This window comes from Maribacter aestuarii (assembly GCF_027474845.2).
GTDB lineage: Bacteria > Bacteroidota > Bacteroidia > Flavobacteriales > Flavobacteriaceae > Maribacter > Maribacter aestuarii.
In genome coordinates this window covers 3115001-3172671 of record NZ_CP107031.2, presented here as the reverse complement: position 1 = coordinate 3172671, position 57671 = coordinate 3115001, and the positions used below count along the sequence as shown (strand labels likewise).

The following is a 57671-nucleotide window of genomic DNA, read 5'->3' as shown; positions in this document are numbered from 1 at the left end:
AATTAAATCGTCGGTAACCTTTTTTCCTCTAAGCACTTCTTCTCCTCTTTCCAATCGCATGGGTATGGCACTCACATTGGTCAACCCTATCCCGATTTCTTGGCAAACACCGTCATCATCCAATTCAATATGAACCGCTACTCCAGCTGTAGCATAATCACCTACTTTACGTTCTACTTTGTGATAGGCGCCACCAGTTCCTTTCTTGGCTTTCGGAATTTGAATTTCCGTGAGTATATCACCGGGTTCCAAAGCGGTCATATAAAATCCATGGAAAAATTCGTCTATGGGAATAGTTTTCTGCCCTTCTGAACCTTCCGCCAATATCGTTGCCCGCATGGCCAACATTAAAGCGGGCTGGTCATTTGCTGCATCACCGTGAGCGATGTTACCTCCAAGAGTGCCGCAGTTTCGAACCGATGGATCAGCTGTCAACCAAATAGCATCACCCATAATAGGATACTTCTCCTTTATGAGGGCGTTATGCTCCATTTCACTTTGCGTAGTAAGCGCACCTATCTTGAGCAAATCGCCTTCTTCCTTAATATAAGATAGACCTTCAATTTTACTGATGTCGATAATATGTTCAGGGGTGGCGAATCGAAGTTTCATCATAGGCAGCAAACTGTGGCCGCCGGACATGTATTTAGCTTCTTCACCAAGTTCTTGTGATAAGGCAATCGCTTCCTTTAATGAAGTTGCCTTATGATAGTTGAAATTAGCAGGAATCATAATATTTTAGGAATTAATTTAAGAAGTGAATAATAAATATAACGCTAATTCATCAAAATCACAATGATATTAATCAGTGATTAACAAATTAATATTTTAATGATTGTATAGATAAATCCAATTGTCAGCTCTAAAAGAAAAAATGGGAATTTTGTGAGATTTATTACCTTTAACTTATTGGCAAATAAATATAAAAAATGTACTCTCAACTCTATTTTGACTACAATGCAACCACCCCATGTACGAAAGAGGTTGTAGATGCCATGCTGCCCTATTTTCATAAGGATTTTGGGAACCCCTCGAGCAGCCATCATCCATATGGTTGGCTAGCGAATAGCGCAGTTGAGGATGCAACCGTTTCCATCGCCAAAGATTTAGGAGTTGATTCTAGCAGTTTAGTTTACACCTCTGGCGCTACGGAGAGTATAAATATGATTTTTAAGGGGGTCGCAAGCAATTTACAATCTAAAGGAAAGCATATCATCACTACTAAAGCTGAACACAAGGCCGTATTGGATACTTGCGCCTTTTTAGAAGATGATGGTTTTGAAATAAGTTATTTAGAAGTGAATTCCGATGGACTAATATCTTTAGAAGCCCTGCAAAAGGAGTTGCGCCCTGACACCATTTTGGTCGCGCTCCTTTATGCTAATAATGAAACCGGAATTATTCAACCTCTAGAGGATGCGGCCAAATTAACGCATAGTAATGGAAGTCTTCTTTTTTCGGATACTACACAAGCTTTAGGAAAAATCGATTTAAGCAAGATTATGGATTTGGTAGATTTTGCCTGTTTTTCTGCTCATAAGGTCTACGGGCCTAAAGGAATCGGGCTGACCTATATAAAACATAATAAGAATTACGAAGGTCTACCGAGTTTTATTCAAGGTGGGGGGCAGCAAAAAAAACAACGTGGGGGAACCTTGAATACACCGTGCATAGTTGGATTTGCAAAAGCGATTGAATTGACTTCTAAAGATTTTGAAAAAGAAAAATTGCGATTGGAATCATTACAAAATAAACTTGAAGAAGGTCTGCTCAAAATTGAACTGGCCATATCCAACAATAAAGGCAAACAACGATTACCTAATACCGTACATATTTCTTTCCCTTATGTTGATGGAACAAATTTACTTACTGCTTTAAGTCGAAAAATTGCAGTTTCTAACGGTTCAGCTTGTAATTCTGCTTCCGTTGAGCCTTCGCACGTTTTGTCTGCGATGGGTGTTGAGCGCAGTTTGGCCTATGCCTCATTGAGATTTAGTATCGGGAGGTACACTACAGAAAGTGATATTGAGAAAGCAGTTGAGATTGTTACCAATGTGGTTGCCGGACAGCGGGAGCAAAATATTCTCTGGGAGCGGCGTTAAGAGTGAATCATACTATATTTTTAAAATCAATCTGTTAAGGTTAGCTGATAAGCAATCCTAATTTCTCATATGGATAGGGCCTTTTTTATCTCTCAACATTCCACCAGTTTTACCTGTAAAAACACTTAAGATTTCACTACATAAACTAAGCGCGATTTCTTCGGGGGTGTTAGCCCCAATTTCCAAACCGCAAGGGGCAAAAATCCGCTCCATATCCTCGTCGGATAATGCTATTCCATTAGTCTTGAATTCAGCTACCATTTTGTCAAAACGCTTTCGCGGACCCAATGAAGCAATATATGGAGATACACTTTTTACCGATTCCTGTAAATTGATATAATCTGTCTTGTAGTCATGGGCCATTAAAATAATCGCTGTTCGCTTATCGATTAAAGGCCGTTCTTCAAAATCTTTTGGATATATGTTTTTAACCGATTGTAGCTTTTCTTTTTTGAGTTTTTGCACATTACCTACCAAACTTATGTCCCAATCCATCAAATTGGCCATTTCCAATATTGGATAAACATCATAATTATCCCCATAAACCGCCAAGTGATACTGTGGTGGAATCATTTCAATAAAAACGCTGGCCCTTATTCCTTCTTCCTCAAAATGATAGGTCTTTGATTTTTGCTGTCCTAGGACGTCCTGAATTTTATCTTGAAGAAAGTTTCGTAAACCATCATGCTCACAGTCTTCTAAAGATGCAGAATCCTTATCATAATAAAAGCTTCTACCTAAAGGTATCGTATCAATTTCGGCATCAAGTGCGGTCACGGTGGCTATAATATGGAAATCTCTATCCGATACACATTTTTGCAACATTTTCAATGTTGGGGACTCTTCCGAAATTGGTGATATCAAGACATCGATTACCCCATTGCAGCCAAGTCCCACCCCTATTTCATTTTCTTTAGAAGTATCATAGGTTACAATAGATGGTTGCTGTTTCAAGATTGCGATTTGGGAGCGTTGCAAGGCATCGCCTTCCAAGCACCCACCACTAATACCACCTTCGAAAACACCCGATTCAAAAACCAGCATTCGTGCACCCTCTCTTCTATAGGAGGATTCTTCTACGCGAACCACCTGTGCAATGGCACATTTTTCACCCGAGTTCTTGAATGAATTATAGAGCTGTATAATGGATTTTATCTCTTTCATTATTTTGCGGTTCTTATTTCTTTCTTAAATAGTCCTCCGAATATATCTAAAAATAGCTATATTGACTATTCAAATTGCTTGGAAAGTTATATGAAGGATTCTTTTGACAGGACTATAGATTATGTGCGTATCGCAGTGACTGACCGCTGTAATTTGCGATGCTTTTACTGCATGCCAGCAGAAGGAATTCCCTATGAACCCAAAGCGCATTTGCTAAGTTATGAAGAAATTACTCGCTTATTAAAAATATTGGGTCAGTTAGGTTTTCAAAAAGTACGTTTTACCGGAGGAGAGCCATTTCTTCGAAAAGATTTCATGAAATTATTGGAGAATACCGCCAAACTGGATGATTATAAATCCATTCATATTACTTCAAACGGAACACTGTTACAACGACATATTCCACGATTAAAGAAATTAGGTATTACCAATATCAACTTAAGCATTGATTCTTTGGATAAAGAACGTTTTCATAAAATTACCCGTCGTAATGATTTTCAAAAAGTGATGCAGACTTTTCATATGTTAGTCGATAACGGCTTTAAAATAAAATTAAATGCCGTAATTATGAAAGGCATTAATACACAAGACATTATTCCTTTGGCCGAATTGGCCAAAAACCATTTCGTTGATGTTCGGTTCATTGAAGAAATGCCTTTTAATGGAGGTTACAAGGAAAACGTGGAAATGTATTCCTCGCGTGATATTCAACATGATCTAAAAGCCCATTATCCGCTATTGGAAAAACTTCCTGGCAAGCATGGAGATACGGCCAGTTTACTATCCGTTCCCGGATATAAAGGAAATATAGGTGTCATCGCCGCTTTTTCAAGAACGTTCTGTAATACTTGTAATAGGCTACGAATTTCCTCCAAAGGAGAAATAAAAAGTTGCCTCTACGATGACGGCGTTTTTAATATTCGTGATTATATGCGTTCAGGTGTTTCAGATGACGAACTGGCAAACAAATTTAGAGAAATCATTCGCTTAAAGCCTAAGGATGGGTTTGAAGCGGAAAGAATGAGAAAAGCTCCTGCTAAAGCTATGCAAAGCATGAGTAGTATTGGAGGGTAGAAATAAAGTCTTCCTAAGCCTAGTTATTAGAACGAAGAATGTTCAAAGGTCTTTGACCCCCCTTTAACTTATAATCTAAGCATCAATAAACCTATAGATTCCCTAAATATTAATAGTATAGTATGGATAACACCTTTATACCTTACGAAAAAGCCCTTTCAATTTTAGAAGAACACAAAGCTAGTTTCCCTTTAGTGAGTAAAAATTTAGAAGATTCTATTGGGGCCTATCTAGGTGAAGATTTAATTGCTGACCGCGACTTCCCACCTTTTGATCGCGTTACTATGGATGGAATCGCCATTGATTACAAAACCTTCGCAAAAGGGCAAAGAACGTTTACTATTGAAGCAACAGCTGCTGCAGGGACAAAACAACAAACCTTAAAAGATAATTCCAAGTGTATTGAAGTGATGACCGGTGCCATAATGCCAAATGGTGCTGACACCGTAATCCGTTATGAGGACCTCACGGTAGAAGAAAATCTTGTTACCATTAATTTGGATTCCCTTAATTACAAACAGAATATACATTTTAAAGGGATGGATATTTCTCGAGGAACCATAATCGTTAATCGAGGTACACAGCTCTCCAGTGCGGAAATCAACATTGCCGCTGCCGTTGGCAAGGCTACCCTGCAAGTCAAGAAATTGCCACGCGTAATTATATTTTCCACTGGGGACGAATTAGTGCCCGTAAGTCAAATTCCACAATTACATCAAATTCGCAGGTCAAATATTTATGGAATTCAGGCCACCTTAATAGAATGGGGAATAGCTGCAGACTTATACCATTTGGCCGATGACAAAAAAGAAATGTTGAGGACCATTTCAAAAATGCTTAAGAAATATGACCTTTTCATATTTACAGGAGGGGTCTCTAAAGGGAAATTCGATTATTTGCCCGATGTACTTGAAGAACTGCAGATAAAAAAGCATTTTCACAAGATTCAGCAACGACCTGGGAAACCTTTTTGGTTTGGCAGTAATGCAGAAGGAAAAAAAATTTTTGCTCTGCCAGGTAATCCGGTATCGTCTTTTGTTTGCGTGTATATGTACCTTCAGTTTTGGCTTTTAAAGTCTTTGGAAGTTGATTTTGAAACACTTTATGTACATCTGAAAAACAATGTGGAGTTCAAACCAGACCTGGTATATTTTTTGGAGGCCACATTAGAAAGTAAGCCAGATGGGAAATTAGTAGCTGAAGCAATTAAAGGGAACGGATCTGGTGATTTCGCTAATCTCGTTAAAACAGATGGTTTTTTAATATTACCGCAAAATAAAAGCCAATTTTTTGCGAATGAAGTCTATCCTTTTGTACCTTACCGTAAGAAATGGTAAACAACTCCCATGGAAACCGTAAAGACAACTTGCTGTAAAACTAGGTTTGGAGGGCCAAAAAAGTTTGAAGCTGCTAATGGATCCATGTCTTTTTTTTCTACTGTTTTATTGATTCTTATACCAAAATGCCCATTATGTTTAACCGCATATATGAGTGCCATGGTGCTATTTTTCGATATTGAATATGAGACTTTGGTGCCAATACTACTTCACACCAAACCTTTTATGGGAATTTTAATAATCACCATGATTTTACTAAACAGAAAGGATAAGCGAACCTTAGTTTCATTAGCTTTTGCGGCACTTGCGTTCATTATGTTAATTTTAAAGACCTACTTCGCCACTGCACTTTTTATGCCTGATTGGATTATCTATATAACTTTCATATTCGCTATTTGGTACAATGGCAACTTCCAGTATTTTTATCGGTTTATCAAATCTAAGAAGAGTAAAACAGTTTCTTTAGAGTAAACCCGTAATTTGCATTCTAGGTATTAAAATTAATTACGCCATACTTAAAGCATAAAATTATGACCTCAAATAGTAAGAGAGATTTTCTAACTCATAAATTTCCTGAACTACTGAATACATTAAGTTCAGAAACCAAAGGAAATTTCGGACTTATGACACCTCAGCATATGGTAGAACATTTGATAGGGGCATTAAGTAGTGCTACAACTAAATATAAAGGCGAAAGAATAAGCCCCGCCACAGAGCAACAATTGGGCATGCAGAAATTTATTAAAAGCGGTTCTGTTCTTTCACATAGACCTAGCGATAAAACAGAGGCAGATCTACCGCCGTTAAAATATACTTCATTAGAAGAAGCAATTTCCAATATCCCTGAAGCTGTACAGAGATATTATGCTTTTCAAGATGGCAATCCCCATTACAAGCCTTATGCCTCTTTCATGGGTGAGCTCTCTTACGAAGATTTAGAATTATTCCACTATATGCATATAAAATACCATCTATGGCAATTTAGCTTACTGAAGCAATATCCATAAAAATAAATTTAGAGTGATTTTTAAAAATCCCATTGCAATCCATTAACTAGGAGTACGCGAACGCCTACAATCAGAACTAAAATTGCAGTAACTACTTTAATTCCATTTCCAGTAAGTTTACTGAGACTTATACGAATTCCTATTTGTCCACCAATAAAAACGGCAAGTACCAATACAGCACCTTCTATCCATGGGAATTCAAATGTGTCATTAGTCAATAAACCACCAATACCTGATATTGAATTAACTAGAATAAAAAAGCTAGCCAATGCTGCTATTTTTATTGACTTATCCCACTTCATATGATTAAGAACGGGTGCTAAAAAAATTCCACCACCAATGCCGACAAGTCCCGATAGGAGTCCCATGCCTGCACCTAACAAATACGTTACATAAGGGGGGTAGTTTGGATTAACTTCCTCGGACTTCTTTCCCTGAATCGTTTGAAAAATCAATGCCAAAGCAGAAATGATTAACGCCGCCCCAAGAATAATAAAAAAAGTGTTTTCGGATAATCGGAATTTTGCTCCGATAAATGCTAAAGGAATACTGGTCAGGATAAAGGGAAGAAACTTTTTTAAATCTAGGTACCCTTTTTTCCAATAGAGGTAGCTGCTACCAGAAACGACAACAAGGTTACAGATTAGGGCAGTACTTCGAATGGCAAAAAAACTAACGAAAACTAATGCCAAAAGAGCTAAATAACTAGACCCTCCGCCAAAACCTACTGAGGAGTACAAGGTTGCCACGACCATAAAGCCAAGCATTAATAAAACAAGTTCGGGAAAGGTTAGGAGCATGCAGCCAAATACTGGTTTAGTCCACCTAAAATACTAAAAAGCGAACTTTCTGGATGTTTCTCGCGCAATTGTCTTAAGGCGGTTTCGCTACGCTTACCGGATTGACAAAGTAAATACACAGGAAGTGAAAAGTTGATTTTACTGGAATTCGCTTCCAGCTCATTCAAAGGAATATGAATGGACTCGGGAAGATGATAATTATTGAACTCCTCATGCAATCTTACATCAACGATTTGCGCATTCTCTATTAACAACTTTTTAAGCTCATCTGCTGAAACAGTAGGAACAATTTCACAAGGGTCATTCCATTCATAAAAATCTTGAAGCTTCTTGATTTCTAGGTTTTCAGGTTGTAGCTTAAATTTTATTTTTTGATAGGATTGTTGGAGTCCGTCAAAGATTAGAAGCTTTCCTGTAAGTACTTCCCCTATTCCTGTTACCACTTTAATCGCCTCTAAAGCTTGGAGGTTTCCTATAATTCCTGGGATTATTCCTAGCACGCCATGTTCATTACAATTCGGTACTTCATTTTCCTTCGGTATTTGTGGAAAGATACAACGGTAGGTTGGCCCATCGTTATAATTAAAAACACTTACTTGGCCTTCATAACCGTGCAACGCTCCGTACACAAAAGGCTTGTTGAGTATTACACAAGCATCGTTCACCAAATACCTCGTGGGAAAATTATCGGAGGTATCGACCACAATATCATAATCTGTTATAATTTCAATTGCATTTTCAGTAGTTAAAAAAGTATTGTAAACGACAATCTCATTATCTGCATTTTGCGCCTTAAGTTTCTTAAGAGCAACAATCACTTTGGATTCTCCAATATCACCTTCTCCATAAAGTACTTGACGATGTAAGTTCGTTATAGAAACCACATCACTGTCGACAATACCTATTTTTCCTACTCCCATGGCGTTGAGATAAGTCAAAACAGGAACTCCAAGTCCGCCAGCACCAATGACCAAAATCTTAGTTTTTGCTAGCTTTTTTTGACCTTCCGAGCCAAATCCTTTGAGGGTGGTTTGTCTTATGTAACGCTTTTGGTTCATTTGTCTAATATAGTAAAAAGGGAGATGGCCTTTGACCTAGAAACTCTTAAACTGAAATCGGCAGCAATTTGATAACTTCGTCCTATGGGGCTTATTCTCAAAAATAAAAATCTGGAACTCCAAATCGATTTTCCGCATGAAAACTATAGCTTTTCACGATTTGATTGGACAGGAAAAATTGTGTCCTTAAAATTTAAGGATTTTCAGTTTGCAAGTATCGAAGACCCTAATGCTAAAAATCAAAACCTCTTCGGTAAAGGGTTTTATAATGAATTCGGAATTGATACGGCTTTAGGTTTTGATGAAACTACAATTGGTGGTTGGTTCCATAAAATAGGCGTGGGGTTATTAAAAAAAGAAGACGCTCTCTACGCGTTCAGTAAACCATACAAAACTAAACCCGCGGAATTTAAAACTAGCACTAGTGCAAATCAAATCCTAATTAGTTGTATTTCAACACTTGTTAGCGGGTATGCTTATGAATTACGGAAAGAAATCAGACTACAAGAAACCGGGTTTACAATCAACTATTCTTTAAAGAACACTGGTGAAAAGACAATTATTACAGATGAATATGTTCATAATTTTATGGCTTTGAATAATTATCATATAGGAAAAAACTATAGATTAAATTTTCCTTTTGCTTTAAAACCTAAACTGTTTCGAGAGACCCTTAATACTGAATCCGCTGTTTGTATTAGTAAAAAGGGGGTTATATTTAATTGTTCGCCCAATGAGCAGTTTTTCTTTAGCAACCTATCTGGCGGAAAAAATGTACCAGCGGCTTGGGAACTCTTGCACCTTAAAACTAAAATTGGGATTCGAGAAAAGTCCAGTTTTCAAACAAGTAAAATTAATCTTTGGGGTTGGAAGCACGTGATTAGTCCCGAATTATTCTTTGAAATAAGAATCGAGCCAAACGAAACAAAGGAATGGGCTCGAACCTACGAAGTTTTTGAAATTTAGAAAAACTTATGTTAACTTTTCTAGAGCTTCCTTATATTCCTCCTCCGAATTAGCATTGAGAAGTACACTTTCATTCCTAGGAAAAACCAACTTTGTGTCATTATTGATTAAGAACTTTCTTGGACACGTACCTACACCACTTTCTAAATAGGCTAGCGAGTCTTCAAAAGCACGCGGTTCCCAAATAGCACACAAAGGTTCTGGCAATGGATTCTCTTTGAGCGCAAATGCAGTAGCTTGTTTGTTGTTATCCCTTTGGGCAATCAATTCCTTTAAAGCTTCTAAATCCATCAAGGGAAGGTCACAAGCTAAAACTAGCCAAGCCACTTTTGGATATGCTTTGTGTGCGGATAAAAGTCCGTTATAAGGACCTTTGTATTCATTTAAATCAACTATCGTTTTCATTGCAGCTGGCAGTTCGGCTCGCTGTTCTTTACGCAAACTTATAAAAGTCTCCTCACAAACTTGACTTAGCAAATCATATAAAAACTCACGTTGGGGAACACCATGGTATTCAATTAGTCCTTTATCAGTGCCCATTCGGGTACTCTTTCCTCCAGATAAAACGAGTCCGTAAAGCTTAGCGATTGAAGTCATTCTTTCCTCCAGATTTTTGTTCCAATTTTATCTCAGAAATTTCAATATCATGTGACAAGGCCTTACACATATCGTATATAGTTAATGCACTAACAGATACTCCGGTTAAGGCTTCCATTTCAACACCTGTTAGCTCATTGCATTTGACCTTGCAGATAATTTGCAAAGCATTTTCGACCGGAACGATATCAATCTGTATTTTAGAAAGATTTAGCTGATGACAAAGCGGAATTAAATCAGCAGTTTTTTTAACTGCTTGAATCCCTGCAATAACAGCTGTTTGAATTATACTTCCCTTGCTACCTAAAAAGTCCTTAGAGACCAAAGTATCAAAAATAGCTGGAGGGAAAGCAACTTTGCCTGAAGCAACAGCCGTTCTTACAGTTGCCTGTTTTTCCGAAACATCTACCATTGAGGCATTACCAGTCTCATCTAAATGTGAAAGTTTTTTAGTCATATGCTCTGTTCATTTCCTTGAAAATGAAGATTTCTCTAATTTACTTTATGGTGATTTTTAAAAAGTGTTAGAGATTTAAGGATGTGCCGAGACCCATACCGTTTTGTTCTTAAATTTCTCTTTTTTCCAAATTGGAACAGTTTCCTTAAGTGTGTCGATAAGAAACCGGCATGCTTCAAAGCATGCTTCCCTGTGCGCAGAAGAAGCTCCCACAATCACAACAGGCTCTGCCACTCCCTTTTCACCGACTGCATGACGCATTACAACTTTGTTCAGTGCCCACTTGTCAATGGCCCTTTCAGCAATCTTTTCCATTTCCTTTAGTGCCATCGTTGTATACGTTTCAAATTCCAATGCCACAACTTCCTCTTTATTAGTAAACTCCCGCACAGTTCCGACAAATACGCAAATACCACCACTTTCAGCATCTGATAATTCCGAATAGACTTGAGCAGTATCTATCCTATCAACAATTTCTATCACTTTCTTCATTAGCCTCCACTTACAGGGGGAATAACAGCTACTTCATCATCCCTTTTCAAAGGTACATTATCTTTGGCGTATTCGCTATTCACAGCAACCGCCATTGAAGTTAACCTAGAAAACTCTGGATAGGTCTTAACCAAGTGCTGTTTTAGGTCACCAACCGTTTCCGGGGTGTTCGACTCAGAAGAAAATGCCATATGCGAAGCACCAACAATATCCTTGGCGATTCCAAAAAATAATACTTCCATAGATTATCCTAAAATAGGTTTTGCATTCATATTGCTTACAAAAGGTTGTTTATATAGACGGTTACCTGTTGCTTTTTTCAAGGCAATCGCCACGGCTGCTCCTGCCGGAGGCAAAGTAGGTTCGCCTAAACCCGTAGGACTCAAAGTGTTCTTGACAAAATGTGTTTCTACCATTGGGGTTTCGCTCATACGAATCAACCTGTAGGCATCAAAATTCTTACTTTGTGGGATACCGTCCTTAAAAGAAAAATCTCCGTACATGGCATGGCCTACGCCATCTATGGCACCACCTTCTATTTGGTTCAATGCCCCTAACGGGTTAACTACAATTCCGCAATCTACGGCAACCGTGATTTTTTTAACTACAGGGGAGTTATTTTCAATAACTACATCCGCTACCTCGGCTACGTGGGTATTATGACAGTAATAAGCACATATGCCCTGGAATACGCCTTCTTTCTCAGTTCCATAACCCGATTTTTCTGCCGCTAGTTTAAGGACATCCTGTAAACGTTCTGCGGAATATTGAATACGATCGTCCGTAGTCCCTTTTACTTTTTCCAGCATATCCAGACGCATTTGAACAGGGTCCCTCTCCATCATTTCTGCCAGTTCATCCAGAAAGCTTTGTTCGGCATAGGAAAGGAAATTGGTATAAGGCGCTCGCCAAGCTCCCGTGGTTATATTACTATCGTAACTGGCCACGTCTACTTGGTAGTTTTCGACCGCACCTGCAGGGAAGAAATTCGGAATGAGTCCGTACATGTTCCCGTTAACCGCTGCCTCTTTTAATTGATAGCCAGTGACCTCACCATTCTTCACACTGGCTTTTATCCTATATTTTATCGCAGGGCGATACACCCCAGTTGTCATGTCGTCCTCACGCGTAGAAAACATTTTCACAGGTTTCTTAATAGCGTCCGATATTTCTGCAGCTTCGTAAACAAAGTCACCGTACAAACGTCTGCCAAAACCTCCACCCATACGCGTCATTTCTAGATGAACATCGCCTACATCACGTCCTAGCATTTGTGCTACGGTAGCAGCAGCATCTGCCGGAGTTTGGACAGGGCCTACCAAATGTATTTTCTCATCGGTAACATCCGCATAGAAATTCATAGGCTCCAAAGTATTATGGGGTAAAAATGGAGATTCATATGTACGTTCCAAAACGGCATCTGCCGTAGCAAAAGCCTTTTTTACATCACCATCTTTTCTGAGAGTATTAAATTCCTTTCCGTCCAATAAATCCGTTAAAATTTTATCGTGGGCCGCTGTACTCTCCAATGGTGTGGCTTCAGACCATGTGGCCTTAACCGCATTTTTTCCTTTGATAGCTGCCCAACTATTTTCAGCAATGACCACAACTTTCTCTGTAGGCGTTAGTTGCACGGTCCAATTAATCTCTTCCCCGTTAAGTAAAGATTTAGCCTTTTCCCCAATTTTTATAACATCAATAACCCCAGGGATGGATTTAGCATCGGCGGCATCGAAAGATTCTAAGTCTTGACCAAAAGCGGGCGGTCTTAAAACCGAAGCGTAGACCATACCTTCTTTTTTATAATCCAGTCCAAAAAGAGGTTTACCGGTGATAATTTCATCGATATCCACATTACCCCTATCCGTTCCGATAATGGTATAATCCTTTGGGTCTTTTAAGGCGATGACTTCTTTCTCTTGTTCGGCAACTTCTCCTCCCTCGGCAACATCTTCGTAGTTAGAGGCTCGTTCATATTCCAATTTGGCCGCTTCGTTTACCACGTCGCCGTAGGTTAGGGTATCGCCAGTCGCATTCGTTATCACCCCTTGCTTTGCCGAACATTCTGATGGATCTACTCCCCATCGGGCCGCGGCCGCATTAATCAAAATTTGACGTGCAGAAGCACCCGTTTCCCGCAGAGCGTCCCATCCAAAACGGATAGACTGACTACCTCCCGCAATTTGCCTTGTATAATTCTTGGTGTCCAAAGCCCCTTGTACAACGTTTACATTTTCCCAAGGAACATCCAATTCCTCGGCTATGATCATGGGCATTGATGTTTTTACTCCCTGCCCTATTTCGGGGTTTGGGGAGAATATGGTCACCATTCCTTCATTGGAAATTTTAATAAAGGCATTGAAATCATTATAGTCCAGTTCGGCAATATCTACAGGCATTTTCACATTGTCCTTACAGGCCGTGAAAAGGTTGAAACCAATGAGCATCCCGCCACCGGCAAGTGAGGATGTTCTTAAGAAGGACCTTCTGCTAAATTTTGTTGGTATTAGTGTTGACATGATTTTCGATTTTTAGGTTAGGCCAGTTTAGTTTCAGTTTCTACGGTAGTAACTTTCGCTACCTGCTTTTTAGCAGCAATCCCGACAGCCTTTTCGATACGGTTGTAAGATGCGCAGCGGCAAATGTTTCCGTGCATGGCGGTTCTTATTTCCTGAGCGGATGGATTGGGATTTTTATCCAGAAAAGCGGATGCCGTCATTATCTGACCCGCCTGACAATAGCCGCACTGCGGAACATCAATCTCTTTCCAAGCTTGTTGCACAGGATGGGAACCATCTTCCGATAATCCCTCTATGGTAGTTATTTCTTTTCCGTCCAATTGGGAGACCTGCATTTGGCAACTACGCATGGCGTTACCATCCACGTGTACGGTACAAGCCCCACATTGCCCAATTCCACAACCGAATTTTGTGCCCACCATATCTAATTGGTCCCTCAAGGCCCATAGTAAGGGGGTGTCTTCCGAAGCCTCAAATTCTTGGGACTTCCCATTAATCTTTAAATTGTACGTTGGCATAATTGTATTGTTAGATTAGTAAGTTGTTATTATCATTATTCCTAGAGAAGGGAACTTTATCATCAAAATAAAAGCCCTTGCTTTCGCAAGAGCTTCTAAGTTACTCATAAAATTTTTAGTTGCTATTTTTCCAAGAAGGCATTTAACCTTTTTTTAAGTTAAAATTAATCCCTTTTTATGCACAAGTTCTTATTCCTTCACAACAATTATTGCCTCATCAGGTTTTTGAAAAAAATCATCATTTTTGGCCTCTGAACTTATTCTTACGTTTTCAAACATAACCAAACTTTTTTCTTCTTTAATAGTTCTACCTTCATAATCGTACCATATGATGGATTTTGGCAGTGTCAGGCCATTAACGTTCATCCAATCATTGTACCGAATCCATTTGATGTTATCTGATGTTTCACCGCTGCGATAGGTCACTGTATATCCTAGCCATTGCATCTGATGCGTTTCAGGATGGTAATGGAGGTAATACTCATCTTTTGGAGAGGTTCCAACACCGTTATCATAAGTAATGCGTATACCGGGATAGGAAATTCCCTCATAGTCCAAGTTTTCCGCAGTGCTGTAATTTATGCCATCATCGGCTAAAACGAAGGGCATAGCGTAGAAATAGAACATCAAATTATGATAAAAAACGGGGTCCCCTTTGTAACTCTCATCGACATCTAACAGCCATACATCCTCTCCGTCATAGCCCATAGTATAACCTTCTGAAGTAATTTTATCCTTTCTAGAAAAGAGGTCGATCACATGTGTTTCAGTCAATTCAGGTTTAGGTAAATCATAGGTCAATGTTCGCTGATTCCTCCATGTATCCAATCCGCCATGGGCCCCAAAGACTTTGTCCAAGGCCTCGGGAAATTTTTGTACGGAATCTTCTTGTTCGGTTTCCTGCGGTAGGTTTTCTTCACTTTTCGCCTTCTCCTTACAGGCCGTAAGACCGATAAAAAAGGCCAACAATACTATTTTTTTCATTTTAGTTGGATTTATGTTTCCCCTTAGGTCGAAACATTATTGATTACTTAACATATTCGGTTATTTTTGCCCGTAATGCAGGAATTTAAACATATCTCAAGTATCCAAAACTCCTTGATAAAAAGGGTAGTTCTGTTACAGAACAAGTCAAAGGAGCGCAGGAAAGAAGGACTTTTCATATTAGAGGGTAAAAGAGAATTGGAACTTGCGTTAAAAAGTGGCTACACCATTGAAACATTGCTCTATAATGAGAAGCTTGTAACCAGGTCAGAAGTTGAACGTATTCTAAAAACAACGTGGTCTACCTCCCTTGTATCGGTATCGCAAGAGGTTTACAATAAACTTGCCTATCGTAATACCACAGAAGGGCTCTTAGTGGTAGCATTGGCAAAAAACCATCAGTTGGAACAGCTTGAATTCAAATCGAAAAATCCGCTTGTTCTAGTGGCCGAAGCTCCCGAAAAACCTGGGAATATAGGGGCATTGCTAAGGACCGCGGATGCTGCTAATTTAGATGCCATAATCATAGCAAATCCTAAGACCGATCTTTACAATCCAAATATCATACGCTCAAGCGTTGGCTGCGTTTTTACTCGAAATATAGCTTTGGCCGATACACCGGATATCATTTCATTTTTGAAAAAAAAGAACATAAGCATATATTGTGCGGCCCTTAATGCATCTAAGACATATATCGAATTGGATTATACGGGACCATCCGCAATAGTTGTAGGCACTGAGGACAGTGGATTAAGTGAAGAATGGTTAAGGACATCCAAGCAGAATATCATCATACCCATGGAGGGCGAAATAGATTCCATGAACGTATCGGTATCCGCTGCAATACTTATCTTTGAAGCCAAGAGACAACGTCAAAATAGACCGGCAACAAAATAGCTATAGAAACGTTTGGTTCATAAAGGGGCAATAAATTGCTATGGATAACACTTTTATTTTTTACTTGATTATAGCAATTTTAATAGGTGAATTTCTTCTCACAACACTCCTTAACTATCTTAACTCCAAACGCTTTAAGGATCCTGTACCTGAAGATTTAAAGGACGTTTATAACCCGGAGGAATATAAGAAATCGCAATCCTATAAAATGACCAATTACCGATTTGGGATTATAACATCAGTTTTTTCACTTGTTTTAATTCTAGGCTTTATAGTTTTTGGCGGATTTGGTTGGGTAGACAATACCGTATCCGAATACACCTCGAACCCCATCTTACAGGCCTTGTTGTTTTTTGGAACTATTATGATCGGTAGTGATATACTGAGCATACCCTTTTCTTATTATCAGACCTTTGTTATTGAGGAAAAATTTGGTTTTAACAAAACCACTATCAAAACTTTTATTCTGGATAAAATTAAAGGCTGGCTGATGATCGTAGTTTTAGGCGGGGTAATACTTTCTTTGGTCATTTGGTTCTTTCAATGGGCAGGAACTAGTTTTTGGTTATACGCATGGGGGATTATATCGATTTTTACATTGTTCATGAATCTATTCTACAGCAAATTAATCGTCCCACTTTTCAACAAACAGGAGCCACTGGAGAATGGCAGTTTGAAAGAGAAGATAGAGAACTATGCGCAAAAGGTAGGCTTCGACCTAAGACAAATATTTGTCATCAACGGCTCCAAAAGGTCCACAAAAGCAAATGCCTATTTCTCAGGATTTGGAAAAGAAAAGAGGGTAACCCTTTACGACACATTGATTCACGATTTAGAGGAGGATGAGATTGTAGCAGTTCTAGCCCATGAAGTAGGCCATTACAAGAGGAAGCATATCATTTTTAATCTTGCAACTTCGATATTGCTTGCCGGTCTCATGCTGTTTCTATTATCACTTTTCATTAATAACCCAAGTATATCGCTGGCTATTGGCGTTGATAAACCCAGTTTTCATGCCGCGCTCATTGGCTTTGGAATATTGTATAGCCCTATTTCAGAAATTACCGGGCTATTAATGAATCATTTTTCAAGAAAATTCGAATATCAGGCAGATGATTTTGCAAAGAATACCTTTTCGGCCAAACCCTTGGCAAGCTCCTTAAAAAAATTATCTAAAAATAGCCTAAGCAACCTAACCCCCCATCCCGCCTACGTTTTTATGCACTATTCCCATCCCCCGTTAATTGATAGAATACGGAATTTAAAGGCATAATTTTTGTTGTCTAGCAGATAAGATTGTGGTAATTTTAATATAGTTATGACACAGGCTGCTTTAGAAAAAGAAAATAAACTTATTGCCAAGCAATATAAGGAACTGCTTCGCATTAGCTATCAAACATTATCGGATGATGATAAGATGCTGATTCGAAGTGCGTTTGAGGTTGCCGTGGACGCACATAAGAACCAAAGAAGGAAATCTGGGGAAGCTTATGTATTTCATCCAATTGCCGTAGCAAAAATAGTGGCATCCGAGATTGGCCTGGATGCGGTTTCAATTGCCTCGGCACTACTTCATGATGTTGTTGAGGATACGGAATATACCCTTGATGACATTGACCGAATGTTCGGGGAGACCGTTGCCCGTATTGTGGACGGGTTAACCAAAATATCCCACCTTAAAAAGGATATGAACATCTCCCAGCAGGCGGAGAACTTCAGGAAAATGTTGCTCACATTGAACGATGATGTCCGAGTTATCATTATTAAAATTGCCGATCGTTACCACAATATGCTCACCATGGACTCCATGCCAGAGCATAAACAGGTTAAAATATCTTCGGAAACACTATATATTTATGCCCCACTTGCCCATAGAATAGGACTTTACAATATTAAAACGGAATTAGAAGACCTAAGTTTAAAATATACGGAGCCTGACGTCTACTACGACATTAAAAACAAAATCGAAGATAGCAAGGAAGAGCAACAGGCCTACATTGATTCTTTCGCAGAGGTCATAGACAACTCCCTTAAAAAAGAAGGGCTGAATTATGTCATTAAAGGACGTATGAAATCCATCTTCTCAATGAGGAGAAAAATGAAAGCGCAAAACGTTGCTTTCGATGAGATTTACGACAAATTTGCCATCCGTATCATATATAAATCGGATGCGCAGAACGAAAAGTTTCTGGCGTGGAAAATATATTCCATCGTTACCGACCATTTTACACCCAACCCTGTTCGATTGCGCGATTGGATATCTTCGCCCAAATCAACCGGTTATGAAGCCTTGCATATTACGGTTATGGGACCAAAAGGTAAGTGGGTCGAAGTACAGATACGCAGCGAACGGATGCACGAAATTGCGGAGAAGGGCTACGCTGCCCATTTTAAGTATAAGCACGGTAACCAGAAAGAACAAGGGATTGAAGTATGGTTGAACAAACTTCAAGAAGCCTTGGAAAATGCGAATACCAATGCGGTAGATTTTGTAGAGGAATTCAAATTAAACCTCTATTCCAAAGAGATATTCGTTTTTACGCCCAAGGGGGAACTAAAATCCCTACCAAAGGGCGCAACCCCATTGGATTTTGCTTTTAACATCCATACAGAGGTAGGTATGCGCACGCGTGGAGCCAAAGTAAATGGTAAACTTGTCCCGCTAAATACCACTTTACATAGTGGGGACCAGGTAGAAATAATTACTTCCAACCAGGCCAAACCCAATCAGAACTGGTTGGACTACGCTACCACGGCCAGAGCTAGGGCCAAGATAAAATCTGTTCTAAGGGAAGAGAAAAAATCAATTGCGGAAGAGGGCAAAGAAATTTTAAGAAGGAAATTAAAATCCCAAAAAGTTACGCTTAACGAGGATTCCATTAACAAAATGGTCACCTATTTTAAATTAAAGACCAGTTTGGACCTATTTTATCGGGTGGGGATGGGATCCATAGATAACCAAATGCTCAAGGATTTTGCCTCATCTTATAACAATGCGTTCATTAGCTTCTTTAAAAATAGAATGCGAAGAACTCCTGCTCCGGAGGATGTAAGCAGAGATGAGATAACCTCCAAATACGATATGCTCGTCTTTGGCACGGAAGAAGAAAAACTGGATTACAAACTTTCACAATGCTGTAATCCCATTCCAGGGGATTCCGTGTTCGGGTTCGTAAGCGTATCGGAAGGAATAAAAGTTCATAAGAAGAATTGCCCCAACGCGATTTCGTTGCAGTCCAATTATGCATACAGAATTATTACCGCAAAATGGGTGGACTCCTCACAGGAAGAATTTAGGGTAGATATACAATTGACCGGTATAGATAACTTAGGACTTGTGAGTGAAATAACGGAGGTAATTTCGGACAACATGCACGTGAACATGCGGAATTTGAATTTTAGTACGGACGGTGGAACCTTTACCGGACGGATAACCGTAGTAGTTAAAAATAATGCTATTTTGGGCAAGTTGATAGAAAATTTAAAGCACATCAGCGGCATAGACAAAGTAACAAGGCTATAGAAAACGAATTAAAATTTAGCTGTACATTTGTATATTGATGAGTACTATGGCGCCGAATAAAAACCAAGAAATTGTAAAGAACGTTTTCACCACCTTTCTCGAGGAGAACGGACATAGAAAAACTCCAGAACGTTACGCCATACTTCAGGAAATTTACGATAGTGAGGAGCATTTTGATATAGAATCGCTCTATATCAATATGAAAAATAAAAACTATCGGGTCAGTAGGGCTACACTATACAATACCATTGAGCTTTTATTGGATTGCAAGTTGGTTCGTAAGCATCAATTTGGAAAAAATCAGGCACAGTACGAAAAATCATATTTTGACAGGCAACACGACCATGTCATTCTTACAGATACCGGTGAGGTTATGGAATTCTGCGACCCTCGGATCCAATCCATAAAAAAAACCATAGAGGAAGTATTCGATATTAAGATCAATACCCATTCCCTTTATTTTTACGGAACAAAAAACGCGCCTGCCGACAAGGAAGGCAAAGAAGAAAACACAGATAACTAACCAAGTATATTTAGATGGCAGTAGATTTATTGTTGGGCCTACAATGGGGTGACGAAGGAAAAGGAAAAATTGTTGATGTATTAACCGAAAACTATGATATCATCGCCCGTTTTCAAGGCGGCCCAAATGCCGGGCATACGTTGGAGTTTGATGGAATAAAACATGTACTGCACACCATTCCCTCGGGAATATTTCACAAAAATGCTGTCAATGTCGTTGGAAATGGAGTGGTTATAGATCCAGTGATTTTCAAAAAGGAATTGGATGCCCTGAAAAAGTTCAATCTTGACATCAAATCCAAATTACTCATATCTCGAAAAGCACATCTGATCTTACCTACACATCGTTTGCTGGATGCGGCGTCCGAAGCTTCCAAAGGCAAGGCAAAAATAGGTTCTACACTTAAGGGAATTGGTCCAACCTATATGGATAAGACAGGGAGGAACGGTATGCGTATTGGGGATTTAGAGCTAAGCGATTGGAAAGAGAAGTATAGAAACCTAGCCAATAAACATGAGGCCATGATCGGGTTCTATAATGTAGATATCCAATACAATCTAGCCGAACTGGAATCGGATTTCTTCAAATCCATAGAAGAATTAAAAGAGCTCACGTTTATCGATAGTGAGGAGTACTTATACCAAGCCCAAAAGCAAGGAAAAAAAATATTGGCGGAAGGAGCACAAGGGTCTTTATTGGATATCGATTTTGGAACGTATCCCTATGTAACTTCTTCTAATACCACGGCAGCGGGGGCATGTACAGGTCTTGGCGTAGCGCCTAATCAGATTGGTGATGTAAAAGGTATTTTCAAGGCCTATACCACCCGCGTAGGCAGCGGTCCCTTTCCAACAGAGCTTTTTGACAACGATGGTAAAACCATGGGTCGGGTAGGTAATGAATTTGGTGCAACTACAGGACGACCAAGAAGATGTGGATGGTTAGACCTGGTAGCCTTAAAATATGCCGTACGTATAAACGGTGTAACGGAACTAATGATGATGAAAGGCGATGTGCTCAGCGGATTTAAAAAATTAAAGGTCTGTACCGCTTACAATTATAAAGGGGAGAATATTACCCATTTACCCTATAATATAGAAGCAGAAAATGTGACTCCAATTTATACCGAAATGAAGGGTTGGGAGGCCGATTTGACCAAAATGACCAAAAAAGAGCAACTTCCAGAAACTTTGATGAACTATATTGATTTTCTTGAAAAAGAACTGGAAGTACCCATCAAAATAGTCTCCGTGGGACCGGATAGGACTCAGACAATATATAGATAATAAGATCTCATCGGTCTAATGGAAGATGGTGTTAAGCGAAAAAAAGTTTAACACCATTATTTTTTTACCTAAGTTAGTTTCATTAATCTTTTGAAAATGAAACACTTCAAAATTATCTTGAGCTTACTGGTCTTATTTTCCGCATGTAAGGAAGATAAAAAACTAGAGCAATCCAAAACATCGGCAATCTCAGAAAATATTGACGAATGGATTGTGCTTTTTGACGGTGAAAGTACCGACGGTTGGCGCGCCTACAACGGAGAGACTCTTCCGCCTGGATGGGTTGCCAAAAATGGAGAACTTACTTTTGATACGGAACTTGGTCTAGAGCAGGACTATAAAGGTGGAAAGGACATCATCTACGGCGCACAAGAGTTTGATAATTTCGAACTTCATGTAGAGTGGAAAATTCCAGAGGGTGGCAATAGTGGAATCTTCTATCATTTAAAAGAGGGGTATGACAGCCCACCAGAAGTTTCCCCAGAATATCAGATTATAGATGACGAAAACTATGCAAAAATCCATGATTTAACCGCATACAATTTAAGCTTGGGTTATACGGAGAAACCGGAAGAATTAAAGCCGCTACAAAGAACCGCCTCCGATTATGCCATGCATCCCGCTGATACCATAAATAAAATTCTTTATCCCACAGGAGAATGGAATTCGACAAAAATCATATTCACTCCTGAAAAGGTGGAACATTGGCTAAATGGAAAAATGGTGGTATCTTTTGTCCCGTGGACGGACGAATGGTATGAAAAAAAGAACTCCGATAAGTGGAAAAACAGTCCGGATTACGGGAAATATAAGAGTGGCTATATCGGATTTCAAGACCACTCCAGCCCCATTTGGTTTCGCAACATAAAAATTAAAAAACTTTAATTCGCATCGTATGAAGAAAAGGGAATTTTTAAAAAAATCAGCTATTCTAGCCTCAACCACTGCACTTATGCCCTCTTTTTTAATGGCCTGCAAGGAACAAGAAAAAATGGCTAAGAAAACCCCATTAACTAGATTGCGTACCGCGCATATTGGGGTGGGTGGTATGGGCGCAGAAGACCTTAGGGATATTTCTTCTCATACAAAAGTTGACGTAACAGCACTTTGTGATGTAGATGCCATTAACCTTGCGGCTGCCAAAAAGCTGCATCCCAATGCCAAAACATACACCGATTACAGGATAATGCTAAACGAAATTGGTGATGAAATTGATGCCGTAATCGTTTCAACACCGGATCACACACATGCCCCAGCTTCTATGATGGCAATGGAGATGAACAAGTCCGTTTATTGTCAAAAACCTTTAACGCATTACGTTTCCGAAGCCAGAAACATGAAGAGGCTGGCGGAAAAAAATAATTTGATTACCCAAATGGGTATTCAAGTACATTCTTTTTACGATTATAAATTGGCCACCTTACTTATCCAATCCGGCATAATCGGCAAGGTGCATACCGTAAGGGCTTGGTCTCCAAAAAACTGGGGTTATGACGGACCATTACCACAGGGTCAGGACCAAATTCCAGAAACATTGGACTGGAACCTATGGCTTGGCACCTCTGCAAAGAGGGATTATAAGGAAGGGGTTTATCATCCTGGTAATTGGAGAAAATTAGTGGATTATGGGTGTGGAACCTTGGGAGATATGGGGGTGCACATTTTTGACACACCCTATAACGCATTGGCCTTGGATGTTCCCATGACCGTGAAAAATGAGTGCAGAGAGCCAAATGGGTTTTCCTACCCTGAGAACAACATAGTTACCTATGAATTTCCAAGAACTGAATATACTGGAGAAAAATTAAAATGGGTTTGGTACGATGGCCCTGGCGCACCAGAAATGCATGAGGATTTAATTTTACCTGGTGCCAATAAGGCCATGTCCGGTACTACAGCGTCAGCAACTGATGAGGATGCCAGCTTGGAGGATAAAATGTCCTTAGAAACAAGGACAGCCGAAGATGGTAAATTACCAGAACAGGGCGCCATGTTCATAGGTGAAAAAGGCAGGTTGTTACTGCCTCACTTTATGGAACTTCCAAAGAAAATCTTCAATGGAGAGTACGTAGATATTACGGAAGAGATTACTGCAGTCGAAAAAGCAAATAATATGGGGAAACCTATACGTAATTATGCTTCCGAAGGACCAAAACATTACCATCAATTTGTAGATGCGTGTTTGGGAACCGATGAATGTACCGCTCCTTTTTCCTATGCATCAAGATTAACCGAAACCATCCTCTTGGGAGTAATTGCAGCTAGGTTTCCGGGGCAAACTTTACATTGGGACAGTGAAGGAGCAAAGTTTTCAGAGGAGGCTGCAAATGCTTATCTTGAGGGGGACTACCGTAATTTCTAAATCTATTATCATCCTACAGGTTATTTAGATAAAGTATTACCCAATAATTGCAAGCCACCCATAGGTGGCTTTTTTATGGTTATATTTAATTCATAATTATTACGTCTATTATACAAACATCTTATTACATTATGCACAACTTTTTAAAGAAGTCATATACCAAATTTATCTATTTGAGCTGTGTGATGATTTTTTCGCTTTCATGTGGTGAAAAACAGAAGCCTCTTGTTCAGATAGCACCGCACAGTAGTATTACGTTAATAGGTAACAATCTTGGTTCCAGAATGTTAAACTACGGCTACTTTGAGACTAAAATGCACTTACTCCACCCCCAAGATTCCTTGAAAATTCGGAATATGTGCGATGGCGGTAACACTCCAGGCTTTAGACCGCATTCTGCAAGAAACTTACCCTGGGCCTTTCCCGGAGCTGAAAAATTTCAAAAGGAACTTGCGAAAAATTCGGGAAGCGAGGGCGTTTTTCCCTCCCCTGATGAGTGGTTATCCAGTTTAAATTCCGATATCATAATCGCTTTTTTTGGTTACAATGAATCCTTTAACGGAGAAGAAGGTTTGGACAATTTTAAGGAAGAATTGGAAGCTTTTATTCTACATACCAAAAATCAAAAGTACAATGGTATTTCAGCTCCACAATTAGTAATCGTATCGCCAATTGCCTTTGAGGACCGCTCTCAAGACATGGACCTTCCAGACGGGAAAAAAGAAAACAAAAACCTTGACCTGTATACCTCGGCCATGCAAAGTGTATGTGCGGACCATCAAGTTCCCTTTATAGACATGTTCCAGATATCATCTGAATGGTTTAAAGAATCCGGCAACCTTACGATTGATGGTTCACAGTTAAGCCAAGAAGGTTACAAAAAATTCGCTTCTTATCTCGCTACGGAATTGACCGGTAATTCGGCGGATGTGATGAACGATAAATGGACCGCGGTGAACGATGCGGTGAACGAGAAAAATTTCTTTTGGCACAACGATTATAAAATTCCTAACGGTGTTCATGTTTATGGTCGTAGACATGCACCTTTTGGGCCGGACAACTATCCTTTTGAAATTCAAAAAATTAGGGAAATGACGGCCATTCGGGACACGGCTATTTGGTCCTCTGTTCAGGGTGCAACATATGATGTTGTGGCTGCAGATAAAAACACAATTAAGTTACCTCCCGTTGAAACGAATTACAATATGGGCGATAACGATGACCCAGCAGGATATCTATATGGCGAAGAAGCGTTAAATACATTAAAAGTACCTAAAGGATATAAAGTTGAGCTTTTTGCGTCTGAAAGTGAATTTCCCGATTTAGCTAACCCGGCACAATTATCTTTCGATAATAAAGGTCGCTTATGGGTGGCAACACTTCCCTCCTATCCGCATTATAAGCCTGGCGATGCACGTCCCAATGATAAACTATTGATTCTAGAGGATACAGATAACGACGGTAAGGCAGATAAGCAGACTGTGTTTGCCGACAATTTACATTTACCCATAGGTTTTGAATTTGCTCCTGAAGGAGTTTATGTTAGCCAGGGTACCAATCTAAAGCTATACTCGGACACCGATGGAGACGATAAAGCGGATACTGTAGAAATCATTCTTAGTGGCTTCGACGATCATGATACGCATCATGCAATTTCGGCATTTTGTGCCGACCCATCCGGGGCGTTTTATATGGCAGAAGGGGTTTTCCTGCATACGAACGTGGAGACACCTTATGGACCGGTTAGGGCCACCAATGGAGGTTTTTACAGGTATAGCCCACAACGAAAAAAATTGGAGAGAACCGTTCAGGTGAGTATACCGAATCCTTGGGGTATTGCTTTTGATGAATGGGGACAGGACTTTTTTCTACACACCTCTGGACCCACAACGAATTGGATGATGCCGAGTACATTAAAATCAATTTATGGTATTGCATCTCCCCTAACGGAGGATTTAATAGAAGAAGCCCACAGGGTCAGACCCACTTCCGGTTTGGAGTTCGTGTCTAGCCGCCATTTCCCGGATGAAGTTCAAGGGGACATGATTTTGGCCAACTCCATAGGTTTTTTAGGCATGAAACAACATCAGGTAATGGATGATGGCACGGGTTTTAAAACAAAACACCGGCAAGATTTGATTATTGGTAGCGATAAAAATTTCCGTCCAGTGGATATGGAATTTGCCCCCGACGGGTCTTTATATGTTGTAGACTGGTACAATGTTCTTATAGGCCATATGCAGCATAATGCCCGAGACCCATTGAGAGATCATGTTCATGGTAGGATTTATAGAATCACTTACCCTTCAAGACCTTTAGTGGAGCCCGCTAAGATTGATGGTGCAACTATAGATGTACTTTTGGACAACCTGAAATTACCGGAATACCGAACACGCTATAGAACAAGTAGAGAACTCAGAGGTAGAAATTCAGACGAAGTCCTACCGAAATTGAGCGAATGGGTTAAAAATTTAGATGTTAACGATGAGGATTATGAACATCATCGTTTGGAAGCCTTATGGGTCAGTTGGGGATTGAACAAGGTGGATCAAAAACTACTTAAAGAAGTCCTTCAATCCGAAGACTTTAGAGCAAGGGCTGCGGCAGTTAGGGTCTTAAGGTACATGGGACACCAATTAGAGAATAGTCTGGAGCTATTAAAAACGGCGGCGTCAGATCCTCATGGGCGGGTAAGACTGGAAGCTATTACCGCAGCATCTTGGATGGAAAAGGACAAAGGCATGCAGGTTTTGGCAGTAGCGGGCAACCATCCCTTGGATCGATGGATGGAAGCGTCTTATAATTTTGCAGAAACGAGATTAACAGGTAACTTTTTGGAGGAAAATGAAAATCAATTGATAGCTTCTCACTTAAAAGGTGAAGATTTAGAAGTGTTTTCAAAAGGTAAAAAGATTTATGAAACCGAAGGTTATTGCATAACCTGTCACCAAGAAAGTGGATCGGGCCTACAAGCCGCAGGATATCCTACGCTGGTAGATCAGGAATGGGTGACTGGAAGTGAGGACAGATTGATAAAACTTGCCCTGAACGGGTTATATGGTCCTATGAGCGTCATGGGAAATCAATATGACGGTCAGGTGCCGATGATGCCTTTTAAGGATTTATTGAATGATGAGGAAATTGCGGCTGTACTAACCTATGTAAGAAACGCCTTTGGAAATAAAGCTTCGGTAATTACTCCGAAGAAAGTGAATGAAGTACGTGAGGCAACAAAGGATAAGAAGGGTTTTTACACGCCGGACGAATTATTACAGCAACACCCACTTGAATAACAAAAGCCTATGAAAAATGTAAAAAGCTTTTTTCTCTATTTTATAATGTCCTTTTTTGCCCTGGGTTGCGCGGATAAAAAGACCAAAGAAAAAAATGAAGGTATTGAAAAGAAAAGTCCGCTTCATGTTGTTTTCGTTACGGGAGATGAGGAATATCGCTCGGAAGAGTCCATGCCTATGTTGGCTAAACTTGTAAAAAGGGAACTGAATGCAAAAGTGACCGTCTGCTATGCTTTGGATTCAGCAGGAATAATCGACCCGAATAACACGGACCACATTTCGGGATTGGAAGCCCTGGAAACGGCAGATTTAATGGTAATATTCACAAGGTTCCGAACATTACCTAAAATCGAGCGGGATTATATTTTGAACTACGTAGAATCTGGCAAACCAATAGTCGGTTTCAGAACCGCTACGCATGCTTTTAAATACGAAAATGATTCTAGTTTAACGTATTGGAACGATGAGTGGCCGGCAAAAGTATTTGGGCAACAGTGGATAACGCACCACGGTCATTTTGATGATGGTAAGTTTCCCGTAACAGAAATCACGGCGGTACCTACACAAAATACCGACCCAATTTTAAGGGGTTTTGAACCTTTTGAGGCCTATTCATGGCTTTACCATGTAGATGGTGGGGATTGGAAGTTACAGGGAGATAGCAGGCCCATATTGATTGGGCATTCCACAAAATCACAACATAAAATAGATGGAAATTTGGATAAGTATCCGTTGGACAATCCTGTAGCTTGGACCAAAAGCTATACCGGGGAATCGGGGAAAAAAGCTAGGGTATTTTTCACCACATTAGGCCATCCCTATGATTTTAAATTGCCCGTTGTCCGTAAGGTTGCCCTTAATGGCATCTATTGGGCCTTGGGTAAAGAGGAGGATATACCACAAGATGGTGTAAATGTGAAATTGGACGATGTATATGAGCCGAACAACTCGGGTTTTGGAAAGCGTTACAAGCCCAATATGAAACCCCGACCTATAGATTAGCACCTATTAAAAGTATCCCAAATAAGATACCACTGCTTCAAAAAATCCTATTTTTGAAAAAAAATATCTTGCGCGCCACAGTCCTTAATCTTGTTCTATTCTTATTTTCTTTATCCATTCTTGGTCAAACGAAACCAGAAGAACCTAAACAGATAAATATTGTTTACGGGGCGAACTTCACCAAGAACGAAAAGGAGTACCCGGGTGCCTCAATTTTCAGCAAAGACGAAAGGCAAGTCCAGTTTGAACACCAAGGTGCAGATTTATGGTGTGATATCGCAATCTATTTTCAAAAAGAGAACCGTTTGGAGGCAATAGGAAATGTTATCCTTAAACAAGGGGATTCCGTTCAAATGACCAGCGAAAAAATCAACTATTTGGGTGATGTAAAGCTGGCCAAAGCTTGGGGCAACGTTGTTCTCGAAAATTCCGACATGACCCTTAAAACGGATACGTTGCGTTTTGACAGGGAAAGACAGCAAGCGTATTACCAAGATAATGGAACTGTAATAGACTCCGCCAACACCCTCACCAGTAAAATTGGTCGGTATTTCATGGAGCTTAAAAAATATCAATTTTTGGATAGCGTCCATATTGACAATCCGGAGTATATTTTAGATTCCGAGCAATTGGATTATTACACCACCTCCAAGAATGCCTACATGTATGGGCCATCCACTATTGTGGGAGATACTTATAAAATTTATTGCGAAAGAGGATTTTATGACACCAAAGTAGAGAGCGGTTATGGTATCAAGAATACCAGGATAGACTATAACAATAGGGTTGTTGAGGGAGATAGCGTTTACTTTAACAAGGCTCGGGAATTTGCCTCGGCAACCAATAATATCACCGTGACCGATACCATCAACAAGGGTATCATTAGGGCGCATTACGCCGAAGTCCATAAGGCCAAAGATTCGGTCTTTGCTACAAAACGGGCCGTTTCGATTCTTGTTCAGGAAAAAGAATTGGACTCTCTGTATGTACATGGAGATACCCTCATGATAACCGGTAAACCAGAGGCCCGCATCACCCGTGCTTTTAGAAATGCAAAGTTCTTTAAGACCGATTTAAGCGGAAAATGCGATTCCATCCATTCCGAGGAAAGAACGGGTATTACCCAGCTGATTAAAAACCCGGTGCTATGGAACGGGGACAATCAAATGACAGGTGACAGTATCCATCTTATTTCAAACGTTAAAACGGAAAAACTAGATTCCCTTAAAGTGTTGGAAAATGCCTTTATCATATCCTTGGACAGTATCAGTATGACAGGTTACAACCAGGCAAAGGGGAAGGATTTGTTCGGACAATTCATAGAAAATGAATTGAAAATCATTGACCTGGTCAAAAACACAGAAGTCATTTATTACATGTACAATGATGATGACGAACTCATTGGTATCGACAAAACTATCTGCAGTGCCATCAGGATTACCATGGAAAATAATGATGTTGAGGACCTGACGTTTTTCACTAATCCGGACGGTGATATTTTTCCAGAAAAAGACTTACCTGAAAACAGTAGAATTCTGAAAGGATTTGTCTGGAGGGGCGATGAACGGATTATGACCAAGGAAGATATATTTGACGAAGACGATAACAATATTGAGCTGGTGGTCATTAGGGGAATCGATAATCCCATTGATATTGATGCAGAGGAAGAAGAGCGTAGCAAGAACGCATCGGACCCCATCAATACAATTCCTAATCAAAAGGCTACCGACCCTAAAAAGAAAGTGAAAACCAAGAAAGCTAAGTAAGGTTTCAGCATGAATAAAGACTTTCTGAAATATCAGGCTCAGACTACCCCCCACCCTTTGGGTATGCAAATTTCCCATGCAAAAGGGAGTTATATCTATGACACCAGCGGTAATGCACATCTTGATTTCGTGGCCGGAGTTTCCGCTTGTAGCCTTGGACATTGCCATCCGAAGGTGGTAGAGGCGATATCGGAACAAGTTCAGAAATATATGCACGTTATGGTCTATGGCGAGTATGTACAATCCCCAGCCGTTGCTTATACCAAACTATTGGCGGAACAATTACCACGTCCCTTGAAAACGACATATTTGGTCAATTCTGGAACTGAGGCCATAGAAGGAGCCCTAAAACTTGCGCGGCGTTATACCGGTAGGACTGAAATCATTGCTGCGCATAACGCCTATCATGGAAATACTATGGGAAGCCTTAGCCTCATGGGTTTTGAAGACCGAAAAAGTGTTTTTAGGCCTTTACTGCCCGATGTTGCCTTTATTCATTTCAATATAGAACAAGAATTGCAACGAATTACGGAGAAAACGGCATGCGTCGTATTAGAAACGATACAAGGAGGAGCAGGATTTATATTACCCAAAAACGGATACTTGAAAAAAGTAAGGGAGCGTTGCAACAATGTAGGAGCTTTACTGATTTTGGATGAAATACAACCAGGATTCGGCCGTACGGGCACCTTGTTCGCTTTTAGACATTATGATTGTATTCCAGATATTTTAGTGATGGGTAAGGGTATGGCTTCAGGCCTACCTGTAGGTGCATTTACATCAAGCTCCAAAATTATGGGCGCTCTTCAAGACAAACCCAAATTAGGACATATTACTACTTTCGGTGGGAATCCGGTTATCGCAGCTGCCTGTCTCGCTACGATGAAGGAACTACTTAACTCCGATTTAATACCGGCCACCTTAGCAAAAGAAGAGCTTTTTCGTAATTTATTGGTGCATCCAAAAATTAAGGAAATAAGGGGCAAAGGTTTAATGCTTGCCCTTATTCTCGAAAATGACGTGGAAGTCAATCATTTGGTCATGCAGGCCAAGGAAAAAAACCTGATACTTTTTTGGTTATTATTTGAACCCAAGGCCGTAAGAATCTCCCCTCCCCTAACCATCTCCAACCAGGAAATTGAACAAGGTTGTGCCATAATTCTGGATATTTTAAATGGCCCGTTACAATAACTTGTTAACTAATTTGTTAATAATATAGCCACTGTTGACCAATAAAAATACCGTCAAAGGCTTACTTTTAAATCCGTAGTGTAACTAAAATGTTTCTATGGCGTTAGAATCTAACGAAAGACCAGACCAGCCCATTACCAAGTTCGAATCAATGTTAAAGACCGATGATGTCTACTTCTTTGATGCCGAGGACTTTGAGGACATCATCCATCATTATCTAAATAACGGTAAAGTCTCTTTAGCCAAGAAAGGTATTAAAATAGGGTTACAGCAACATCCTGGTTCTATAGAATTAAGGCTATTAAAGGTGGAGGTGATGGTTTTTGAAAATGACCTTTCCGGCGCCGAGCTTCTTTTGAACGAGCTACAACTTCTAGACGCCCATAACGAAGAAATCTATATTCAAAGAGCCAATATCTATTCAAAAAAGGATAATCATGAAGGGGCCATAGAACTGCTTCAAAAAGCACTTAACCTTTCCACTAACAGTTTTGATATTTATTCCCTCTTAGGTATGGAATATCTTTTTATGGACGATTTTAAACTAGCCAAGGAAAGTTTTATGCGCTGTGTCGATTTTGATGACCAGGATTACTCATCGCTTTACAATGTAGTTTACTGTTTCGAATTCTTGGAAGATTATGACGGTGCTATTTTATACCTTAATGAATACTTGGAACGTAACCCCTATTGTGAAGTGGCGTGGCACCAATTGGGGAAACAATATTATCTTAAAGAAATGTATGTTGAAGCTTTGGCTGCATTTGATTTCGCCATTATCTCCGACGATTCTTTTATAGGTGCGTATTTTGAAAAAGGTAAGGTCTTGGAGAAACTTGGAAAGTATGAGGAGGCCATTGAAAACTACGAGACTACCATTAGCATTGAGGATCCTACTTCCCATGCCTTTTTAAGGATTGGAAAGTGTTATGAAAAACTAAAGAACAGTGAAATGGCGCGGTATTACTTTTACCAAACTGTTCACGAAGACCCATTATTGGACAAAGGCTGGCTTGCCATCACAAATCTCCACTTTGGCAAAAAGAATTTTGATAAGGCATTACATTATATCAACAAGGCATTGAATATAGATGGAGAGAATCCGCTTTATTGGAAAAAATGTGCCAATATCCATATGGCCTTGAATAACTATGACCAGGCAGATTTTTCGTTCAAGCAGGTCGTGGAACTAGGCAACTATGAATTGGATACTTGGTTACAATGGGCGGATGCGGTGCATATAAATGGTGATACCGTGGGAGCCCTTCAGATACTTGCCCAAGGCCGAGAGTTCTATCCGAAAAACCATAAAATAGCCTACAAAACTGTAGGTTATCATATGCATTTAAATGATGACATCAACGCACGTATTGCTTTATTAGATGCGCTTAGATTGGACAAAAAACACAAACACTTATCTTTCTTCAACAGTCAATTTCCAGAATACCGTGATTCCGAATGGATAAAAGCTATATTAGCCGACTACAAAAAAGCTTCTTGATACTTTTCGGATTTTATGAATACCAGAAAAATTAAGGATTATGTTTTTATAACACTAAAAGGTGTTGCTATGGGTGCCGCGGATGTTGTTCCTGGTGTGTCCGGAGGGACCATTGCGTTTATCTCAGGTATCTATGAAGAATTGATTACATCAATAAACAATATAAACCTAGGCCTTTTTAAATCATTAAAAACCGATGGTTTTAGCGGATTTTGGAAAGTGGCCAACGGTAATTTTCTATTGGCTTTGTTTATAGGCATTTTCATAAGTCTTTTCTCATTGGCTACTCTGGTGAGTTGGTTATTGGAAAATGAACCTATTCTTTTATGGTCCTTCTTTTTTGGACTGGTAACGGCCAGTGTTTTCTTTGTTGGTAAAGAAATTACCAAATGGAACCTAAGCGCTATAATTGCCGTTATCCTTGGTGTGCTTATAGCTTTTTATATTACCACCTTACCTCCTAACCGGAATATTGATAGTCTTCCCTTTATGTTCCTATCTGGCGCGTTGGCTGTTTGCGCCATGATTTTACCCGGAATATCAGGTGCTTTTATTTTGGTGCTGTTAGGCTCTTATAAAACCATCCTGGATGCTGTTCATGAAAAGGATTTTAAAGTAATCGTCACAGTTGCCTTTGGGGCTATTTTTGGTCTTTTAAGTTTTGCCCGACTTTTAAAATGGATGTTCAGCAATTACAAGAATTTGACATTGGCACTACTAACCGGTTTCATCGTCGGATCTTTAAATAAAATCTGGCCTTGGAAAAGGGTCTTGGAAACTAAGGTTTTTGGTGAGAAAATAATCATCATCGATACCAACACCTCACCGTTCAATTATGAAGGTGATCCTCAAATATTGTATGCCATTATAGCAGCGCTCGTAGGTTTTTCCCTTATTTTTATCTTGGAAAAATCAGCTTCAAAAAAGTAAGAGCCATTCTGCATGAATAAACCCAGAACCTTTATTGATAAGTTATTTTTAGTTATCAAGGGACTTTGCATGGGTGCTGCGAATAAAGTTCCAGGGGTATCTGGTGGAATTGTAGCATTTGTTGGTGGATTTTACGAAGAATTTATCTACTCGCTTCAAAAAATTAACGCTAAGGCTTTCAAGCTTATTATTGCGGGTAGGTTTAAGAGCTTTTACCGCTATGTGAACGGTTCGTTCCTAACCCTCTTGATTTTTGGGATGTTGGTCAGTTATTTTAGTGTGTCCAAGGTCTTGGACTACTTTCTCGAAGAAAAAGAGCTTTATGTCTGGTCCACTTTTTTTGGAATGATTCTCGGTTCAATTTATTATATCGCCAAAGATTTCGAGAATTGGACCAAAAGAACGGTATCCGCTGCAATTATTGGCCTGCTGGTAGGAGTTGCAATTAGCTTTTTGAGTCCTGCAAAAGAGAACGACAACTTGTTGTTCATATTTCTTTGTGGTATGATTAGTGTATCCGGGATGACGCTTCCCGGTCTTTCAGGCTCATTCATTCTTATACTATTGGGTAATTATGTCCTATTGCTAGTGGACAGCGTAAATGCGCTTTATGATACCCTTGCGGAAATTGTACAGGGTAACTTTAGTTTTGTGAACAATTCGATACGTTTACGCACCCTTAAAATATTAGTTGTTTTCACCTTAGGCTCTGCGACCGGTCTCGTTACGCTTTCCCATATCCTTAGCTACGTACTTAAACACTACAAGCATTTATCCACCGCAGTAATCCTCGGTTTTATAACAGGTTCTTTGGGAGTAGTTTGGCCGTGGAAAAAAACTATATTCAAAACGGATATGGATGGTACCTTGTATTTGGATTCTAATGGAAAGGCAATCATCGTCAATTATGAGCGTTTTCTCCCTAATTTAGAAAACTTTGAAACGTGGTGGGCCCTTTTCTTTATTTTATTCGGAATAAGCATCTTGTTACTTTTAGATTGGTATGGAAAAAACAGAAAACGAATGGTTTAGGTTCGGGTTGATTGGAAAGAATATTTCCTATTCGTTTTCAAGGGGTTATTTTGCTCAGAAATTCGAAGCTTTGAACATGCAGCAGCATGTTTACGAAAATTTTGATTTGAAAGAAATAACGGAGTTTCCAAGTTTGATGAAGAACAATGCTGAGATCAAGGGACTCAATGTAACCATTCCTTACAAAGAGCTGATTATACCTTACCTGGATGAATTGCGGGATTCCGCAAAGAAAATTGGAGCGGTAAATACGATTAAAGTAGAAGATGGAAAACTAATTGGTTTTAATACCGATGCCTATGGTTTTGAAAAATCCTTAGCCCCTTATCTTAAGGAACATCATAAGAAAGCTCTCATTTTAGGTACGGGAGGTGCATCAAAAGCGATAGCCTACGTATTGACTAATTTGAATATTCCATTCAAATTTGTATCCAGAACCGGAAGGAACAATGGCTATACCTATGATGATTTGGATGCTGATATACTCAATGAGCATAAAATCATCATTAACTGTTCACCCGTAGGAACCTTTCCTGACGTAACAGAAAAACCTGCTATTCCCTATACCGCTATCGGTAATCGTCATTTACTATTCGATTTAATCTACAACCCTAAGAAAACTGCTTTTTTGTTAAAAGGAGAAGAACAAGGAGCAACAGTTCTTAACGGATTGAAAATGCTAGAATTACAAGCGGAAAAGGCATGGGAAATTTGGAACGAGTAGTTCTGTATAATTATATAAATCTTCAAAAATAGTGAAGTGCCTGTGATGCCCAATTCCAATTTCCCCATTCAAATCAACTGGGTCATATAGACCTAACTGTCCCAAAAAGAACTTCTATATTCTTTGCATTTGTTAAGGTTGTCACTATCTTGTAAAAACCTAATTATGGATGATGCCTGAAGATAACGAACAACAACTGCCAAAAATAGAGGCAGAAGAAAATAACACGTCAACTGCCAAAAACGAAAAAGATGTTTTGGAGAAAACCGGCGAGGAAATAACCGTTGAAGGAGAAAAATCGCCTGAATCGATAAATGCGGAAAAAAGGGACAAGATAAAAATTGAAGTACCAGAAAAAACGAGCGAACCACTTACGAAAGAGGATGACCATGTTGTAGAAAAGGAAGCACAAACTGGCGAAAAGTCTGCAGATGCCGACACTGAATCCATAAGTCAGGACAACGCACTAGATGAAATAGACGAAAGCAACGCCGAGGACGCAGAGGATAAGGACACGGAGAAGAGACATCAGATACCTTTGTTGGACTACCATGCCATGAGCATGGAAAATTTGGTAGGAGAACTGCAAAAGCTGGTACGTAATGAAAAAGTACAGGCCATAAAAAAGCATGTTGATGGCATCAAGGAAGAGTTCAACCTAAAATTTCAGGAATTCATTGATGGTAAAAAGGAAGATTTTGTTGCCAATGGTGGAAACGAAATTGATTTTAGGTACAATTCCGTCACCAAAAGACAATTCAATGAAGTCTACAGCGATTACAGGGAAAAACGAAATCAGTATTATAAAAATCTAGAGAAAAGCCACAAAGAAAATTTGGCCTATCGGTTGGAACTCATAGAAAGTCTTAAAGGTTTGGTAAACGTTGAAGAGGATATCAACACAACCTATAAGAATTTTAAGGATATTCAGGAAAAATGGCGTGAAGCCGGACCAATCCCAAAGAATGAATACAACAACGTTTGGCGTACCTATCATCACCATATCGAAATCTTCTATGATTTCCTTCACCTCAACCGAGAGCTACGAGATTTAGATTTTAAGCACAATCTGGAGGAAAAACAGAAAATAGTGGATCGTGCCGAAACGTTGGCCGTAGAACCGGATTTGAACAAGGCATTTAGAGAACTACAGGTACTTCATAAAATTTGGAAAGAGGATATTGGACCCGTAGGGAAAGAACATAGAGAAGCGATTTGGAACCGCTTTAGTGCAGCTACTAAAGCCATACACGAAAGAAGACAAGAATATTTTAAAAACCTCGATAAACTTAGTGAACAAAATCTTGAACGGAAGAATGAGATTATAAATGAAATATTAGAGCTGTCCAAAAATGTTTCTGATAACCATAGAGCCTTGCAGGGTCAGATTAAACAACTGGAGGCACTTAGGGAGTCCTTTTTTAAAGCGGGCAAAGTTCCCCAAAAGGATAACGAAAGGACCTGGACTTCTTTCAAGGATGCGGTAAGGACATTTAATAAGAATAAAAATGCATTCTACAAAAATTTAAAAAAATCACAGCAGGAGAATCTGGATAAGAAAAGGGCTTTATTAGAAATTGCCGTTTCGCTGAAGGATAGTGAGGATTTTGACACGGCTACCTCCGAAATGAAGCGAATTCAGAGTGAATGGAAAAAAATAGGACATGTGCCTAGAAAGTATTCCGATAAACTTTGGAAGGAATTTAAGGCTGCCTGCAACCATTATTTTGATAGGATACAGAAAACCAAAAACAGTGCTTTTAAAGAGGAACAGGAAAACCTTAAGCATAAAGAAGAAATTATGCTGCGGTTGAAGGAATTTCAGCTGAGCGGAAAAAAAGAACAGGACCTACAAACGATTAAAGCGTTTATAGGGGAATGGAAAAAATATGGACATGTACCCTTCAAGAAAAAAAGCATCAATCAAAAATTCAACAAAATTGTTGATGCACTTTTCCAGAAAATGGATATCACGCAACAAGAATCGGAGTTGTTGAAATATGGGAACAAAATCCAGCAACTTAAAGAAAATGATAATCAGGAGCGTGCCATACAAAATGAGCGTAGTTTTATCCGAAAGAAGATCGAAGAAAGTAAAAATGAAATCCGTCAACTGGAAAATAACCTACAGTTCTTTTCCAATGCTTCCGAGGACAACCCTATTGTGCAAGATGTCATAAAAAAAGTTGAGGGTCATAAAGAAGCGTTGGAGTCTTGGAAAGCAAAACTGAAAAAGTTGAATATTTTAAAGAATAATCTTTCGAAGGAAGCCGAGGAAGATACCAGCTCAGAAGAGGAATGAAATCAGTGCCAATGACAAAAAGACTACTTCAAGGTTTTTTAATACTCATCACGAGGGTAATCTTTTCATGTAATGAAAAAATCAATAAACAAGCGATTGAATTGCTCGCCCCGACTGGTTGAATAAAATTACTTTATTAACCGCAAGGGATTCCTTGTTTTTTTGAAAACCAATCTCTGGGTTTATTCTCCAATCTATAGTTTTAAGGGGCATATCTATTTTAGATTTAACAAGAGATAGTTACAAGTATCTTATATCTGATTTTAGTTGATCTTAGTTTGGGAAGTCCTCATATATGAAAATGCATTGATTCATATTTGAAACTCTTAGATTACATTTTACGAAATTAAGTCAAAGTAGAATGACTAATTGGTACTTTTTAGCAAGCAAAATTTTCATTGGATACATTTTCCGCCTCGCAATATTCAACTATCTTGACTGCGTCAAATAGAAAACTTAAATATTGAACCTCAATTATATCATCTTCACTTTTCTGATACTTTCGCCATTAGTGGATTCTTATTTTAAAACATGTAAAGGGGAAATTAAAGAGAATTTACTAAACCAAGAACAGACTTCCCCACAAGAACAAGCTTTTGAAGTACTCAAAATCAAGTGTAACACTTGTCATGCCACAAAAAGGAAGACCGATATTTTTACAAAAGCCAATATGGACTCGTTTGCGGTGGACATTCATAAACAAGTATTCGTTAAGCAAAAAATGCCAAAAGGCAGAAAGGTGAAGTTAACCGAAGAAGAACTCGAAACTTTGGAACGCTGGCTGGAACTTACTTTGGCAAAAAAATAAAACAAAAAAAGAGCCCAATTGGGCTCTTTTTCTAATTTCTAACTGGAACTATTTGGCAACATTGACCGCTCTGGTCTCACGTATAACGGTAACCTTAACCTGACCCGGATAGGTCATGTCCGTCTGTATTTTTTGGGATATTTCAAAGGAGAGTTCGGCTGCCTTATCATCACTCACCTTTTCGCTCTCCACAATAACCCTAAGCTCGCGTCCGGCCTGGATGGCATACGCTTTCTGAACACCCCCAAAGCCAAATGCAATTTCCTCTAGGTCTTTTAGTCGTTGTATATAAGAATCCAAAACCTGCCTTCTCGCTCCGGGTCGCGCACCACTAATGGCATCACATACCTGCACGATGGGCGATATTAAAGTTTTCATTTCTATCTCATCGTGGTGGGCTCCAATGGCATTGCATACTTCCGGTTTTTCGCCGTATTTTTCTGCCCATTGCATACCTAATATAGCATGTGGCGTTTCTACCTCAGCCTCGGTATTAGGCACTTTTCCAATATCATGAAGTAATCCCGCGCGTTTGGCAATCTTCGGGTTCAGACCCAGTTCGGAAGCCATAACTCCACATAATTTCGCCACCTCTCTCGAGTGCTGTAAAAGGTTTTGTCCGTATGAGGAACGATACTTCATACGACCTACCGCCTTAATTAGTTCTGGATGTAAACCATGAATTCCTAAATCAATTACAGTCCGCTTTCCAATCTCTACGATTTCCCCTTCAATCTGCTTCTCTGTCTTCTTTACGATTTCTTCTATTCGAGCTGGGTGTATTCTACCGTCCGTAACTAACTTGTGCAATGATAAACGTGCTACCTCGCGCCTTACGGAATCAAAACAAGAAAGTATGATGGCTTCAGGGGTATCATCAACAATTATTTCCACCCCTGTGGCCGCCTCCAAAGCTCTAATATTTCGACCTTCCCTGCCAATAATGCGACCTTTAACATCATCAGATTCAATGTTAAACACAGAAACACAGTTTTCCACCGCTTCTTCGGTTCCTATGCGTTGAATGGTGTTGATCACGATTTTACGAGCCTCCTGTTGGGCGGTAAGTTTCGCCTCTTCTACAGTGGACTGTATGTAACCCATGGCATCTGACTTGGCAGTTTCCTTCAGACTTTCCGTAAGCTGGTTCTTGGCATCGTCCGCCGATAAACCGGATATGACTTCCAATTGCTGTACCTGGCTTTTATGAAGCTTTTCAAGCTCTGCCTGCTTCTTTTCATAAAACTCCTTTCGGTGCTCCACTTCCTTAAGCTTTCCTTCCAAACTGGCATTCAATTGTTTATTGCGTGAAAGCTCTCCGCTTACCTGAGATTCCTTGTCCCGAGTCCGCTTTTCAGCCTCGTTTATTTTTTTGTCTTTCCCTATGATTACTTTTTCGTGCTCCGCTTTGAGCTCCAAAAACTTTTCCTTTGCCTGGAGTATCTTATCCTTTTTAATACTCTCGCCCTCAACGTTCGCCTCCTTTAAAATCCTTGTGGCCTCCCGCTTTGCATTGGCTATGGTCTTAGATGCTTTACCCTTTTCCATGAACTTGGCAATTGCAAAACCTATTGCCAGACCAACTATACCGGCTATTATCATTATTGTACTATCCATAGTGTAAATTAATTATATAAAAAAAGCCCACATTGGAGAAGTTTTGTACAAACTCCAGAAAACAGGTTTAGGGCTAACAGACTGATCAAGGGTCCTTATACTAGTAAGGCATGCTTTTACAATCTAAACTCACCCTTTTTAAACAAATTAATGTTGAGTTCGTCAAAAGGTATTACCAATGTGGGCAGTAACTTAATGTATTTTAAAGAACGTTTTTTATTAAAAGCTAATTTTAGAATTCACAAGTTCGCTTAAGGCCCGCAAACGGTCCTCTACCTCTTTAGTTCCTTCTGTCTGCTCTATGCCTTTCTGCTCAATTTTGGACGCAAACTGTAACGCGCACATGGCCAAAACATCTTGCTTATCCCTAACGGCATAGTTCTGCACAAATTTCTTGGCCAACTGTTCAATGTTTTTGGCTGCTTTCCGTAAACCTTCCTCTTGATCGGGATCAATCGTCAAAGGATATACCCTATCCGCAATGGAAAGCTTTATTTTGAGCTTTTCTGACATATGTTTTAAACATTATTCCGCAAGTTGGGCTATGCAATAGTCCAAATCCCGTATTAATGTATTTATTTTAAGCTTAGCTTCTGTCTTATTCGTATTACTGCCAAGCATTGAATTTGCAAGTTTGAGCGATTTGTATTTTTCCTCCCATTCCGAAACCGTTTTGTCCGCGTTTTCCTTATTTGATTTGAAGGTCATCAACTCGTTTTCCAAATTTTGATTAGCCTTTTGCAATACTTCCAACCTATGAAGCAGCTTGCTAATTTTGTTTTCTAAGGAATCAACAATTTGTATTAATTCGCCCATTTTCAAATACCATGCTATTTACACAAAGTTAACATACATAGGAGGACTTAGCAATACTTTTTTCAAATAATCTTACAAGTTTACATAAAAGCCCAAAAACACTTATGCCTGAGCATATTAACACATTTCACCTCTACAACTTTTAGGAATTCAGCGCGTTTAATTATTTTCGCATCAACTTATCTTAGCTATGAAGAAAATTGCCATCGGATTCCTTTTTCTTTCCGTGCTCATGCTCAGGGCCCAAGGAGATTATCCCCAAGATGCTTTTAGGCCTCCATTGGATATTCCAATAATTTTGGCAGGAACTTTTGGAGAGCTCCGCTCCAATCATTTTCATTCGGGTATCGATATTAAGACACAACAAAGGGAAGGACTACCTGTTAATGCCATTGGAGAAGGAACGGTTACCAGAATCAAAGTTTCCCTTTGGGGGTATGGTAAGGTTATCTACATTGCCCATCCCAATGGTTACACTTCGGTATACGGGCATCTTCAAAAATTTTCCCCTAAAATAGAGGAGTACATAAAAAAAATTCAATACCAGAAAAAATCTTTTGAAGTAGAGGTGTTTCCCGACTACGGTGAGGTAAAAGTGGACAAGGGAGAGCTAATTGCCTATAGCGGAAATACGGGCGGTTCCTCCGGCCCGCATCTCCATTTTGAAATTAGAAGTAGCATATCCGAGAAGCCAACCAACCCTTTACTTTACGGTATTGATGTTCCGGATGCTACAAATCCAATCTTGGAAAAACTTTTCATTTATCCCCTTTCTGAAAATTCACTGGTAAACCAAAGTCAAGAAAAAGTACAAGTGGACTTTACAAAGCAATCGGATGGCACTTTTCTGGCTGATAAGGTGAATGCTATCGGAAAAATCGGTGTTGGCTTTATAGGTTTTGACCGGCAGGATATGGCGGCGAACAGAAACGGAATTTATGCCGCGTCACTTACAGTAAACGGAAAGGTATACACGTCCTATGATTTTGAATCCTTTTCATTCGGTGAAACAAGATACATTAACACCTTAATAGATTATGAACACCTAGGACGCTATAGGCAGCGAATACAAAAATGCTTTAAAACACCTGGGAACTATCTGAGCATATACAATGAACTATACAATAATGGCATAATAGAGATTAGGGAAGGCTTAAGTTATAATATCACCTTGCTTATTGAGGATTTGCAGGGAAACAAAGCACAGCTGACCATCCCTGTTGAAGGTAATAAGGAAGAGCGGAAAGTAGCCAAAGAAAACCTTAAAACGGACTATTATGTGAGAGCCAAGAAACCCAATAATTTTGACCTAGAAGGTGCCAAGGTCTATTTTCCTGCCAATACCTTTTATGAGGATTTCTATATTGATTTGAAAAAAGGAAAAGACACGGTTACCGTTCATACCAACACTGTGCCAGCACACCGTAATTTTACCTTAACTTTTGATGCTAGCGACTATTCCCCGGAAGAACAAAAAAAATTGTTTATAGCACGATTGGACGCCAAATTAAGACCCAGTCACCTAAATACGTATAAACGCGCAGGCATCTTCACCGCTAGAACAAGAAACCTAGGTACCTACACCCTTGCCAAGGACACCGTACCACCAGTCATTAAAACCAAGAATTTTAAGGAAAAGCAATGGCTAAATAACTATAAGTACCTTAGTGTTTATATTTCCGATGACCTTAGTGGTGTTGATACGTATACCGCAACCCTAAACGGGGAATGGATACTGATGGAATACGAGCCGAAGAGAAATACATTGACCTATAATTTTGACGACAGGATTCTAGACAAGAAACAATGTGTGCTGAAAGTTACCGTTACAGATAATGTAGGAAATCAAAACACTTTGACTACTTCGTTCTATAGAAAATAAACCGTTTGAAATTTTGTGCCACAATTATCCTTTATTTGTTACTGTGCCATATCACCTGTTCAGCGCAAACGGCAACTATTACGGGCGTCGTCCTGGATGAGAATCGAAACCCATTACCGAGTGTAAACGTAACTTCCGAAAACACTGGCACTTCTACCGACGATAACGGTTTTTACCTTTTACAAATTTTCGCAGATAAGGAGACCTCAATTATATTTTCGCATTTGGGACATGAAGATGTACGTTTGGAAAAGTTAATTCTTACTACGAACGAAACATTCGAATTCAATCCTATTTTGAAAACGAACGTAACACAGATAGACGAGGTTACGGTTTCGGCAACGGGTGACAAGAAAGTGACCGGTATTTTGTCCATCTCCACTGAAGATGTCCGAAAAATACCAGGAGCTAATGCAGGCGTTGAGAATATTTTAAAACTTTTGCCGGGTGTTTCCTCCAATAATGAGCTGAGCACCCAGTACTCGGTAAGAGGGGGCAACTATGACGAAAATTTGGTATACATAAACGAAATAGAAGTCTACCGGCCTTTCCTAATACGTTCCGCACAACAAGAAGGGCTTAGTTTTGTGAACAGTGACATGGTGCAGGATGTAAAATTTTCTGCCGGTGGATTTCAAGCCAAATATGGGGATAAACTATCATCGGTACTGGATATTACCTATAAAAACCCTTCGCAGTTCTCAGCTCAAGGAGATATCAGCCTATTGGGATTAAGTACAAGTTTGGAAACTATATCAAAAAACAAGAAATTTAGCAGCGTATCCGGTTTGCGATACCGTAGCAATTCCATGTTGGTAAACTCGCAACAAACCCAAAGTAATTTCAATCCCGCTTTTACGGATGTTCAAAGTTACTTTACCTATCGGTTTTCAGAGAAGTTCGATTTAAATTTCCTCGGGAATTTTTCTGTAAACAATTACAAAAACGAACCTATCGAGCGCCAAACCAATTTTGGGACTATAGATGACCCAAGGTCTTTAACGGTATTCTATGAGGGAAGGGAAAGAAACAAATACACCACGACCTTTGGCGCTCTAAAGGGTAATTATTACGTAAATGATAAAACGACCTTGAAATTTATATCATCATTGTACCATACCGTGGAAGAGGAGTTCTCAGATGTTTTCGCCTTCTATGAATTGGGAGACATAAATGACGACTCCAACAACCTAAATCCCGAGACAGGCAATGATAACCGAGGTATTGGCTCCCAATTCAATAGGAGTAGGAACAATCTGGACGCTTTAATTTTCAATCTAAACCATAGAGGGCATCATAAGCGAGATGGCTTCCTACTAGAATGGGGAATTAAATATACCCATGAGGACATACGGGACCAATTAAGAGAGTCGGAATTTATAGATTCTGCGGGATTTTCAATCAGACCACCACGGGAAGAGTTCATGAACAATCAACCGGAAGAGCCTTTTGAGACGCCCTTGGTTCCTTACACGGGTATAGATGCCACCAACTTTGTAAAAACCAATAGATTTTCTGGATTCTTACAAATGGGAAGACGGACACAGTGGAAGAGCAACGATTTATACTATAATCTTGGACTTCGATTACACCATTGGACCGTTAGCGGAACCAACGTGGAAAAAGTGTCTCAAACGATTATTAGTCCAAGAGCTCAATTTGCAATCAAACCGGACTGGGACAAGGACATGTTATTCCGATTTTCTGCAGGAATATACCAGCAACCACCATTTTATAGGGAACTAAGGGATAGCGTGGGAAGTATTAACCCAAACGTAAAAGCGCAAAAGTCTTTTCACGTAGTACTAGGAAATGAATATAGTTTTAATCTATGGGAACGTCCGTTTACACTGAACAGTGAGGTGTATTATAAAAAGTTGACAAACATAAATCCCTACACATTAGACGATGTAAGAATACGCTACGCGGCTAATAATAGTACAGAAGCTTATGTATATGGTGCCGAAATGCGATTGTACGGTGCCTTTGTACCTGGTACAGAATCTTGGATGAGCATTGGGTTTTTAAGAACCGAAGAAAATATCAATAATAGAGGATATATTCCCCGGCCCACGGATCAACGATTTAAACTTGGCATATTGTTCCAAGATTACATTCCTTCCATACCGGATATTAAAATGCATATGAACCTTGTATATATGACGGGAGTACCTGGTGGTTCTCCGAGTTACGCGAATCCCTACGAATTTCAGAATAGATTAAGAGATTATAAACGTGCGGATTTAGGAATTTCCTATATTTTTGTAGGAAAAGATAAAACGTTCAGTGAGGAGCATTGGCTGCACCAGTTCAAAAACCTAAGTCTTGGTTTGGAAATTTTTAATCTCTTTAATAATCAAAACTCCATAACGAATACTTGGGTGAGGGATGTGGATAGTAAGAATGAATTTGCAGTTCCCAATTTCCTGACTTCAAGAATCTTTAACGTTAGATTACAAGTACGCCTTTAAAAATGATTAAAAAAATAGCTTTATTTTTCTTTATTAGTACCATGGCTGTAAGTGCCCAAAAGAACATTTACGAAAGTTCACGTTTTGATGAGCTAAGCAGTGACCACGAAGTGCTGGCCATACTTCCATTCTTAACGAATTTGGAGTTAAGGGACGATGCCAGCCCAGAAGATTTAAAGTCCTTGGAGGAAAAAGAAGGTTATGCCGTACAGGATGCTTTCGAGACCTATTTCTCTAAACGTAAAAAAAGAAAAAATTTCCGGTTCAATTTCAGAATATTAAGAATACCAAAGCGATATTGTCCCAGAATGGTATCGATTATAAAAATATTGACGTGTATACCGTTAAGGAGTTAAGTTCGATCCTAAATGTTGATGGTATCATAAGCGGAACTTTAGATTTGAACGTGCTGCTCTCCAAAGGTGTACCTACTGAATTCAGTTTTGCGGATTATTTTTCGGGCAATGCCAATTATGGGAGAATTGGTGTAAAAATAAGCGATGGCGATACAGGAAAGCTTCTCTGGAAATATGAAAAGGAAATAAACAAGAAAACCGGTAGGAACACTACTGATCTTATCGATAGAATGATGAAGTTGGCAATTCGTAAGTTTCCATACGAAAGGGAACGAAAAAAAGATAGGAAGAAAAAGGAATAGGCCATTTAGTCCTGCGTGAATTCTTTCAAAACCCCAATCGTATAATCCACCTCCTCTTTGGTGTTGTACTTTGAAAAAGAGAATCTCAAAGAAGGTTTTTTAAGGTCTTCTTCCGATAAAATCTCGGACAGCACGTGCGAGCCTTTATCACTTCCAGACTGGCAAGCACTGCCTTTTGAGCAGGCAATTCCCTTCATGTCCAAGTGAAATAAAAGCATAAGCCCTTTTTGAGCGGAAATGGGCAGGCAAACATTTACCAGTGTATAGGTGCTTTTGTCCAAATCCCCAGAGTGACCATTGAATTTTGCTTCGGGAATTTCCGTTTTAATTCGTTCAATAAAATAGCTCTTTATCTCCGTAACATACTCTCTCTCAGCAGATAAATTGTCATACGCCAGTACGAACGCTTCTTCCAGACCTACAATATTGTGAAGGGATTCTGTCCCAGCCCTAAAACCACGCTCCTGAGAACCACCGGATATCATGCATCCCAATCCAGAATTTTTTCGGATAAAAGCAAAACCAATCCCCTTCGGACCATGAAACTTATGGGCCGCCGCCACTAAAAAATCAACTGGGATTTCCTGTACGTCCCAAGGATAATGACCAATGGATTGTACCGTATCCGAATGAAAGAGGGCATTATTATCCTTTACGAGTTTTGTAATAGTAGGCAAGTCAATTTTATTACCAATCTCATTGTTCACATGCATAAGGCTCACCAACTTCTTGGAAGCATCCTTTTTCAACAAGGCCTCCAAATTATCCGTATCTGGATTTCCATAAGCATCAAGATTAACGAACCACAGGCTAATATCCCCCTTATCCCTTAACTCTTCCACCGTATGTAGGACTGCATGATGTTCTATCTTAGAAGTGATGATTGTCGTAACTCCCAAATCCCTTACGGCACACCTTAAAATCATATTATCCGCCTCTGTGCCTCCGGAAGTAAATATAATTTCGGAAGGTTGGGCGTTCATATATTTAGCTACTGTCTTTCGGGCGCTTTCAACGGCAGTCTTCGCCGTGCGGCCGAAACTATGGGTAGATGAGGGATTACCATAACAGTGGTTTAAAGCTTCCTGCATCTTAGAAATGACTTCTGGCCTTACTTGTGTAGTTGCCGCGCTATCCAAATAAACATTTTTCATGATCCCGAGGTCTAAATTTGCTGGCTTCAAAAATAGCCCAAATAAAGTTAATTTACACTTAAATGGGATTCAACCTTTAAAGCTGTTTCCAATATTTCGTTTAAATTTGAAAGATGAAAAAACTTCTGTTTCTTGCCCTTTTTACCTTAATGCTGTCTTGTGATGATGGCGACCTTCAGATAGAGACGGTGGATTTTGACAGCATTACTACCGTTCAAAGTTGTGGTGATGTTTCCGTGAGCAGCTCCAACTTTTTATTTAAGATTAATGGGGACGAAGCACTTATTGTAGAACTCCCCAGTGGCCTTTTAAAAAATGAGGTTTCGACTACAGACATTAAACGTGAACTAGATACTTCTACCAAAGTGACCTACCGTATATTTTCCGATAATGTTACGTTGGCATACTTTTGTGACGAGTTACCACCCCTTACCCCTAGTGTAGTGGAAGAAATCGAAGCCAGTGCCGGCTTCGTTTTAATAACGACCGTTGCGGGAGAAGGAGATACTTTTGTACATACTATAAGATTAAGCGAAATCTCCTTCGTAAACAAGGATGGTGATACAAGAATAACCGATTTACAAATCAATGAGTTCGGTACGGTAACCACGAGTCTTTAAGGTTACTTTTTAGAAGTTTTGAAAAATGTAAACTTCCGTTGCGCCTAGACCATACTTTTGGTAGTCCGCATCATAATATTTTACGTTGTCATATTTTTTAAAGAGGTAGTGTAACTCTTCTTTTAAGACTCCCGCTCCCACCCCGTGTATAAAAACAACCTTTTGTATACGCTTGGCAATGGCAAAATCCAATTGTCTTTTGGCCGTCTCCAATTGCAGGTTCAACATCTCAAAGTTGTCCATATTTTTAGGATTCTTGACCAATTGATTAATATGAAGGTCAACCTCCATTTTTGGTTGGTTTCGCTCTTTGGGTTTAAGTACGTTAGATTTTCTTTTTTTCGGATGCTCCTTCTCCTTTTTTACTTGCGACACTTCATAGTTACTCACCCTAATTTCGTCCGCCATTTTCACCAACTCCTGTCTTTGAAAAGTAAGGGGGAAGCCATCATCCGTATTGACCGTTATAGTATCTCCCTCAATTTTAGAAACGATACCGACTATGGTATCGTCTATTGCCTCAACTTTATCCCCTATTTCAAAAACGACCATGATTTTATTTTGAATCCACAAAAATAATGGTAATTTTCGGCTTGCGAATAGAATAACATATGCATCTGTTATCGGTATTTATTTTGGGTATAGAAAATTATATGCTTCCCTGTTTCACCAAAAAGCTATTTGGTTTTGACTGCCCGGGATGTGGACTACAGCGTTCTCTTGTTCATTTGGTAAAAGGAGAATTCGAGGCGGCCTTTGAGTTGTATCCCGCAATTTACCCAATGCTCTTTTTATTTGGCTTCTTAGCCCTAGATAAGATGTTCTCCTTTAGATTTTCAAATATAATCACCATAGTGTTGATGGTAACGACAGTAGCAACAATTTTGACCAATTATATATTAAAATTCATCTAACTAAACCTTAAAATTATGGAACAACAAAAATTGCCTAACGTAACGATTGCCCTTGTACTGAGCATCCTTTCATTTATTTGCTGCTGCTTTAGTATCGGAATTGGAGGTATTCTGTTATCGGGAATAGCGCTTTATTTAGTCAACAAAGACACAAAACTATACAGTCAAAATCCTGAAGACTACTCTAATTTCAGCACGTTGAAGACAACTAAAATCATTGCGATCATAGGACTTGTTCTTGGTGTGATCACGTTGTTATGGGCAATTTACTCCATTATTTCCATAGGAGGATGGGAAGCTTACATGGAGCAGCAAAAAGAAATTTACGAACAAATGGGCATCGAACTACAATAAGATATGTCTATACAACCACTACCTGGCGCTAGTAATGCGCTAACCTTTGGAATATTATCCATTGTATTGACCATTTTTTGTTGTGGACCCTTTGGGGCTATTTTCAGTATTATCGGTCTCAGCAATGCGAAGAAAGCGGAACAAGTGTATCAGTTGAATAGGGAAAACTATACGGGTTATGATAATGTAAAGACGGGTAGGATACTATCGTATATCGGACTTGGAATAGCCCTTGTATATTTGATAGGAACCATTATTTATTTTGGTGCAATTGTCGCTTTGATTATGTCCGAAGGGGGATTTAATTAATAATTGAACTGAAGAATTAAAAAAAAATCCCCGATAAATATATCGGGGATTTTTCTATTTTTTAAACTCTTTAAGTGTATTTATAATTATTGATACACAATCCAGCAATTCGTCTTTGGTCATGACCAAGGGCGGTGCAAACCGAATGATATTGCCGTGGGTTGGTTTTGCCAAAAGCCCATTTTCTTTTAACGCCATGCAAATATCCCAAGCCGTAGAACTTTCTTCGGTATCATTAATTAGAATAGCGTTCAATAACCCTTTACCCCTTATGCTTTTTACCAAATCGCATTCCGGTATAAATTTGTTGAGCTCTGATCTGAAGAGTTCCCCCAGTTCAAATGCATTTTCCGCAAGTTCTTCATTCTTTACCACTTCCAAAGCGGCTATTCCCACAGCTGCTGCAACGGGATTTCCACCAAAAGTACTACCATGGTTTCCAGGTCTTATTACCTCCATTACAGCATTGTTCGCCAAAACGGCTGATACAGGATACGCCCCTCCTGATAAAGCTTTGCCTAAAATAAGAACATCGGGTTTCACTTCCGGAGTACCGCTACAATGTTTATCGGCACAGGAGCAATTACCACAGGTGGCCAATAATCTGCCGGTCCTGGCAATACCAGTCTGTACTTCATCTGCGATAAAAAGCACATTGTATTTTTCACAAAGCGCCTTGGCACCACTCAGGTAACCATCAGAGGGAACAAAAACACCGGCCTCGCCTTGAATGGGTTCCACTAAAAATCCTGCTACATTCTTATTATTTTCTAAGGCTTCTTCCAAAGCCTTCAAATTGTCGTATTCGATTTTTAGAAATCCCTCCGTGTACGGACCAAAATTCTTACGCGCCACGGGGTCATTGGAAAATGAGATGATTGTAGTGGTTCGACCGTGAAAATTATTTTCGCAAACAATAATCTGCGCAGCGTTTTCAGGAATACCTTTCTTCTCGTAGGCCCACTTTCTGCATATTTTTACTGCGGTTTCAACTGCTTCCGCTCCAGTATTCATGGGCAAAAGCTTATCGTAATGAAAAGTTTCGGTCGTATACTTTTCAAACTTACCCAACATATCGTTGTAAAAGGCACGCGATGTCAACGTCAGGGTTTGTGCCTGATTCACCATGGCACCCACAATTTTTGGATGACAATGACCTTGGTTTACCGCGGAATAGGCAGAAAGAAAATCATAGTATTTTTTTCCTTCTACATCCCATACAAACACACCTTCCCCTCTATTTAATACAACGGGTAATGGGTGGTAGTTGTTTGCTCCGTACTTGTTCTCTAAATCTATCGCCTGTTGCGATGTTATTTGTTCTAAAACAGCCATTTTAATTTTTAATTAAATTGATAAAATAACCATTCCTTCAGTACCTTTATCCTTTCAAATCCCGATGAGATCGGAACGAAAATTCAGCGTGGGAGAGAAATCATCCCTGTAGAACTGCTAAATTACTAAATAATTCAGTCAATCATCAAGGCTTTCGTTAAGGTCTTTATTTTTTCGTTTTATTTAGCAAAACGGACACCTGAAGCTCCAATCGCTTTACTTCCCTTAATATATCGTTCTTGTCCATCTGCATCCATATATAAAGTTTTAGCATACCCATAAAAATTATACACAGGAAACCTCCAGAGGCCCATTTGATAAGCCCGTTTGTTTCTTCGGTGTTGAAAAAACGTATCGTACAGAAAACAAAAACAATAAATATAAGGACGTGCATTACGGTCATAACACTTGCCAACCAACCTGTTTTCCCTTTATGCACCTCTCCTAATTTCCCAAAAAGATTCTGTTCATCCAAATCGTCATAAAATTTGGCTTCCTCGATACTTAAAGCTTCCTTTATTAATTCATCTATTTTCTCTTTTTCACCTTTCATAATTTATTTATTTAAGAATTGTCTTTAATTTTTCTCTTGCATGGAACAGTCTAGACTTGACAGTTCCTATAGAAATTTCCAAAATTTCACTTATTTCGTGCATTGAATAATCCTCTGTATAAAACAAGCGTAAGACTACTTGTTGATTTTGGGATAATTTACCAACCGCCCTATTCAATTTTTTAATTTCTTTATCCTTATCCTCATTTGGCTCTTCTTCGTTTAGCTTAAGGTGGTTGTACGTTTTTAGTCTTATCTTTTTAGTCTTTTCCTTTTTTAAAAAATCGATTGATCTTCGAGTTACTATTCGCATCGCCCAACATTCAAAGGTATTGGCATCTCGGATGGTATTGAGTTTGTTAATAATAATGCTCCAACTATCCTGTACAATATCTTGGGATGCATTAACATCCTTAACATACCAATAAGAATGTCTACAGAGTTTGGCATGATACTTATTTACCAATATTCCCAATGCCTTTTTGTCACCTGATTGATATTGTAGGACCAGCAATGCATCAAAAACTCTAGTTGTACTCATTTTTACCCTTCTACTGTAAGGACACAGGAATTTCAAAAAGGTTCAATTCCATTTAACTTTTTTTAATAGTATCCTCTTAAAGATAATTGTAATAAATGCAAAGTGATTGCTACTTTTACGCCATGCGAAAAAAGAACAGGCGTCAAGTTTTTGAAAATGTTGAAGTAGTTGATGCAGGTGCAAAAGGGAAAACAATTGCAAAAGCTCCTGACGGCAGGGTAATCTTTCTGACGAATACAGTGCCTGGGGATGTAGTAGACGTGCAGACCACAAAAAAAAGAAAGGCTTATTTTGAGGGTATTGCCACCCAATTTCATTCCCTATCGGAAAAACGTGTGGAACCCAAATGCCAACATTTTGGCGTATGTGGTGGATGCAAATGGCAGGATATGGGTTATGAACACCAGCTTTTTTACAAACAACGGGAGGTTGAAAACAACCTTAAACGTATTGGGCATTTAGAACTGCCCGAACTTACCCCCATAAAAGGTTCCGATAAGCGGTATTTCTATCGGAACAAAATGGAATTTTCTTTTTCGAATAGCCGTTGGCTAACGCTCGAAGAAATACAATCCGACACCGAAATAACAGATAAAAATGCTTTAGGGTTTCATATTCCGAGCATGTGGGATAAAATTCTCGACATCAAAAAATGCCACTTGCAACGCGACCCCTCCAATGCAATTCGACTAGAGGTCAAGAACTTTGCCATCGCAAACGATATTAGTTTCTTTAATCCCAGAAACCAATACGGATTGCTCCGTACGCTCATGATTCGCACCTCCTCCATTGGTGAACTTATGGTGATGGTTCAATTTTTTGAAGATGACGGGGAGAAAAGGAATCTTTTATTAGAACATATAAAAATGACCTTTCCCGAAATTACATCACTTCAGTATGTCATCAATTCCAAACAAAACGACACCATTTACGACCAAGAAATTATTTGTTATGCTGGGCGCGACCATATTTTCGAGGAGATGGAAGGACTCCAATTCAAAATAAATGCCAAATCTTTTTATCAGACCAATTCTGAACAAGCATATGAGCTGTATAAAATTACAAGAGATTTCGCCGGCCTTACGGGAAACGAAGTTGTTTATGATTTATATACGGGAACGGGAACCATAGCCCAATTTGTTGCCAAAAATGCCAAGAAAGTGGTGGGTATTGAATCGGTTCCAGAGGCCATAGCAGATGCGAAAGAGAATGCCCATAGGAATAACATAACCAACATCGCTTTTTTCGTAGGTGACATGAAAAACGTTTTTAACGAACGTTTTATAATGGATAATGGAGTTCCAGATATTATTATTACCGACCCGCCAAGAGATGGCATGCATAAGGATGTTGTACAGCAGATATTGAATATTGCTCCTCAAAAAGTGGTTTACGTCAGCTGTAACTCAGCTACGCAAGCAAGGGACTTAGCACTAATGAAAGATATGTACACGGTTGAAAAGGTACAGCCGGTGGATATGTTCCCGCAGACTCATCACGTTGAAAATGTTGTACTTTTGAAAAAGAAAAACTAACATGAAAAAGTTAAGTGTAGGTTTTATACTTTTTCTAATAATCATCGGTATTAGTTCTTGTGAAAAGGATGATATCTGTGTAGATGCGGACACCCCTTTGTTGGTTATCGATTTTATAAACGCAGCGGATACTTCAGCATCAAAGACAGTACCTGATTTACGGGTCGTTGGTCTGGGCCAAACGGTAACGGTTAATACTGTAACGGATAGAACGGATTTAAGCACCATCAGTATACCACTTAAAACAACAGAAGACACTACAAGCTTTCTTTTGATTAGAAACTCAGCGTCCGATGATGACGGATTTGAAACCGGTGATATAGACACCATTAATATTACATATTCAAGGATGGAAGACTTTAAATCCCGTGGTTGTGGTTTCGTTGTAAATTATGAACTTAATTCGGCCACCTTGGAAATAAATCCCAATAATTGGATTTCGGACATTGAAATAGTCCGGACTCAAGTCATTAATTCAGATTCCACTCATGTTAAGATATTCCATTAACCTACTCTTATTATTGAGTTTTGTGGGGATTGTTGCACAGAACAAACCTATTGATACAAAACCAAAGGATAGCGTGGAATATAAACAATCCTATGGTATTAGAGCCGGAATAGACTTGAGCAGGCCAATCACAGGGCTCTTGGATGAGAACTATACCGGTTTTGAAATTGTTGCCGATTATCGATTGACCCAAAAATTGTACATCGCTGCTGAGTTAGGGAACGAAAAGAAAACGAAACAGGAAGACCTATTCAATTTTACGACCTCAGGAAGTTATATCAAATTAGGGGTTGACAATAATACCTATGCCAATTGGTATGGGGAGCAGAATTCCATTTTTTTAGGGGGAAGGTTAGCCTTTAGTACATTTGAACAGACTTTAAATGATTATCAGTACTTTAATTCCAATAGGTATTGGAGTCCCGATGGCTTTGCCAATGGCTCTTCCACTCCTGAAACTTTTTCTGGTTTAAACGCAGCTTGGATTGAAGCTGTTTTTGGAACTAAAGTTGAATTATTCGCTAACATTTTTGTGGGTGCAAGTATCCGCTTAGGTTTTTTATTATCGGAAAAAGAGGATGAAAGATTCCCCAACTTATGGATTCCTGGTTTTAATAAAGTTACGGATGATAGTAAATTCGGGGTAGGCTATAATTATTCAATTTCTTATTTTCTTCCGCTATATAAAAAGAAGAATAAGGTGAAGGAAAATATTGAGGAAAGCAATCAAAACGAGGAATGACCTAGTTACCTAGACCTTTTTTGAAAAAACCACTTCATGGAAAGTTTTTCTCCTTCGTTGGTTCTAATTGCAGCGAATTTTGGGGAAAACAATGTCGCCACAACAGCTGAAATAAAAGCAAGTAAAAATCTATTTGCTTCAAAAAGGTAATCCAGCGCAAAACGTACGGCTAAGAAAATGATTGCAAAGCCTAAAAAATTTAAGAGTAGCGCTTTATGTTTTGGTTTCATATATTCTCTTCCCTATTATTATACTTGGCTTTCTTACTTCCTTCGTACATCACATATTTCACCAAACGTGATTCCAAATGGCTATTGAATACCTTGATTTTTCTTGAAGGCCGCAGGCCCACAAATTTCAAAGCCTGTAGATTGGAGGTAATGAACCACGCATTGGTACCAGGGTAACCTTGTTTTAACGTATCTCCAATATTAGAATAGAATTCTTCCACATCAAAATCAGAATCCAAATCGGATCGGTCTAAACGTTCTCCATAAGGAGGGTTGAAACACATATGTAGCGGGCCATCGGATTCTTTTTGGGTTTTAAAGAAGTCTTTTCTGCTCACGGTAATGTATTCCGAAAGATTCGCATTTTCTATATTTTCCTCTGCTTTTCTAATTGCTGAGGGTGCTTTATCATATCCCGTAATTTTATGATGGAATTCCCTTGTTCTTTTTAAACTGGACGAAACAATCTTCTCATAGAGGTCGGCATCAAAATCATGCCATTTTTCAAAAGCAAATCCTTTACGGTTAATGTTTGCAGGTATGTTACAGGCAATCATTGTAGCTTCCGTCAACATAGTACCACTACCGCACATTGGGTCTAGGAAATCACATTGTCCATCCCACCCGCTCAAAAGTAACAAGCCCGCTGCCAAAACTTCGTTTATCGGGGCAATATTGGTAGATATGCGATAACCCCTATGATGGAGAGAATTGCCAGAACTATCTAGAGAGACATTACACGTGTTTTTATGAATATGAATGTTGATTCGTATATCTGGATTTTTCACGTCAACATCAGGTCTCTTACCCTCCAAATCCCTGAACTTGTCCACAATGGCATCCTTTGTTTTCTGAGAAACATATAGGGAATGTGTGAAATTGTCTGAATTTACAGTGGAGTCTACGGCAAAGGTATCGTCCACCGAGAGGTATTCGGTCCAATCTATCTTATATATTTTTCTATAAAAATCATCTTCATTAGCAACTTGAAAAGTGTGTATTGGCTTTATAATCTTTATGGCCGTTCTCAAACACAGATTAGCCTTATACATAAAACCGGTATCACCCTCAAAGGAGACGTTCCGAACTCCTTCCACAACATTACTGGCCCCAAGGTTCCGTAACTCCTTAGCCAGAATTTCTTCAAAGCCAAAAAGTGTCTTGGCCACCATTTTAAAATTACGTTCCATTTCCAAATTATTTCGTGCGGCAAAAATACGCTAATTTTGACGTAGAAGAAGGGCATGACATCATACCTTTGTCATTACCTAACCAACACTTTAATGATTTATATTTTACCCGTTCTAGGAGTATTGCTAAGTTTCCTTTTGGTGCTATTGACCAAGCCCAAGAAAAAGGAGCATTTTAAACTTCTACTTGCATTTAGCGGGGCGTTTTTGTTGGCTCTTACGATTTTTGAACTTTTGCCGGAAGTCTACGAAAATTCGGATGCAAAAACCGTAGGGGTTTGCATTATGTTAGGTATTCTACTCCAGATTTTTCTTGAATTTTTTTCCAAGGGAGCAGAACATGGGCACATTCATCTATCTACAGAAAGTACAATTTTTCCCTGGTTACTTTTCGTAAGTTTATCTATCCATTCCATACTGGAGGGGTTACCGATACTTACGAACGAAACCATCGTATATGGTATACTAGTCCACAAAATACCGATTGCCATTATACTAAGTATATTTTTATTGGGCTCAAAACTCAAACCTTTTTATGTAGGTTTATTTATATTCATGTTTGCCTTAATGACTCCCTTAGGAACCTTCTTAGCCGACAATCTAGGGGTTATTTCGGACCATTCAGCCCATTTGAACGCAGTTGTCATTGGAATTTTCCTTCATATTTCTACGGTAATCCTATTTGAGAGCTCCGAGGGACATAAATTTAATTTACAGAAATTGATTGTCATCTTATTAGGTATTACTATAGCCTACTTTTTATAAATGTTTAGTAGAGAAGAATCAAGAAAACTTAGAGCAGAGTTCTGGACAGCTTTTGGGAAATCCTATCCCAGAAAATGGATGCTGTACAAAACGGGCCAAAAAGAACTTGCTTTTAAATTTCATTTTGATTTAAAAAAAGCCATGGTCTCTATGGATGTTGAAGGTAATTTGGAAAGTAGAATTAGCATCTGGGAAAAACTCATTTCCTTAAAATCTATTTTACAAGATGAGTACTTACCTGAAGCCATTTTTGAAGATTATTATCTCTTGGAGAATCAAAAAGAAATTTCGCGTATTTACGTTCAGAAAACAAATGTTTCCATACATGATAAAAGCACTTGGCAGGAAGCTATGGAATTCTTAAGTTCTAAGATGTCAAAATTTGAGGCTTTTTTTATAGAATTCGAGGATATAATTGAGTAAAAAATGCTTAAATTTTTAAACCTAAATAGAACCTACTACTGTTCCATGTACAAGAATCAGGTTGCTATATTATTTATTCTACTAATTAATTGTCTAGTAGCGCAGGACCTAAAGCCCTTTGATGTTTCTGAAAATTGGTTGTCAAAAATTTATGACCTAGCACCCACGGAGCCAACAGTCAAAATTGAAGAGAAAAAAAGTATTCTAGTATTTTCTCTGCATACGGGATTTAAACATTGGACTATTCCCCATACCGAGGCCGTCATTAAGGTCTTGGGTGAAAAATCTGGTGCTTTCCATGTGGTTGCCTCAAATGATATATCGATATTCAAAAAGGAAGAGCTCCGCAAATATCATGCTATAATTCTGAACAATAATTGTTCTATCAATCCCAGAAGAAATCTTTTTTTGGATGTGTTAGATTCTAATAATACTTTGACAGACCGAGAAAAAACTGATTTGGCGGAAAATTTAGAGAAAAGCTTATTAACGTATGTTAAAAATGGAGGGGGCTTGTAGTACTCCATGGGGGTATTACCATGCTGAACAAGTCTATGGATTTCAGCAACTTAGTAGGTGGGAGCTTTGATTATCATCCCAAACAACAAAAAATAAAAGTATATCTTTCAGAAAAAGACCATCCATTAGTAGGAGCCTTCAAGGGTACTGGTTTTGAGCACATAGATGAGCCCTATATATTTAATAATGCTTATGAGGACATGGATTTTAGACCTTTGCTTTTCATGAAAACAGAGGAGATAGAAGGTCTTGAGAGAGGAATTAAGGATAGCATCAAATACATTTCTTGGATCAATAGATATGGCGACGGAAGAGTGTTT

The 57671-nt window shown here is 39.2% G+C and carries 58 protein-coding genes and 1 other RNA gene (2 of these 59 running past the window's edge); 38 read left to right on the top strand and 21 right to left on the bottom strand.

The genetic code is table 11. From position 1 onward, the window contains the following. Positions 1-732: the 5' portion of an FAD binding domain-containing protein gene (locus N8A89_RS14545; RefSeq protein WP_281542884.1), read on the bottom strand. The gene continues 138 nt to the left of window position 1, outside the view; 732 of the gene's 870 nt are visible here — the first part of the coding sequence; it begins with the start codon at positions 730-732; its stop codon lies beyond the left edge, outside the window. A gap of 197 nt (positions 733-929) precedes the next feature. Here N8A89_RS14545 and N8A89_RS14540 point away from each other — a divergent pair, with 197 nt between their 5' ends. Next, positions 930-2102 (top strand): cysteine desulfurase family protein, encoded by a 1173-nt coding sequence (locus tag N8A89_RS14540; RefSeq protein WP_281542883.1) that lies wholly within the window; start codon positions 930-932, stop codon positions 2100-2102. A gap of 57 nt (positions 2103-2159) precedes the next feature. Here the strand turns inward: N8A89_RS14540 and N8A89_RS14535 are convergent, their stop codons facing one another. Then, positions 2160-3266: an XdhC family protein gene (locus N8A89_RS14535; RefSeq protein WP_289644508.1), complete on the bottom strand. Its 1107-nt coding sequence runs from the start codon at positions 3264-3266 to the stop codon at positions 2160-2162. A gap of 90 nt (positions 3267-3356) precedes the next feature. On the opposite strand from N8A89_RS14535, the gene moaA reads away from it, so the two are divergent. The 4 genes from moaA to N8A89_RS14515 all read left to right on the top strand — a co-directional run bounded on the left by moaA (position 3357) and on the right by N8A89_RS14515 (position 6684). After that, positions 3357-4340 (top strand): GTP 3',8-cyclase MoaA, encoded by a 984-nt coding sequence (gene moaA / locus N8A89_RS14530; protein WP_281542881.1) that lies wholly within the window; start codon positions 3357-3359, stop codon positions 4338-4340. A 122-nt stretch (positions 4341-4462) separates the two neighbouring features. Then, entirely contained in the window at positions 4463-5677 is a 1215-nt protein-coding gene (locus N8A89_RS14525; protein ID WP_289644507.1) for a molybdopterin molybdotransferase MoeA, read from the top strand. Between the two features lie 9 nt (positions 5678-5686). Then, positions 5687-6148, top strand: a complete 462-nt coding sequence (locus N8A89_RS14520) for a hypothetical protein (RefSeq protein ID WP_289644506.1) — start codon at positions 5687-5689, stop codon at positions 6146-6148. Positions 6149-6207: 59 nt separating this feature from the next. Continuing rightward, positions 6208-6684, top strand: coding sequence for a DUF1569 domain-containing protein (locus N8A89_RS14515; protein ID WP_281542877.1), 477 nt, complete (start codon positions 6208-6210; stop codon positions 6682-6684). A 20-nt stretch (positions 6685-6704) separates the two neighbouring features. Here the strand turns inward: N8A89_RS14515 and N8A89_RS14510 are convergent, their stop codons facing one another. Both N8A89_RS14510 and N8A89_RS14505 read right to left on the bottom strand, forming a co-directional pair. After that, positions 6705-7484, bottom strand: a complete 780-nt coding sequence (locus N8A89_RS14510; protein ID WP_289644505.1) for a sulfite exporter TauE/SafE family protein — start codon at positions 7482-7484, stop codon at positions 6705-6707. Further along, the gene (locus N8A89_RS14505; RefSeq protein ID WP_281542874.1) at positions 7475-8542 is read right to left on the bottom strand and encodes a HesA/MoeB/ThiF family protein; all 1068 of its coding nucleotides are present in this window, start codon (positions 8540-8542) and stop codon (positions 7475-7477) included. Before N8A89_RS14505 ends, N8A89_RS14510 begins: the two co-directional genes overlap by 10 nt. Before the next feature lie 84 nt (positions 8543-8626). On the opposite strand from N8A89_RS14505, the gene N8A89_RS14500 reads away from it, so the two are divergent. Further along, the gene (locus N8A89_RS14500) at positions 8627-9508 is read left to right on the top strand and encodes a hypothetical protein (RefSeq protein WP_281542873.1); all 882 of its coding nucleotides are present in this window, start codon (positions 8627-8629) and stop codon (positions 9506-9508) included. 6 nt (positions 9509-9514) lie between these two features. On the opposite strand, the gene mobA is transcribed toward N8A89_RS14500, so the two are convergent. From mobA to N8A89_RS14465, 7 genes are all read right to left on the bottom strand, one after another. Beyond that, complete coding sequence (gene mobA, locus N8A89_RS14495) at positions 9515-10105, bottom strand: molybdenum cofactor guanylyltransferase (protein ID WP_281542872.1); 591 nt, start codon at positions 10103-10105, stop codon at positions 9515-9517. Then, the gene (gene moaC, locus N8A89_RS14490) at positions 10089-10562 is read right to left on the bottom strand and encodes a cyclic pyranopterin monophosphate synthase MoaC (RefSeq protein WP_281542871.1); all 474 of its coding nucleotides are present in this window, start codon (positions 10560-10562) and stop codon (positions 10089-10091) included. The genes mobA and moaC overlap by 17 nt, the downstream gene beginning before the upstream one ends. Before the next feature lie 75 nt (positions 10563-10637). Further along, complete coding sequence (locus tag N8A89_RS14485) at positions 10638-11054, bottom strand: molybdenum cofactor biosynthesis protein MoaE (protein WP_281542870.1); 417 nt, start codon at positions 11052-11054, stop codon at positions 10638-10640. Beyond that, complete coding sequence (gene moaD, locus N8A89_RS14480) at positions 11054-11296, bottom strand: molybdopterin converting factor subunit 1 (protein WP_281542869.1); 243 nt, start codon at positions 11294-11296, stop codon at positions 11054-11056. Before moaD ends, N8A89_RS14485 begins: the two co-directional genes overlap by 1 nt. Before the next feature lie 3 nt (positions 11297-11299). Beyond that, the gene (locus N8A89_RS14475) at positions 11300-13573 is read right to left on the bottom strand and encodes a xanthine dehydrogenase family protein molybdopterin-binding subunit (RefSeq protein ID WP_281542868.1); all 2274 of its coding nucleotides are present in this window, start codon (positions 13571-13573) and stop codon (positions 11300-11302) included. 17 nt (positions 13574-13590) lie between these two features. Further along, positions 13591-14091, bottom strand: coding sequence for a (2Fe-2S)-binding protein (locus tag N8A89_RS14470; protein WP_281542867.1), 501 nt, complete (start codon positions 14089-14091; stop codon positions 13591-13593). A gap of 189 nt (positions 14092-14280) precedes the next feature. Next, complete coding sequence (locus N8A89_RS14465; RefSeq protein WP_281542866.1) at positions 14281-15075, bottom strand: DUF6503 family protein; 795 nt, start codon at positions 15073-15075, stop codon at positions 14281-14283. A 75-nt stretch (positions 15076-15150) separates the two neighbouring features. Here N8A89_RS14465 and N8A89_RS14460 point away from each other — a divergent pair, with 75 nt between their 5' ends. From N8A89_RS14460 to N8A89_RS14380, 17 genes are all read left to right on the top strand, one after another. Next, entirely contained in the window at positions 15151-15972 is an 822-nt protein-coding gene (locus tag N8A89_RS14460) for a TrmH family RNA methyltransferase (RefSeq protein WP_289644504.1), read from the top strand. Positions 15973-16012: 40 nt separating this feature from the next. Next, positions 16013-17245 carry a M48 family metallopeptidase gene (locus tag N8A89_RS14455; protein ID WP_281542865.1) on the top strand — a complete coding sequence of 411 codons (1233 nt, stop codon included), beginning with the start codon at positions 16013-16015 and terminating at the stop codon, positions 17243-17245. Between the two features lie 45 nt (positions 17246-17290). After that, a complete protein-coding gene (locus N8A89_RS14450) occupies positions 17291-19495 on the top strand; it encodes a RelA/SpoT family protein (protein ID WP_281542864.1) in 2205 nt (734 codons plus the stop codon). Between the two features lie 46 nt (positions 19496-19541). Then, a complete protein-coding gene (locus tag N8A89_RS14445) occupies positions 19542-20018 on the top strand; it encodes a Fur family transcriptional regulator (RefSeq protein WP_281543291.1) in 477 nt (158 codons plus the stop codon). A gap of 14 nt (positions 20019-20032) precedes the next feature. Further along, positions 20033-21304 carry an adenylosuccinate synthase gene (locus tag N8A89_RS14440; RefSeq protein ID WP_289644503.1) on the top strand — a complete coding sequence of 424 codons (1272 nt, stop codon included), beginning with the start codon at positions 20033-20035 and terminating at the stop codon, positions 21302-21304. A 96-nt stretch (positions 21305-21400) separates the two neighbouring features. Further along, a complete protein-coding gene (locus N8A89_RS14435; protein WP_281542863.1) occupies positions 21401-22189 on the top strand; it encodes a 3-keto-disaccharide hydrolase in 789 nt (262 codons plus the stop codon). Between the two features lie 10 nt (positions 22190-22199). Continuing rightward, entirely contained in the window at positions 22200-23666 is a 1467-nt protein-coding gene (locus tag N8A89_RS14430) for a Gfo/Idh/MocA family protein (RefSeq protein ID WP_281542862.1), read from the top strand. 131 nt (positions 23667-23797) lie between these two features. Continuing rightward, positions 23798-26959, top strand: coding sequence for a PVC-type heme-binding CxxCH protein (locus N8A89_RS14425; RefSeq protein WP_289644502.1), 3162 nt, complete (start codon positions 23798-23800; stop codon positions 26957-26959). Between the two features lie 9 nt (positions 26960-26968). Then, positions 26969-27961, top strand: coding sequence for a ThuA domain-containing protein (locus tag N8A89_RS14420; RefSeq protein WP_289644501.1), 993 nt, complete (start codon positions 26969-26971; stop codon positions 27959-27961). Between the two features lie 53 nt (positions 27962-28014). Next, on the top strand, positions 28015-29727 hold the full coding sequence (locus tag N8A89_RS14415) for an OstA-like protein (RefSeq protein WP_430682013.1): 1713 nt from the start codon (positions 28015-28017) through the stop codon (positions 29725-29727). Between the two features lie 9 nt (positions 29728-29736). Next, positions 29737-30918, top strand: a complete 1182-nt coding sequence (locus N8A89_RS14410; protein ID WP_289644500.1) for an aspartate aminotransferase family protein — start codon at positions 29737-29739, stop codon at positions 30916-30918. Between the two features lie 97 nt (positions 30919-31015). After that, complete coding sequence (locus N8A89_RS14405) at positions 31016-32419, top strand: tetratricopeptide repeat protein (RefSeq protein ID WP_281542855.1); 1404 nt, start codon at positions 31016-31018, stop codon at positions 32417-32419. Positions 32420-32434: 15 nt separating this feature from the next. Continuing rightward, positions 32435-33349: a polyprenyl-phosphate transporter gene (locus N8A89_RS14400; protein ID WP_281542854.1), complete on the top strand. Its 915-nt coding sequence runs from the start codon at positions 32435-32437 to the stop codon at positions 33347-33349. A gap of 12 nt (positions 33350-33361) precedes the next feature. After that, entirely contained in the window at positions 33362-34381 is a 1020-nt protein-coding gene (locus N8A89_RS14395; RefSeq protein ID WP_289644499.1) for a DUF368 domain-containing protein, read from the top strand. Beyond that, positions 34353-35105, top strand: coding sequence for a shikimate dehydrogenase family protein (locus tag N8A89_RS14390; protein WP_281542853.1), 753 nt, complete (start codon positions 34353-34355; stop codon positions 35103-35105). Before N8A89_RS14395 ends, N8A89_RS14390 begins: the two co-directional genes overlap by 29 nt. A 172-nt stretch (positions 35106-35277) precedes the next feature. Continuing rightward, on the top strand, positions 35278-37407 hold the full coding sequence (locus tag N8A89_RS14385; RefSeq protein WP_289645566.1) for a DUF349 domain-containing protein: 2130 nt from the start codon (positions 35278-35280) through the stop codon (positions 37405-37407). Positions 37408-37870: 463 nt separating this feature from the next. Next, on the top strand, positions 37871-38215 hold the full coding sequence (locus N8A89_RS14380) for a hypothetical protein (protein WP_281542852.1): 345 nt from the start codon (positions 37871-37873) through the stop codon (positions 38213-38215). Positions 38216-38263: 48 nt separating this feature from the next. On the opposite strand, the gene rny is transcribed toward N8A89_RS14380, so the two are convergent. From rny to N8A89_RS14360, 4 genes are all read right to left on the bottom strand, one after another. Beyond that, positions 38264-39832, bottom strand: coding sequence for a ribonuclease Y (gene rny / locus N8A89_RS14375; RefSeq protein ID WP_281542851.1), 1569 nt, complete (start codon positions 39830-39832; stop codon positions 38264-38266). Between the two features lie 49 nt (positions 39833-39881). Continuing rightward, a non-coding RNA gene (gene ssrS, locus N8A89_RS14370) (6S RNA) lies at positions 39882-39991 on the bottom strand. Between the two features lie 60 nt (positions 39992-40051). Then, entirely contained in the window at positions 40052-40345 is a 294-nt protein-coding gene (locus N8A89_RS14365) for a cell division protein ZapA (protein WP_281542850.1), read from the bottom strand. A gap of 12 nt (positions 40346-40357) precedes the next feature. Beyond that, positions 40358-40648, bottom strand: coding sequence for a hypothetical protein (locus tag N8A89_RS14360; protein ID WP_281542849.1), 291 nt, complete (start codon positions 40646-40648; stop codon positions 40358-40360). Positions 40649-40838: 190 nt separating this feature from the next. Between N8A89_RS14360 and N8A89_RS14355 the strand changes: the two genes are divergently transcribed. The 4 genes from N8A89_RS14355 to N8A89_RS17725 are packed head-to-tail and all read left to right on the top strand — an operon-like array spanning position 40839 to position 45659. Further along, on the top strand, positions 40839-42530 hold the full coding sequence (locus tag N8A89_RS14355; protein ID WP_289644498.1) for a M23 family metallopeptidase: 1692 nt from the start codon (positions 40839-40841) through the stop codon (positions 42528-42530). A 5-nt stretch (positions 42531-42535) separates the two neighbouring features. Further along, a complete protein-coding gene (locus N8A89_RS14350; RefSeq protein WP_281542848.1) occupies positions 42536-45001 on the top strand; it encodes a TonB-dependent receptor in 2466 nt (821 codons plus the stop codon). A gap of 2 nt (positions 45002-45003) precedes the next feature. Further along, complete coding sequence (locus tag N8A89_RS17730) at positions 45004-45357, top strand: hypothetical protein (RefSeq protein ID WP_347343929.1); 354 nt, start codon at positions 45004-45006, stop codon at positions 45355-45357. Beyond that, positions 45336-45659, top strand: a complete 324-nt coding sequence (locus N8A89_RS17725; RefSeq protein WP_347343928.1) for a hypothetical protein — start codon at positions 45336-45338, stop codon at positions 45657-45659. The genes N8A89_RS17730 and N8A89_RS17725 overlap by 22 nt, the downstream gene beginning before the upstream one ends. 5 nt (positions 45660-45664) lie before the next feature. On the opposite strand, the gene N8A89_RS14340 is transcribed toward N8A89_RS17725, so the two are convergent. Further along, positions 45665-46813 (bottom strand): cysteine desulfurase family protein, encoded by a 1149-nt coding sequence (locus N8A89_RS14340; protein ID WP_281542847.1) that lies wholly within the window; start codon positions 46811-46813, stop codon positions 45665-45667. A 113-nt stretch (positions 46814-46926) separates the two neighbouring features. On the opposite strand from N8A89_RS14340, the gene N8A89_RS14335 reads away from it, so the two are divergent. Next, positions 46927-47433: a hypothetical protein gene (locus N8A89_RS14335; protein WP_281542846.1), complete on the top strand. Its 507-nt coding sequence runs from the start codon at positions 46927-46929 to the stop codon at positions 47431-47433. A gap of 9 nt (positions 47434-47442) precedes the next feature. Here the strand turns inward: N8A89_RS14335 and N8A89_RS14330 are convergent, their stop codons facing one another. Beyond that, positions 47443-47985, bottom strand: a complete 543-nt coding sequence (locus N8A89_RS14330) for a Smr/MutS family protein (protein WP_289644497.1) — start codon at positions 47983-47985, stop codon at positions 47443-47445. 59 nt (positions 47986-48044) lie between these two features. Here N8A89_RS14330 and N8A89_RS14325 point away from each other — a divergent pair, with 59 nt between their 5' ends. The 3 genes from N8A89_RS14325 to N8A89_RS14315 are packed head-to-tail and all read left to right on the top strand — an operon-like array spanning position 48045 to position 49010. Beyond that, positions 48045-48347 carry a DUF2752 domain-containing protein gene (locus N8A89_RS14325; protein ID WP_281542845.1) on the top strand — a complete coding sequence of 101 codons (303 nt, stop codon included), beginning with the start codon at positions 48045-48047 and terminating at the stop codon, positions 48345-48347. A gap of 15 nt (positions 48348-48362) precedes the next feature. Next, positions 48363-48701: a CCC motif membrane protein gene (locus N8A89_RS14320; RefSeq protein WP_281542844.1), complete on the top strand. Its 339-nt coding sequence runs from the start codon at positions 48363-48365 to the stop codon at positions 48699-48701. Between the two features lie 3 nt (positions 48702-48704). Next, positions 48705-49010 (top strand): CCC motif membrane protein, encoded by a 306-nt coding sequence (locus tag N8A89_RS14315; protein ID WP_281542843.1) that lies wholly within the window; start codon positions 48705-48707, stop codon positions 49008-49010. Positions 49011-49064: 54 nt separating this feature from the next. On the opposite strand, the gene rocD is transcribed toward N8A89_RS14315, so the two are convergent. The 3 genes from rocD to N8A89_RS14300 form a co-directional block, all read right to left on the bottom strand. Beyond that, on the bottom strand, positions 49065-50345 hold the full coding sequence (rocD, locus tag N8A89_RS14310; RefSeq protein ID WP_281542842.1) for an ornithine--oxo-acid transaminase: 1281 nt from the start codon (positions 50343-50345) through the stop codon (positions 49065-49067). Positions 50346-50511: 166 nt separating this feature from the next. Next, on the bottom strand, positions 50512-50898 hold the full coding sequence (locus tag N8A89_RS14305) for a DUF6768 family protein (RefSeq protein WP_281542841.1): 387 nt from the start codon (positions 50896-50898) through the stop codon (positions 50512-50514). Positions 50899-50905: 7 nt separating this feature from the next. Then, a complete protein-coding gene (locus N8A89_RS14300; protein WP_281542840.1) occupies positions 50906-51439 on the bottom strand; it encodes an RNA polymerase sigma factor in 534 nt (177 codons plus the stop codon). Positions 51440-51561: 122 nt separating this feature from the next. On the opposite strand from N8A89_RS14300, the gene rlmD reads away from it, so the two are divergent. Genes rlmD through N8A89_RS14285 form a run of 3 tightly spaced genes read left to right on the top strand, consistent with a single transcriptional unit; the run spans position 51562 to position 54224 of the window. Continuing rightward, on the top strand, positions 51562-52974 hold the full coding sequence (gene rlmD, locus N8A89_RS14295; RefSeq protein ID WP_289645565.1) for a 23S rRNA (uracil(1939)-C(5))-methyltransferase RlmD: 1413 nt from the start codon (positions 51562-51564) through the stop codon (positions 52972-52974). Between the two features lies 1 nt (position 52975). Then, on the top strand, positions 52976-53482 hold the full coding sequence (locus N8A89_RS14290) for a DUF6452 family protein (RefSeq protein ID WP_281542839.1): 507 nt from the start codon (positions 52976-52978) through the stop codon (positions 53480-53482). Further along, positions 53463-54224 (top strand): DUF6048 family protein, encoded by a 762-nt coding sequence (locus tag N8A89_RS14285; protein WP_289644496.1) that lies wholly within the window; start codon positions 53463-53465, stop codon positions 54222-54224. Before N8A89_RS14290 ends, N8A89_RS14285 begins: the two co-directional genes overlap by 20 nt. A 226-nt stretch (positions 54225-54450) precedes the next feature. On the opposite strand, the gene N8A89_RS14280 is transcribed toward N8A89_RS14285, so the two are convergent. Further along, entirely contained in the window at positions 54451-55644 is a 1194-nt protein-coding gene (locus tag N8A89_RS14280) for a THUMP domain-containing class I SAM-dependent RNA methyltransferase (RefSeq protein WP_281542838.1), read from the bottom strand. A gap of 93 nt (positions 55645-55737) precedes the next feature. Between N8A89_RS14280 and N8A89_RS14275 the strand changes: the two genes are divergently transcribed. The 4 genes in view from N8A89_RS14275 to N8A89_RS14260 are tightly spaced (at most 35 nt apart) and all read left to right on the top strand, a layout consistent with a single transcriptional unit that may run on beyond the window. Then, positions 55738-56409 carry a ZIP family metal transporter gene (locus N8A89_RS14275; protein ID WP_281542837.1) on the top strand — a complete coding sequence of 224 codons (672 nt, stop codon included), beginning with the start codon at positions 55738-55740 and terminating at the stop codon, positions 56407-56409. Further along, positions 56410-56832, top strand: a complete 423-nt coding sequence (locus N8A89_RS14270; RefSeq protein WP_281542836.1) for a DUF4268 domain-containing protein — start codon at positions 56410-56412, stop codon at positions 56830-56832. Between the two features lie 3 nt (positions 56833-56835). Then, the gene (locus N8A89_RS14265; RefSeq protein ID WP_289644495.1) at positions 56836-57351 is read left to right on the top strand and encodes a type 1 glutamine amidotransferase family protein; all 516 of its coding nucleotides are present in this window, start codon (positions 56836-56838) and stop codon (positions 57349-57351) included. A 35-nt stretch (positions 57352-57386) separates the two neighbouring features. Then, on the top strand, positions 57387-57671 hold the 5' portion of the coding sequence (locus tag N8A89_RS14260; protein WP_289644494.1) for a ThuA domain-containing protein. 123 nt of this gene lie beyond the right edge of the window; only the first 285 of its 408 coding nucleotides appear in the window; its start codon is at positions 57387-57389; its stop codon lies off the right edge, out of view.

Bases quoted from the DNA above. Each gene is read 5' to 3' on its own strand.
- mobA (WP_281542872.1), bottom strand. From the start codon at position 10,105: ATGACTTCAATCGCTAAGCTTTACGGACTCGTTTTATCTGGAGGAAAG.
- N8A89_RS14335 (WP_281542846.1), top strand. From the start codon at position 46,927: ATGAAAAAACTTCTGTTTCTTGCCCTTTTTACCTTAATGCTGTCTTGT.
- N8A89_RS14315 (WP_281542843.1), top strand. From the start codon at position 48,705: ATGTCTATACAACCACTACCTGGCGCTAGTAATGCGCTAACCTTTGGA.
- rocD (WP_281542842.1), bottom strand. From the start codon at position 50,345: ATGGCTGTTTTAGAACAAATAACATCGCAACAGGCGATAGATTTAGAG.
- N8A89_RS14305 (WP_281542841.1), bottom strand. From the start codon at position 50,898: ATGAAAGGTGAAAAAGAGAAAATAGATGAATTAATAAAGGAAGCTTTA.
- N8A89_RS14265 (WP_289644495.1), top strand. From the start codon at position 56,836: ATGCTTAAATTTTTAAACCTAAATAGAACCTACTACTGTTCCATGTAC.
- N8A89_RS14340 (WP_281542847.1), bottom strand. From the start codon at position 46,813: ATGAAAAATGTTTATTTGGATAGCGCGGCAACTACACAAGTAAGGCCA.
- rny (WP_281542851.1), bottom strand. From the start codon at position 39,832: ATGGATAGTACAATAATGATAATAGCCGGTATAGTTGGTCTGGCAATA.
- N8A89_RS14330 (WP_289644497.1), bottom strand. From the start codon at position 47,985: ATGGTCGTTTTTGAAATAGGGGATAAAGTTGAGGCAATAGACGATACC.
- N8A89_RS14355 (WP_289644498.1), top strand. From the start codon at position 40,839: ATGAAGAAAATTGCCATCGGATTCCTTTTTCTTTCCGTGCTCATGCTC.
- N8A89_RS14540 (WP_281542883.1), top strand. From the start codon at position 930: ATGTACTCTCAACTCTATTTTGACTACAATGCAACCACCCCATGTACG.
- N8A89_RS14470 (WP_281542867.1), bottom strand. From the start codon at position 14,091: ATGCCAACGTACAATTTAAAGATTAATGGGAAGTCCCAAGAATTTGAG.
- N8A89_RS14535 (WP_289644508.1), bottom strand. From the start codon at position 3,266: ATGAAAGAGATAAAATCCATTATACAGCTCTATAATTCATTCAAGAAC.
- N8A89_RS14405 (WP_281542855.1), top strand. From the start codon at position 31,016: ATGGCGTTAGAATCTAACGAAAGACCAGACCAGCCCATTACCAAGTTC.
- N8A89_RS14475 (WP_281542868.1), bottom strand. From the start codon at position 13,573: ATGTCAACACTAATACCAACAAAATTTAGCAGAAGGTCCTTCTTAAGA.
- N8A89_RS14455 (WP_281542865.1), top strand. From the start codon at position 16,013: ATGGATAACACTTTTATTTTTTACTTGATTATAGCAATTTTAATAGGT.
- N8A89_RS14440 (WP_289644503.1), top strand. From the start codon at position 20,033: ATGGCAGTAGATTTATTGTTGGGCCTACAATGGGGTGACGAAGGAAAA.
- N8A89_RS14460 (WP_289644504.1), top strand. From the start codon at position 15,151: ATGCAGGAATTTAAACATATCTCAAGTATCCAAAACTCCTTGATAAAA.
- N8A89_RS14500 (WP_281542873.1), top strand. From the start codon at position 8,627: ATGGGGCTTATTCTCAAAAATAAAAATCTGGAACTCCAAATCGATTTT.
- N8A89_RS14510 (WP_289644505.1), bottom strand. From the start codon at position 7,484: ATGCTCCTAACCTTTCCCGAACTTGTTTTATTAATGCTTGGCTTTATG.
- N8A89_RS17730 (WP_347343929.1), top strand. From the start codon at position 45,004: ATGATTAAAAAAATAGCTTTATTTTTCTTTATTAGTACCATGGCTGTA.
- N8A89_RS14320 (WP_281542844.1), top strand. From the start codon at position 48,363: ATGGAACAACAAAAATTGCCTAACGTAACGATTGCCCTTGTACTGAGC.
- N8A89_RS14505 (WP_281542874.1), bottom strand. From the start codon at position 8,542: ATGAACCAAAAGCGTTACATAAGACAAACCACCCTCAAAGGATTTGGC.
- N8A89_RS14525 (WP_289644507.1), top strand. From the start codon at position 4,463: ATGGATAACACCTTTATACCTTACGAAAAAGCCCTTTCAATTTTAGAA.
- N8A89_RS14445 (WP_281543291.1), top strand. From the start codon at position 19,542: ATGGCGCCGAATAAAAACCAAGAAATTGTAAAGAACGTTTTCACCACC.
- rlmD (WP_289645565.1), top strand. From the start codon at position 51,562: ATGCGAAAAAAGAACAGGCGTCAAGTTTTTGAAAATGTTGAAGTAGTT.
- N8A89_RS14465 (WP_281542866.1), bottom strand. From the start codon at position 15,075: ATGAAAAAAATAGTATTGTTGGCCTTTTTTATCGGTCTTACGGCCTGT.
- N8A89_RS14280 (WP_281542838.1), bottom strand. From the start codon at position 55,644: ATGGAACGTAATTTTAAAATGGTGGCCAAGACACTTTTTGGCTTTGAA.
- N8A89_RS14420 (WP_289644501.1), top strand. From the start codon at position 26,969: ATGAAAAATGTAAAAAGCTTTTTTCTCTATTTTATAATGTCCTTTTTT.
- moaA (WP_281542881.1), top strand. From the start codon at position 3,357: ATGAAGGATTCTTTTGACAGGACTATAGATTATGTGCGTATCGCAGTG.
- N8A89_RS14275 (WP_281542837.1), top strand. From the start codon at position 55,738: ATGATTTATATTTTACCCGTTCTAGGAGTATTGCTAAGTTTCCTTTTG.
- N8A89_RS14390 (WP_281542853.1), top strand. From the start codon at position 34,353: ATGGAAAAAACAGAAAACGAATGGTTTAGGTTCGGGTTGATTGGAAAG.
- N8A89_RS14430 (WP_281542862.1), top strand. From the start codon at position 22,200: ATGAAGAAAAGGGAATTTTTAAAAAAATCAGCTATTCTAGCCTCAACC.
- N8A89_RS14435 (WP_281542863.1), top strand. From the start codon at position 21,401: ATGAAACACTTCAAAATTATCTTGAGCTTACTGGTCTTATTTTCCGCA.
- N8A89_RS14290 (WP_281542839.1), top strand. From the start codon at position 52,976: ATGAAAAAGTTAAGTGTAGGTTTTATACTTTTTCTAATAATCATCGGT.
- N8A89_RS14360 (WP_281542849.1), bottom strand. From the start codon at position 40,648: ATGGGCGAATTAATACAAATTGTTGATTCCTTAGAAAACAAAATTAGC.
- N8A89_RS14410 (WP_289644500.1), top strand. From the start codon at position 29,737: ATGAATAAAGACTTTCTGAAATATCAGGCTCAGACTACCCCCCACCCT.
- N8A89_RS14515 (WP_281542877.1), top strand. From the start codon at position 6,208: ATGACCTCAAATAGTAAGAGAGATTTTCTAACTCATAAATTTCCTGAA.
- N8A89_RS14425 (WP_289644502.1), top strand. From the start codon at position 23,798: ATGCACAACTTTTTAAAGAAGTCATATACCAAATTTATCTATTTGAGC.
- N8A89_RS14385 (WP_289645566.1), top strand. From the start codon at position 35,278: ATGCCTGAAGATAACGAACAACAACTGCCAAAAATAGAGGCAGAAGAA.
- N8A89_RS14520 (WP_289644506.1), top strand. From the start codon at position 5,687: ATGGAAACCGTAAAGACAACTTGCTGTAAAACTAGGTTTGGAGGGCCA.
- N8A89_RS14450 (WP_281542864.1), top strand. From the start codon at position 17,291: ATGACACAGGCTGCTTTAGAAAAAGAAAATAAACTTATTGCCAAGCAA.
- N8A89_RS14300 (WP_281542840.1), bottom strand. From the start codon at position 51,439: ATGAGTACAACTAGAGTTTTTGATGCATTGCTGGTCCTACAATATCAA.
- N8A89_RS14485 (WP_281542870.1), bottom strand. From the start codon at position 11,054: ATGAAGAAAGTGATAGAAATTGTTGATAGGATAGATACTGCTCAAGTC.
- moaC (WP_281542871.1), bottom strand. From the start codon at position 10,562: ATGACTAAAAAACTTTCACATTTAGATGAGACTGGTAATGCCTCAATG.
- N8A89_RS14325 (WP_281542845.1), top strand. From the start codon at position 48,045: ATGCATCTGTTATCGGTATTTATTTTGGGTATAGAAAATTATATGCTT.
- N8A89_RS14285 (WP_289644496.1), top strand. From the start codon at position 53,463: ATGTTAAGATATTCCATTAACCTACTCTTATTATTGAGTTTTGTGGGG.
- N8A89_RS14365 (WP_281542850.1), bottom strand. From the start codon at position 40,345: ATGTCAGAAAAGCTCAAAATAAAGCTTTCCATTGCGGATAGGGTATAT.
- N8A89_RS14400 (WP_281542854.1), top strand. From the start codon at position 32,435: ATGAATACCAGAAAAATTAAGGATTATGTTTTTATAACACTAAAAGGT.
- N8A89_RS14395 (WP_289644499.1), top strand. From the start codon at position 33,362: ATGAATAAACCCAGAACCTTTATTGATAAGTTATTTTTAGTTATCAAG.
- moaD (WP_281542869.1), bottom strand. From the start codon at position 11,296: ATGGAAGTATTATTTTTTGGAATCGCCAAGGATATTGTTGGTGCTTCG.
- N8A89_RS14270 (WP_281542836.1), top strand. From the start codon at position 56,410: ATGTTTAGTAGAGAAGAATCAAGAAAACTTAGAGCAGAGTTCTGGACA.